This window comes from Sphingobacterium sp. B16(2022), from assembly GCF_012030425.1.
Taxonomy (GTDB): Bacteria; Bacteroidota; Bacteroidia; order Sphingobacteriales; family Sphingobacteriaceae; genus Sphingobacterium; species Sphingobacterium anhuiense.
On sequence record NZ_JAAUVN010000006.1, the window covers coordinates 230,686 to 288,356 of the forward strand.

General features: G+C 36.9%; 51 protein-coding genes (2 of these 51 only partly in view). 30 read left to right on the forward strand and 21 right to left on the reverse strand.

Going from position 1 to position 57,671, the window contains the following annotated elements; all coding sequences use genetic code 11:
- From HCX49_RS23295 to HCX49_RS23310, 4 genes are all read left to right on the forward strand, one after another.
- Window positions 1-1,243, forward strand: the final stretch of a protein-coding gene (locus HCX49_RS23295; RefSeq protein WP_168128280.1) for a SusC/RagA family TonB-linked outer membrane protein. It extends 2,090 nt beyond the left edge of the window; only the last 1,243 of its 3,333 coding nucleotides appear in the window; its start codon lies off the left edge, out of view; it ends in the stop codon at window positions 1,241-1,243.
- A gap of 11 nt (window positions 1,244-1,254) precedes the next feature.
- Window positions 1,255-2,838 carry a SusD/RagB family nutrient-binding outer membrane lipoprotein gene (locus tag HCX49_RS23300; RefSeq protein WP_168128281.1) on the forward strand — a complete coding sequence of 528 codons (1,584 nt, stop codon included), beginning with the start codon at window positions 1,255-1,257 and terminating at the stop codon, window positions 2,836-2,838.
- A gap of 105 nt (window positions 2,839-2,943) precedes the next feature.
- The gene (locus HCX49_RS23305; RefSeq protein ID WP_168128282.1) at window positions 2,944-3,561 is read left to right on the forward strand and encodes a hypothetical protein; all 618 of its coding nucleotides are present in this window, start codon (window positions 2,944-2,946) and stop codon (window positions 3,559-3,561) included.
- Window positions 3,562-3,630: 69 nt separating this feature from the next.
- Window positions 3,631-4,665: a sialidase family protein gene (locus HCX49_RS23310; protein WP_168128283.1), complete on the forward strand. Its 1,035-nt coding sequence runs from the start codon at window positions 3,631-3,633 to the stop codon at window positions 4,663-4,665.
- A 106-nt stretch (window positions 4,666-4,771) separates the two neighbouring features.
- Here the strand turns inward: HCX49_RS23310 and HCX49_RS23315 are convergent, their stop codons facing one another.
- The 8 genes from HCX49_RS23315 to HCX49_RS23350 all read right to left on the reverse strand — a co-directional run bounded on the left by HCX49_RS23315 (window position 4,772) and on the right by HCX49_RS23350 (window position 15,902).
- A complete protein-coding gene (locus HCX49_RS23315) occupies window positions 4,772-7,138 on the reverse strand; it encodes a glycoside hydrolase family 3 N-terminal domain-containing protein (protein ID WP_168128284.1) in 2,367 nt (788 codons plus the stop codon).
- Window positions 7,139-7,559: 421 nt separating this feature from the next.
- Window positions 7,560-8,042 carry a hypothetical protein gene (locus tag HCX49_RS23320; protein ID WP_168128285.1) on the reverse strand — a complete coding sequence of 161 codons (483 nt, stop codon included), beginning with the start codon at window positions 8,040-8,042 and terminating at the stop codon, window positions 7,560-7,562.
- 101 nt (window positions 8,043-8,143) lie between these two features.
- The gene (locus HCX49_RS23325; protein ID WP_132772448.1) at window positions 8,144-8,515 is read right to left on the reverse strand and encodes a hypothetical protein; all 372 of its coding nucleotides are present in this window, start codon (window positions 8,513-8,515) and stop codon (window positions 8,144-8,146) included.
- A 4-nt stretch (window positions 8,516-8,519) separates the two neighbouring features.
- Window positions 8,520-9,272, reverse strand: coding sequence for a hypothetical protein (locus HCX49_RS23330; protein ID WP_168128286.1), 753 nt, complete (start codon window positions 9,270-9,272; stop codon window positions 8,520-8,522).
- A 32-nt stretch (window positions 9,273-9,304) separates the two neighbouring features.
- Window positions 9,305-9,961 carry a hypothetical protein gene (locus tag HCX49_RS23335; RefSeq protein WP_021189872.1) on the reverse strand — a complete coding sequence of 219 codons (657 nt, stop codon included), beginning with the start codon at window positions 9,959-9,961 and terminating at the stop codon, window positions 9,305-9,307.
- Between the two features lie 12 nt (window positions 9,962-9,973).
- Complete coding sequence (locus HCX49_RS23340; protein ID WP_021189871.1) at window positions 9,974-10,639, reverse strand: hypothetical protein; 666 nt, start codon at window positions 10,637-10,639, stop codon at window positions 9,974-9,976.
- 18 nt (window positions 10,640-10,657) lie between these two features.
- Window positions 10,658-14,143 carry a DEAD/DEAH box helicase gene (locus HCX49_RS23345; protein WP_168128287.1) on the reverse strand — a complete coding sequence of 1,162 codons (3,486 nt, stop codon included), beginning with the start codon at window positions 14,141-14,143 and terminating at the stop codon, window positions 10,658-10,660.
- Between the two features lie 25 nt (window positions 14,144-14,168).
- On the reverse strand, window positions 14,169-15,902 hold the full coding sequence (locus tag HCX49_RS23350) for a hypothetical protein (RefSeq protein WP_168128288.1): 1,734 nt from the start codon (window positions 15,900-15,902) through the stop codon (window positions 14,169-14,171).
- A gap of 189 nt (window positions 15,903-16,091) precedes the next feature.
- On the opposite strand from HCX49_RS23350, the gene HCX49_RS23355 reads away from it, so the two are divergent.
- The 4 genes from HCX49_RS23355 to HCX49_RS23370 all read left to right on the forward strand — a co-directional run bounded on the left by HCX49_RS23355 (window position 16,092) and on the right by HCX49_RS23370 (window position 21,027).
- Window positions 16,092-16,241: a hypothetical protein gene (locus HCX49_RS23355; RefSeq protein ID WP_168128289.1), complete on the forward strand. Its 150-nt coding sequence runs from the start codon at window positions 16,092-16,094 to the stop codon at window positions 16,239-16,241.
- 572 nt (window positions 16,242-16,813) lie between these two features.
- Window positions 16,814-18,592 carry an alpha-L-fucosidase gene (locus tag HCX49_RS23360; RefSeq protein ID WP_168128290.1) on the forward strand — a complete coding sequence of 593 codons (1,779 nt, stop codon included), beginning with the start codon at window positions 16,814-16,816 and terminating at the stop codon, window positions 18,590-18,592.
- 134 nt (window positions 18,593-18,726) lie between these two features.
- Window positions 18,727-20,598: a PAS domain-containing sensor histidine kinase gene (locus tag HCX49_RS23365; RefSeq protein WP_168128291.1), complete on the forward strand. Its 1,872-nt coding sequence runs from the start codon at window positions 18,727-18,729 to the stop codon at window positions 20,596-20,598.
- A complete protein-coding gene (locus tag HCX49_RS23370) occupies window positions 20,599-21,027 on the forward strand; it encodes a response regulator (protein WP_168128292.1) in 429 nt (142 codons plus the stop codon). It begins immediately after the preceding gene.
- Between the two features lie 116 nt (window positions 21,028-21,143).
- On the opposite strand, the gene HCX49_RS23375 is transcribed toward HCX49_RS23370, so the two are convergent.
- Window positions 21,144-23,387, reverse strand: a complete 2,244-nt coding sequence (locus HCX49_RS23375) for a glycoside hydrolase family 20 protein (protein ID WP_168128293.1) — start codon at window positions 23,385-23,387, stop codon at window positions 21,144-21,146.
- Between the two features lie 134 nt (window positions 23,388-23,521).
- Window positions 23,522-25,297 (reverse strand): aminopeptidase P family protein, encoded by a 1,776-nt coding sequence (locus tag HCX49_RS23380; RefSeq protein WP_168128294.1) that lies wholly within the window; start codon window positions 25,295-25,297, stop codon window positions 23,522-23,524.
- 136 nt (window positions 25,298-25,433) lie between these two features.
- On the opposite strand from HCX49_RS23380, the gene dacB reads away from it, so the two are divergent.
- The 4 genes from dacB (at window position 25,434) to HCX49_RS23400 (ending at window position 30,379) form a co-directional block, all read left to right on the forward strand.
- The gene (gene dacB / locus HCX49_RS23385; protein ID WP_168128295.1) at window positions 25,434-26,855 is read left to right on the forward strand and encodes a D-alanyl-D-alanine carboxypeptidase/D-alanyl-D-alanine-endopeptidase; all 1,422 of its coding nucleotides are present in this window, start codon (window positions 25,434-25,436) and stop codon (window positions 26,853-26,855) included.
- Window positions 26,856-26,964: 109 nt separating this feature from the next.
- Window positions 26,965-29,244 carry an NADP-dependent malic enzyme gene (locus HCX49_RS23390; protein WP_168128296.1) on the forward strand — a complete coding sequence of 760 codons (2,280 nt, stop codon included), beginning with the start codon at window positions 26,965-26,967 and terminating at the stop codon, window positions 29,242-29,244.
- A gap of 12 nt (window positions 29,245-29,256) precedes the next feature.
- Window positions 29,257-29,838 carry a Holliday junction branch migration protein RuvA gene (gene ruvA / locus HCX49_RS23395; protein ID WP_021189326.1) on the forward strand — a complete coding sequence of 194 codons (582 nt, stop codon included), beginning with the start codon at window positions 29,257-29,259 and terminating at the stop codon, window positions 29,836-29,838.
- A gap of 70 nt (window positions 29,839-29,908) precedes the next feature.
- Entirely contained in the window at window positions 29,909-30,379 is a 471-nt protein-coding gene (locus tag HCX49_RS23400) for a GAF domain-containing protein (protein ID WP_168128297.1), read from the forward strand.
- 6 nt (window positions 30,380-30,385) lie between these two features.
- Here the strand turns inward: HCX49_RS23400 and HCX49_RS23405 are convergent, their stop codons facing one another.
- From HCX49_RS23405 to HCX49_RS23455, 11 genes are all read right to left on the reverse strand, one after another.
- Complete coding sequence (locus HCX49_RS23405) at window positions 30,386-31,306, reverse strand: WD40 repeat domain-containing protein (RefSeq protein WP_031287868.1); 921 nt, start codon at window positions 31,304-31,306, stop codon at window positions 30,386-30,388.
- 144 nt (window positions 31,307-31,450) lie between these two features.
- A complete protein-coding gene (gene hisIE / locus HCX49_RS23410; RefSeq protein WP_132772467.1) occupies window positions 31,451-32,035 on the reverse strand; it encodes a bifunctional phosphoribosyl-AMP cyclohydrolase/phosphoribosyl-ATP diphosphatase HisIE in 585 nt (194 codons plus the stop codon).
- Window positions 32,036-32,096: 61 nt separating this feature from the next.
- Window positions 32,097-32,849 (reverse strand): imidazole glycerol phosphate synthase subunit HisF, encoded by a 753-nt coding sequence (hisF, locus tag HCX49_RS23415; protein WP_132772469.1) that lies wholly within the window; start codon window positions 32,847-32,849, stop codon window positions 32,097-32,099.
- 2 nt (window positions 32,850-32,851) lie between these two features.
- Window positions 32,852-33,604 (reverse strand): HisA/HisF-related TIM barrel protein, encoded by a 753-nt coding sequence (locus tag HCX49_RS23420; RefSeq protein WP_132772470.1) that lies wholly within the window; start codon window positions 33,602-33,604, stop codon window positions 32,852-32,854.
- 20 nt (window positions 33,605-33,624) lie between these two features.
- A complete protein-coding gene (hisH, locus tag HCX49_RS23425) occupies window positions 33,625-34,218 on the reverse strand; it encodes an imidazole glycerol phosphate synthase subunit HisH (RefSeq protein ID WP_031287866.1) in 594 nt (197 codons plus the stop codon).
- A gap of 53 nt (window positions 34,219-34,271) precedes the next feature.
- The gene (gene hisB / locus HCX49_RS23430) at window positions 34,272-35,411 is read right to left on the reverse strand and encodes a bifunctional histidinol-phosphatase/imidazoleglycerol-phosphate dehydratase HisB (protein ID WP_132772472.1); all 1,140 of its coding nucleotides are present in this window, start codon (window positions 35,409-35,411) and stop codon (window positions 34,272-34,274) included.
- A gap of 4 nt (window positions 35,412-35,415) precedes the next feature.
- Window positions 35,416-36,474, reverse strand: coding sequence for a histidinol-phosphate transaminase (gene hisC, locus HCX49_RS23435; RefSeq protein ID WP_168128298.1), 1,059 nt, complete (start codon window positions 36,472-36,474; stop codon window positions 35,416-35,418).
- A 196-nt stretch (window positions 36,475-36,670) separates the two neighbouring features.
- Complete coding sequence (locus HCX49_RS23440; RefSeq protein WP_132772475.1) at window positions 36,671-37,582, reverse strand: ribonuclease Z; 912 nt, start codon at window positions 37,580-37,582, stop codon at window positions 36,671-36,673.
- 1 nt (window position 37,583) lies between these two features.
- On the reverse strand, window positions 37,584-37,964 hold the full coding sequence (locus tag HCX49_RS23445; RefSeq protein ID WP_132772477.1) for an STAS domain-containing protein: 381 nt from the start codon (window positions 37,962-37,964) through the stop codon (window positions 37,584-37,586).
- 17 nt (window positions 37,965-37,981) lie between these two features.
- Complete coding sequence (locus tag HCX49_RS23450; RefSeq protein WP_021189321.1) at window positions 37,982-38,932, reverse strand: phosphoribosylaminoimidazolesuccinocarboxamide synthase; 951 nt, start codon at window positions 38,930-38,932, stop codon at window positions 37,982-37,984.
- Window positions 38,933-38,981: 49 nt separating this feature from the next.
- Window positions 38,982-39,947 carry a PhoH family protein gene (locus HCX49_RS23455; protein WP_168128327.1) on the reverse strand — a complete coding sequence of 322 codons (966 nt, stop codon included), beginning with the start codon at window positions 39,945-39,947 and terminating at the stop codon, window positions 38,982-38,984.
- A gap of 355 nt (window positions 39,948-40,302) precedes the next feature.
- Here HCX49_RS23455 and HCX49_RS23460 point away from each other — a divergent pair, with 355 nt between their 5' ends.
- From HCX49_RS23460 to HCX49_RS23545, 18 genes are all read left to right on the forward strand, one after another.
- Complete coding sequence (locus HCX49_RS23460; RefSeq protein ID WP_168128299.1) at window positions 40,303-41,091, forward strand: S-adenosyl-l-methionine hydroxide adenosyltransferase family protein; 789 nt, start codon at window positions 40,303-40,305, stop codon at window positions 41,089-41,091.
- A gap of 74 nt (window positions 41,092-41,165) precedes the next feature.
- Entirely contained in the window at window positions 41,166-41,690 is a 525-nt protein-coding gene (locus HCX49_RS23465; protein WP_168128300.1) for a hypothetical protein, read from the forward strand.
- 59 nt (window positions 41,691-41,749) lie between these two features.
- Window positions 41,750-43,582, forward strand: a complete 1,833-nt coding sequence (locus tag HCX49_RS23470) for an ABC transporter ATP-binding protein (RefSeq protein WP_168128301.1) — start codon at window positions 41,750-41,752, stop codon at window positions 43,580-43,582.
- A gap of 96 nt (window positions 43,583-43,678) precedes the next feature.
- Window positions 43,679-44,086 carry a hypothetical protein gene (locus HCX49_RS23475; RefSeq protein ID WP_031287862.1) on the forward strand — a complete coding sequence of 136 codons (408 nt, stop codon included), beginning with the start codon at window positions 43,679-43,681 and terminating at the stop codon, window positions 44,084-44,086.
- A gap of 73 nt (window positions 44,087-44,159) precedes the next feature.
- Window positions 44,160-44,819 carry a heme exporter protein CcmB gene (locus HCX49_RS23480; protein ID WP_168128302.1) on the forward strand — a complete coding sequence of 220 codons (660 nt, stop codon included), beginning with the start codon at window positions 44,160-44,162 and terminating at the stop codon, window positions 44,817-44,819.
- Between the two features lie 33 nt (window positions 44,820-44,852).
- Entirely contained in the window at window positions 44,853-45,518 is a 666-nt protein-coding gene (gene ccsA / locus HCX49_RS23485) for a cytochrome c biogenesis protein (protein ID WP_132772486.1), read from the forward strand.
- Window positions 45,505-45,762, forward strand: a complete 258-nt coding sequence (locus HCX49_RS23490) for a CcmD family protein (RefSeq protein WP_237682878.1) — start codon at window positions 45,505-45,507, stop codon at window positions 45,760-45,762. Before ccsA ends, HCX49_RS23490 begins: the two co-directional genes overlap by 14 nt.
- Window positions 45,763-45,889: 127 nt before the next feature.
- Window positions 45,890-46,873 (forward strand): DUF6427 family protein, encoded by a 984-nt coding sequence (locus HCX49_RS23495; protein WP_021189315.1) that lies wholly within the window; start codon window positions 45,890-45,892, stop codon window positions 46,871-46,873.
- A gap of 224 nt (window positions 46,874-47,097) precedes the next feature.
- A complete protein-coding gene (locus tag HCX49_RS23500; RefSeq protein WP_132843868.1) occupies window positions 47,098-48,420 on the forward strand; it encodes a hypothetical protein in 1,323 nt (440 codons plus the stop codon).
- Window positions 48,421-48,433: 13 nt separating this feature from the next.
- Window positions 48,434-49,042, forward strand: a complete 609-nt coding sequence (lptC, locus tag HCX49_RS23505) for an LPS export ABC transporter periplasmic protein LptC (RefSeq protein WP_168128303.1) — start codon at window positions 48,434-48,436, stop codon at window positions 49,040-49,042.
- A gap of 169 nt (window positions 49,043-49,211) precedes the next feature.
- Window positions 49,212-51,308 carry a peptidylprolyl isomerase gene (locus HCX49_RS23510; RefSeq protein ID WP_237682879.1) on the forward strand — a complete coding sequence of 699 codons (2,097 nt, stop codon included), beginning with the start codon at window positions 49,212-49,214 and terminating at the stop codon, window positions 51,306-51,308.
- A gap of 61 nt (window positions 51,309-51,369) precedes the next feature.
- Window positions 51,370-51,882 carry a DUF2480 family protein gene (locus tag HCX49_RS23515; protein WP_021189311.1) on the forward strand — a complete coding sequence of 171 codons (513 nt, stop codon included), beginning with the start codon at window positions 51,370-51,372 and terminating at the stop codon, window positions 51,880-51,882.
- Between the two features lie 41 nt (window positions 51,883-51,923).
- Window positions 51,924-52,709, forward strand: coding sequence for a DUF3108 domain-containing protein (locus HCX49_RS23520; RefSeq protein WP_132772494.1), 786 nt, complete (start codon window positions 51,924-51,926; stop codon window positions 52,707-52,709).
- 8 nt (window positions 52,710-52,717) lie between these two features.
- A complete protein-coding gene (locus HCX49_RS23525; protein WP_021189309.1) occupies window positions 52,718-53,281 on the forward strand; it encodes a DUF3109 family protein in 564 nt (187 codons plus the stop codon).
- 58 nt (window positions 53,282-53,339) lie between these two features.
- Entirely contained in the window at window positions 53,340-54,311 is a 972-nt protein-coding gene (locus HCX49_RS23530) for a polyprenyl synthetase family protein (protein ID WP_168128305.1), read from the forward strand.
- Between the two features lie 3 nt (window positions 54,312-54,314).
- A complete protein-coding gene (locus HCX49_RS23535; protein ID WP_021189307.1) occupies window positions 54,315-55,373 on the forward strand; it encodes a TerC/Alx family metal homeostasis membrane protein in 1,059 nt (352 codons plus the stop codon).
- Between the two features lie 131 nt (window positions 55,374-55,504).
- A complete protein-coding gene (locus HCX49_RS23540; RefSeq protein ID WP_021189306.1) occupies window positions 55,505-56,692 on the forward strand; it encodes an aminopeptidase C in 1,188 nt (395 codons plus the stop codon).
- 129 nt (window positions 56,693-56,821) lie between these two features.
- Window positions 56,822-57,671: the 5' portion of a thioredoxin family protein gene (locus tag HCX49_RS23545; RefSeq protein WP_168128306.1), read on the forward strand. It continues 380 nt past the right edge of the window; only the first 850 of its 1,230 coding nucleotides appear in the window; it begins with the start codon at window positions 56,822-56,824; the stop codon falls past the right edge of the window.

The window sequence follows — 57,671 nt, forward strand, 5'->3', positions numbered from 1 at the left end:
TAATTACGCAAAAATATATCAGAGCCCAACAAGTCTTTCGCAATCTACACTAGGAATACAAATGACAGGCGGATCACCTGTAATCTATACAACAGTTCCAACTTCTGCATTTGGAAATGAACAACTGAAATCGGAGAGAAAGAAGGAGTACGAGTTTGGTTTAGAAACGAGATTATTGAATAATCGTTTAGGATTTGACATCACTTATTATAATGGAGTGATTGACAATCAAATCCTTGACTACACACTACCTATTTCAATGGGATCGACTTCAATTGTAGCCAATGTTGGAACACTTAGCAACAAAGGTTGGGAATTTGGGATCAATGGAACGCCAGTACAAAACGAAAACTTTAAGTGGAGTACTGTCCTCAATTTCTCCATGAATAAAAATTCTGTAGTTGAATTACCTGGAGGCGTTAAAGAACTTTTACATAGAGATTATGATGGTTCTGCTGCACAATTGATATCAAAAGTCGGTCAACCAATGGGAGATATTATGGTGCGCCCAGTCGCGACAGATGGTAACGGCAATAAAATTGTTAAGAGTGACGGTCTTTATCAGCTTGATGGAAACACATGGATCAAAGCTGGAAATGCAATGCCAAAAGCTGTGGGTGGATTTACAAATACATTCACCTATAAAAACTTTACTTTAGATGCCCTAATGGATTTCAGATGGGGTGGTCATGTCATGCCGACCGGAATCAACTGGATGATCAGTAGAGGTTTATTGGAAGAAAGTTTAACTGCTATGGATGCAGAACATGGTGGATTGAGTTACTATAAAGTAGGAACACAAGGTATCGCAACCAATGCAACACAAGGACCTAACGGAGAAATCGTGTATCACGATGGGATGTTAATGGATGGAGTAAAAGCAGATGGTTCAAAAAATGATAATATTATCTCTCAGGCTACATACTATAACAACACGTACAATTGGGGTGGTCCTCAATATTCAAACTCCCGATATGAGCTTTATGTCCAAAAGAACAATTATATTAAAATGCGTGAAATTTCTCTAGCATATCGTCTTCCAAAAGCTGTTGCGGAGAAATTAAGAGCTAAAAATGTTCAAATTTCAGCCTTTGGTCGTAATTTATTCTTCTTATATAGAAGTATTAAAGATTTAGATCCAGAACAAATGACTGGGGGATCAAACTGGATAAATCAAGTTTCCAATGCAGGAACAAGCCCAGCAACAAGAACATATGGTTTAATGCTACGTGCTAGCTTTTAATAATTAAAAACATGAAAAGACACTTATTATTTATAGGCTTATGTGCAGCCACATTAACTTATACGAGCTCTTGTAAAAAAGAGTCATTTGAAGACATGTACCGAGATCCGGGAAAAATTACCGAAACTACTGTAGAAAAACAATTTGCAGGGATGATCTACAGTTACAGACAATTAATTGTGCCTGAATATAGAAATTTATTTGTAACACTTCGCCCCACCATCTTTAGATACTTACATACAACCGGCTGGATCAATGAAACAAATCAGCTTTTACCAGGTGGCGCCGCAATTGAAGATAGATGGAGTCGTTATTATGAAGGTCTTGCGCAATATAGAGAACTAGAGACTGCTTATAATAATTCCGTAGCAATTGAAAAGGAGGAAAAAAGAATCTTTTTCTTAACTGCTAAAATTCTTTTTTATGATCAAACACAGCAAACAGTCGATTTACACGGCCCCATTCCTTGGTCAAAAGCAGGTATGCTAAGCACTAATAAAAGTGATTATCAAAATTCATATCCAGCATACGATCAACCGGAAGACATCTACGCAACAATGATAACAGACTTAAAAAGTATAAGTGCTGAACTGAATAAAATTGTTGTTGGTAAGTCTATGACAGATAAATTCAAAACTCAGGACATTATTAACAACGGCGACCTTGATCTTTGGAAAAAATATTGCAATTCACTCCGTTTAAGACTTTTAACAAGAGTAGCCGCAAGTTCAAAATTCGCCACACAAGCAAACCAAGAAATTGCCGAAATCATCAATAATCAAAATACAAATCCATTGATTTTGACAAATGCAGAAAATGCACAATTGGATATTTTTAATATTGATGATAACAGTATTCATACCAGAAATATCGAAGGGGCTTTTGAAGCGAGCGGATGGTATGCCAATTTGGCAAGTAAAAGAATGATTGATCATATGGTAAATAATAGTGATCCAAGATTGCCATTCATGTTTGAACCAGGAGCTAAAGCAGAGGGTAAGTTTATTGGACTTGATCAAACAAAACCAAGTGCAGATCAGATTTCCACAGTAAACGGAGGAACATTATCCATCTTCAACAGATCAACATATTCTAGAAACCATTATTTTCCAGGGATACTTTTCTCTGCTACTGAAACCAATTTACTATTAGCTGAATATTACAATAAATCTGGAAATGCAAGTGCTGCGAAAACAGCATTTGAAAAAAGTATAAAAGAATCTATCGATCTATATAAAAACATTAGAAGCAAATCAAACAATAACCTAGTTCCTGCAGCAGCAAATCCGACTGAACCTGCAATTACCGCTTATATAAACAATATAAACTGGGATGCGGCAGGTAATAAACTGGAGTTAATTGCAACACAAAAATGGATACATTTTAATGTTTTGCAAACAGTTCAAGCTTGGTCAGAACAACGTCGATTAGATTTTCCTAAATTTGATTTTGTTGTCCAGGGCACAGATATTCAAAAAACAGTGCCTGTTAAATTTACATTACCACCCTCAGAAAGTGTGTATAATGCGACGAACTATGAAGCAGTAAAAGCACAAGATAACGTCAACACCAAACTTTTCTGGGACGTTAATTAAAATTAAATAATCTTAACAAAGGAAGCCACGCAAGTGGCTTCCTTTATTTTGTAGCAATATTTCGTCAAACTTCGTTATCTTTTCAACCAATAAATATACTTATATATGAAAAAGATCATTTACACCTTATCTTTATTATTGAGTCTGTCTGTATTTTCCTGTAAAAATAGCGACCTTGAATACTCAAATCAATTTGAAGAGAGCTTTGAAAAGTTTAAAGAATTCAAAAAAGAAAGCTATAACTCCTATCAATACCAAACAAACACCTCATTAATGACACAAAGTGCCACAACAACAATATCAGTCATCAATGGAAAAGTAACAAAACGAGAGCATCTCATTCAGCGGTTTGGTAATCAATTTATCTCGCCGGCTACGGGCTGGACAGATGAGAAAATTGCAGCAATTGAAGCAAAAATAACGGATGCATTTAAAACATACCTAACGGATAAGAAGATTACATTAAAAGAATACCTCAGCTGGTCAGAATCTGAAAAAGAATTAGGAAAATATAATGGATTAGGAGCAACTGAAATTATGACACTCGATGACGTTTATACCAAGGCAAAAGGTGAATGGCTTGTAGCACAAGAAAAGAAAAAGATATTTTTTGAAACCAAGAATAACGGTATGATCTCATCGTGTGGTTATGTCATAGGAAATTGTCAGGACGATTGCTTTACCGGAATCAATATATCAGATATTAAAACATTAACGAACTAAAAAATAAAACCAAAAAGACTCCTGTACTTCGTTTAACATATGAAAAAGTGCAGGACCAAATAAACTTATATGAACAAACTATTCTTCTTTTCTATAATCATACTAACTATCCTTTCTTCTTGCAATAATTATAGACCTGCACTATTAACATCAACTCAGATTTTTAACGAAGGTCAGGTACCTTTCAAACAGTGCCACGCCTCTACCATCGAACAAATTGGAAAAGATAGCCTAATTGCCGCCTGGTTTGGAGGTACACATGAATCCAATCCCGATGTTGTGATCTGGACTTCACATTATATTAATGGCAAATGGCAGACCCCTGTGCAAGTTGCCGATGGAGTTCTTGGAGACAAACGCTATCCAACATGGAACCCTGTATTTTATCAACATCCAGCATCGGACAGCCTATATCTTTATTATAAAATAGGACCTAATCCTCGAGAATGGAAAGGTTATTACAAATATTCGCTAGATAAAGGCTATACATGGTCAACAGCCAAAGCATTACCCCAAAACATTTTAGGTCCCATCAAAAACAAACCCATCACCCTAAAAAATGGTACTATCCTTTCCCCTTCAAGCACCGAGTCAAAAGACGAAATTTGGAAAGCTCATTTAGAGATCAGCGCAGATAGAGGTAAAACGTGGTCAATTGTTAACATTAACCATGATAGCCCCATTCAGGTGATCCAACCGAGTGTTGTACAACATGCAGATGGAAAAATTCAAGTCCTGTGTCGCAGTAAAGAGAATAAAGTCATGAGCTCCTTTTCCAACGATAACGGAAAGACTTGGCAACCTTGGCAAGCTACAAATCTGCTTAATCCAAATGCGGCAACAGACGCAATACGTCTAAACAATGGAAAATTTATGATCGTTTATAATCCCGATCTTGCCGGAAAAGATTGGTGGGAAGGACGTACGAAACTACGCGTGGCATTATCTAAAGACGGTCTGAATTGGAAAGATGCATTGATCTTAGAAGATGGTAAAAAGGGGGATGAATACTCCTACCCGACAATAATACAAGATGATGATGGTTTGATACATATTACCTATACCTGGAATAGAAAGAATATTAAACACATTGTATTAAAATAAAATTGGGGCTGTCAATAATAGACAGCCCCAATTTTATTTTACATCCTAAACGAGTAGGATCATTAAAGATGCAAGTATAGTATACTTTCCGAGTGTATTATTTTTCCTACAAATAGTCCTTCTTCAATTCCAATGTACCTTCCAGTCGCACATCATCAGATCCTGCACCAATCAGTAATTTAAATTTTCCCTTCTCAGTTTTCCACCGGTTATCCACAGCCCAAAGCTTCAGATCCTCTTTAGTCAATTGAAAAGTGACCCTTTCACGCTTACCAGCCCCAATAGACTTACGTTCAAATCGTTTCAATTGTTTGATAGCTGTAACTACTGAACTAACCTCATCCACAACATAAAGCTGAGCCACCTCATCACCGTTTAACAGTCCTTTGTTTTCCACATCAAAAGCAACCGTACAAGCAAAATCGTCTGCACTTTCCTTCACATCAACAACAAGATTAGCATATTCAAATTTACTGTAGCTCAAACCATGGCCAAAAGCATATAAAGGCTTAGCCGACATCTCCACATAATCATGATGTTTAGGTTTATTATGATTATAATGTACTGGCAACTGTCCTACAGAACGAGGTACTGAAATCGGCATGCGTCCAGCAGGATTATAATCTCCAAACAGCACATCAGCTATCGCAAGTCCACCCTCCTGCCCAGGGTACCATGCATTCACAATAGCGGGGATATGTGCAGCTGCCCAATTCAAATTCAAAGGTCTTCCCATGATGGTCACAAGCACAATAGGTTTACCTGTTTTCTCCAAAGCCTGCAATAACTGCAACTGATGCCCCATCATATCCAAAGAGACACGATCAAAACCCTCACCACTTTCCATATCACTAACTGCATTGATATCGACATTTGCGGCACCTGTAGCTTGATAAGTTGTTTTAAAATCACGGGCACTAGAACCACCCAATACCACAACAACCACATCCGACAGCTTCGCCGCCGCAACCGCATCTTGTATATTACTATTAAGCGTATCACGGATAGCACAGCCCTTCACGTAATCAATCTGTGTCCCCTTACCTACCGCAGCACGGATACCAGCCAATACTGTTTTCACTTTACCATCAGCCTGCGGAGCAGTATAGTCTCCTAATTGATTATAGGCATTATCCGCATTAGGACCAACAACTGCAATACGTTTAACCGTTTTCTTCAGAGGCAATAAGTCTCCTTCATTTTTAAGCAATACGATAGACTCCTGAGCTACTTTACGTGCTATAGTCACATTTTCAACAGTAGCTACCTTTTTTGCAACCAGTTTTTCATCCACAAAAGGACGGTCAAATAAACCCAGATTAAATTTCATACGCAGTACACGTGCCACAGCAGTATCAAGAACTGAAGTTTCTACAAGACCGCTATTGACCGCCTCCAATAAATTAGCACCATATCCTGTACCGCTCAAATCTACATCAAGACCGGCATGTATACTTTGTGAGGCTCCCTCTGCTGCAGTAGAAGCTGTGGCGTGCCCTCCGTTTAATCCAGAAATACTTAATAAATCGGATACGACAAAACCGTTAAATCCCCAATCTTTACGCAATACATCTTTCAGTAGCCAGGGATTTGCAGAGCAAGGAATACCATCAATACTGTTATAAGCCGTCATCACAGAACCTGCTCCTGCGCGAACAGCTTGTTCAAAAGGATACAGATAATGGTGACGCATTGCTCTTTCACCGACAGAAACACCTTCACCATTATGACCACCTTCAGGAACAGCGTAGGCAACAAAGTGTTTAAGTGTACCAATTATTTTATCTTCTTTCCCAATTACATCACCCTGGAAGCCCTTCACCATCGCCCTTCCCATCTGCCCGATTAAGTACGCATCTTCACCATAAGTCTCTTCTGTTCGTGACCACCGTGGATCACGTGCTAGATCCAATACAGGACCATAACCATTTTTTCCACCTACAGCGTAAGTTTCCTTTGCAATCGTAGCCGCCATCTGTTCAATTAAAACTGGATTCCAAGTACTTGCTTGACCAATTGCTGTAGGAAAAACAGTAGCACCGATAGCCATATGACCATGCGGAGCTTCTTCAGATAACAACAAAGGAATACCTAAACGTGTACTATCCAACATATAACGTTGAATCGCATTTGTAGCTCGTGCCGCTTCCACAGGGCTCAAACCATTTAACAGCGTTTTTTGAGTCCACGGATCAGCACGCAAGGTTGCCCAGAGCAGACCAATATGCTGCTGCTGAACTGCTTTTTTCAGTTTTGCACTTACACCGATACCCTTAGCCCTCTTCTCATACATCTCCCAACCCAACAATTTCGACAATTGACCAACTTTCTCCTCCTTAGTCATTCTCCCCAATAGGTCCTGAACTCTTTTCTCTGTCGGAAGTTTACTGTTTTTATAAGCTGGCTGCTGCGCCTGTAAGTTTGGAATCGCTAGAAATAACATTCCACTAAAAAATATACTGCTAAGTTTCATTTAAGATTGTATAAAAGAGACCATCGGTCGGTTTGTAAACCCCTAAATTAACGTTTTAGCATTAGAAATCAGTAATACATCATAATAATATTACTAAAAGTAACAAACATAAAAAAGGACGATTTTGATCGTCCTTTTTTATGACTAATGTAAACGCGTTATAAACGATCCTCTTCCTACCGTAATCTGATAATAACTTGACCAAAAATATCCTTCTCTTTAGAATGGATTATAAAAAATATGAGCTTTTCTCAAGGTCTCTTAAATTTTATAAAGACGAGTAGTCATTTCAAATCTTTCCATATAACGAATAACTCAATCCTTCTCTTTATAACTCAATATTAGGCTCAGAGAAAATTTTGTTTTTTTCAACTCCAGCAGAACGCCTTCACTAATTGGATGCATTCACGCGAATATCAAATTATTGAGCCTTCACCCCTTTAAAATAATATTTCACGGGCCTAACAAAAGCCGCAGGATTATTATTCTGACTCGTTAACACCAGTTTATCCCCATTAACCACTACGGTATAGGAAGAATACTGATCTTGATTTGCAAATTTAATCGTACCCTTTTCTTTATTAAAAGTAAAGCCTGTATTATTCTTATCTTTGAAAATAAACTCCTCAAAAGCTCCTTTATTCGCCTCACAGACTTTCACCCCTTTATCCAGATTCAATTGATTTGACTTTTCCTGAAAGATAAAGCGGTAACTGTTATCCATTTCGCAGTCATCTAGATTATAATCGGTTTCCTTCGCGTTCCCTATAACAGGATGCCACACATATGCCCCCAATCGAACTTGAATATCTTTCGAAAAGTCAGGATCTGGAGTACCACTATCTTTTGCACAGCTACTAATTAAAGCCAGAACAGCAACACCATAAAAAATTTTTTTTGTCATAGTTTATATATCGTTAGTATAAAGATAACGCAAATAAGTGAAGGAGTGCTACAGCTTTACGTAAACATAACATGATAATTCAACTGTTAGGTCTCAAACTTTTATTTTTGTAACTTATCGTCATCCCCCATCATAATCTGATTAATACGGTCTTCCAATACAGATTTATGCCAATCCTCCAGCAGTTTTTTAGTTTTCTCAAGAGCATCCTTTTCCCCTGCTCTCATAATCATAGCCCACTTTTCCCCAAATTCAAAGTAAGCCTGCAATGCTCCTTCCGAATCCGTATATTTAATTAAATACTCCATCATAAACAAATTGGCCCATCGATCAGGATCCAATGGAAAGCACATGTACGCCGCTATATCAACTTTATCAACAAAAGCCTGAATAACATTTTCAGGTGTGAAATTAAAAATATCACAAAATTGTTTAAACTCATCAGTGAGCTTAATATTCTCTAAATTCTTCATATCATTAACTTAAACTGTTATTTTCTAAATAGTTATTTAACCATCCCTGATAATGCGCTTTTCTCTCGTCCACATCTCTACAAAAGAAATAACGCTTATTCAATTCTTGAATTTCCATCATCATTTCTCTGCATGGTACCGAATCTTGAAATTCCTTATCACGTATACTACCGTAACCATCAAATACCCTAATAAATACACCTAAAACTGGGTTATAGATGGATTTATTTAAATGTATTCTCGCTAGATAATCTGGGATCGCCACACATTGCATGATACCATTCAAAAACTGCGTTGCCGAAATACCCGAAACAAGTGATCTAAACATCAAATCTTTATTTAGTGTTATCTTGGTTTCTTCATCCAGATAAATGACATTCTTTATCTCACAATCTTTTGAAAAAAGATCATAAAGTTGATTCGTCAACAGCTTACCCTTCATTCTCCTTTGCGAATAACTGTAGTTTCTGTTCATGGCCAGTTTAATTTGCCTCTGAACTAATTTCACCCCCTTATCGCGCTCTATTGCAGTTAATTCAATATTCAATTTATGTTTATCCTCTTCTTGTTTTGGAATCACATAATCGAAAGATTTAGTTACCAAAGAATACACAGATTTGTCATCAAAATGCAGGTCTATGTAAGAAAAATGATTTACATAAAGCTGTAAAAAGTCAGCCACTTTAATACCAAAAAGCTGACAAGCGAGTTGAAAACTTTTTGGTATAGCAATAGCCTCTGAATCCACATTTTTCATAGATTATTAGTTTAAAAAATAATAACTTCCGTTTATTTATGCAGGCTATACCGATAACTATAGCTATTTGCTTTGCTTCTTTTTAGAGGAGCAGTTCCCTTCCTACCCCAGAGCAAATCCAACTCTCTCTTAAAATAAATAACAGGAATCTTATAATCCTCCAAATGGCCGTCAAGGCAATCCTTGATTTGTCTAGCTGTCCTAGGTCTTTTAAAATAATCGGTGGACAATATCGCTTCAAAAAATGTTTGGCATACCCCCCGTTCAAATGAACTTGGACTTTCAGCATCTTCAATTCTTTTGATATTTAGATTTTCCATTAATCTAAAAAAAGAAATGCTTTCAACTGCATTAATAAAATAATCCATTTGGTAGTATCTCACCCCATTCTCCACCCAGACCCCAAGTTCAAACTCATAACTGGTTTTGTCATCATAAGATTCAAAACTTAGCTCCTTTTTTTCAAAAACCCAAGTTAGGTGAGTCATCAATTCTAGATTACTCATAGATATCTTAAACCGCTCTAATTGATATACAAAGTCATCATCCTGTCCTAATAAGAATGAAAGCTCTTCAGGACTGTAATCGCAACTTATTCGATGCAACAGCAAAAAATAGATCGAACTTGCATACTTCATCGTTGAAGAAAAACGATGCTTCTCCTTGTCACTTTTAAATAATTCTATCATATTAAATCACTCTTATTTCACAGAACTAAAACAATAACGATCATCTACAATGCGCACCACTATTTTTCCCTGCTGAATCATTTGATATAAGCAGTTTTTCAAGTGTCTCGGGTAAATGATCAATTTCGACAAACCCGTATGCCGCACATTTTGAAATAATTCCCATGACGATTTCCCTTCTTCAAATTCCCCTCTCGAGAACAATCCTTCCAATCTAGAGCGCACATGAATCATGGCATCAGACTCCAGTAGAAGATTAATTTCCGGCTTCCATTCTTCTAGAGAAAGCAAAGGAGTAGCAGGTTTATCTTTACCCCGCTGAAACGTCCAGCCTAATTCGATTTTATAATACCATTTAATCTCATCTTCGACTACTTTAACACGAACAATACGCTCTGTAGAACCTTCGTACGGTTCCCTAAAAAATTCCATCGGCACAACTTCCGAACAAGCATAAATGCGATCCAGTAAAATAGATTGAGATAATAAAAATTTAGAAACCTCAAATAATTTTTCAAAATCCAGATAAGCATGATCAGGCTTACCTAATAAAAAAGAAAGATCCTGAGGACTCCACCCTAACTTTAGTCTCCGATTAAAGTATGTATACCACAATTGAAAATCGTGCGAATACATCATTCCTGAATAGGAACTCTTAATCATCATATCACTTTTCATAGTTTAAGTTTATAATAGTTATTCAAATAATTTCAGCAGGTCATCTTTACTCAACGATTTCATCAGATTCGCTTCATCCAAAATCAATCCGTCAGCCACACTCCTTTTACTCGCCTGCATCTCCAAGATCCTTTCTTCCACCGTATCCTTACACACGATTTTGTAAGCCATCACATGTTTATCCTGACCGATGCGGTAACAACGGTCTATCGCTTGCGCCTCTGCGGCAGGATTCCACCAAGGATCCAAAATATAGACATAGTCCGCCGCCGTCAGGTTCAACCCCGTACCACCAGCTTTTAAGCTGATCAAAAAGATCCGGCAATCATCCTCATTGTGAAACCTTTCCACCGCCTTCTGCCGATCCACCTGATTCAATTTACCATCCAAATACGCATAGTCTATACCCCTTTCAGCGATTCGTTTTCCCACCAATTGCAACAAAGACGTATAAAAAGAAAACAATAAAACCTTATGCTCTGGCACAACCTCATCCAAAATTTCATCGATATAATCCAATTTCACTGAAGAACTCGTTAACATCTCCCCTTTAATCAAGCTCGGAGAATTACAGATCTGCCGCAATTTACTGAGCGCCTCAATAGCCAAAAACTTAGACTTCGATGCATCTTTTCCTTTTAGATTCTCTTTCAATTCCCCCTTAAAAAGTTTCCGATATCGATCATAAACCTTCCTTTGGTCAGGAAGCATATCCATATAAAGAACAGTTTCTGTTTTTTCAGGAAGATCAAGAGCCACTTGTTTTTTAGTGCGGCGAAGTATAAAAGGTGCGATCACCTTTTGAAGGCTTCCCACAGTTTCCTGTACAAGGTTTTCATCCTTAACACCTTTATACGTTTTATTAAAATTTCGATAATTACCAAAAAAACCAGGATTGACCAGCATCATTTGTGAATAGATATCCTGAATCCCATTTTCAATAGGCGTACCCGTCATCGCGATCCGATAAGATGCTTTTATCTCAGACAAACATTCAAAACGCTTTGAATTCCGATTCTTCACAGCCTGCGACTCATCCATAACCAGATAGCTAAACGTCGTCATTTCAAACTCTTCCACATCCGTCATCAACGTACCGTATGTCGTCAACAAGACAGTCCCCGCTTCTAACTCCGCAACAGGCGCTCGTAACTTCCCATGATAAACTCGAACCAGACGGTTCGGCGCAAATTTTTGATATTCCTGCTCCCAGTTAAACAACAACGTATTGGGCAATACAATAAGAGAAGGAGCACCTTGAGGATTTGCATGATAATAATACTCTAGCAAAGTAATTACCTGCAGGGTCTTACCCAATCCCATATCATCCGCTAAAAGACCACCCCAACCAAACTCATTCAAAAAAGCCATCCAGCTGAATCCAACCTGTTGATAAGGGCGCAATGTCGCCAACACAGTATCAGGAACATTCAGCAAAGGAATCTCATCCATATTCATCAATTTCTCCCGACGTTCTCGGATGCTCCCTTGAATAATTTTAGCATCTATCTTTTCCAAATTAGGCTGTAGCGAAATAAGCTGTACCGTATTGAGCACTAAGCTGTCTTCATCCCGAACCGAACTTAAAAATAAAGGCTTATAGAGATGTCGAACCTCTTTCGTTATAATTCCATAAGAAGAATCGGGCAATCGAAATACTTGCTGTCCCTCCATAATCAGATCTTCAAAATCAGAGATTGTCATAGCCTGATTGCCAAATTTAGGAGCCAACAAAATTGCACATTGATTATTTTCAAAATGAATATTCCGTACCGTACAATTGAGCTGATGTTGATAATAGGAAGTACCAACTTGAAGTTCCTCAAGTACAATCAAGATACCCTCCGACTTACACTTATCAATAAAATCATGTAACCAACTACGATGCTGAAGTAAATCAATCGGGATAAACCAGTTACTATCAGCCGTAGATGATGCCAAAGAGGGATGCTGTTGCAAAATAAAACTTCGAAATTCCTCCTCTTGTATCTTGTCGCGCATAAAATAAGTAAAGTCTTCCTGTTTCGGTGCAATTACCAAATTAGCATCCCATTTCAGTGGAAAAGTTCCTATATTTTCATATACAACATGTGCCTCCAGATGAAGAAAGTTATCTAGCTCACGAATCGTCAGCATCCGCTTAAACGCAGGATCGTAGAGAACATGTCTCCTCTTTATTTCCTGATGAGAGTGAATCTCAAGAGAGCAAGATTTACTCAACGGAACAACCAAATCCGTCAAAAAATCAGCGTACTGCTCCGGCAGAGCCGTGACAGTAAAGTCAAAAGCCCGAAAGCGGCGCAACAGATATTCCATTTCAAGATTATCGATAAAAAGCACCTGAGCATCACTGATTTTTAAGAAGTAACAGTTTTTAAAATCAAGAAAAGTAGGTTCTTCGAGAAGAATACCATCTACATATACCTCCACGACGAGCTTTTGATAAACGACTTCATCATAAAGATGTGCTTTTATTGTTAATCGATCTGCTGCCAGCAAAACCTGAGAACTATGTAGGCCGTAAGTTCTACTTAAATTGATCTGATAAGCATATTGATATGATCGATTTGTACTGACGAAATTAAGGTTAATATTAAATATTGGATCCGATAATAGATCGCGCCAGACCTGCAGTATCTGTTGTTGGTTCTTACGATAATGACTATAAAAATCTAAACTACCTAGATTCTTTTCTTTAAAAGCCTTATCAGCCAGAATAAGAGAGACAATTCTTTTGCAGAAACGCTCTAGGTATCCATCTTTTGGGCTCAAGAAAAGTACGGTCTGTAATTCATCAAACAAATAACTCTTTGTAAAAGAATCGGAATTCGGACTCCTGGATTTAAATGGAAAAACAACAGGGATTCCAAAAGCCAAAAAATTGAGCGGAACAAAAAACTTAACGTTATCACTCTTCTCCGCTGGCATGTCCGCGATAATATGACTATCTGGAATCTGGATTCTTTGTTCATCATTCGACGACTGTCCCATTACTTTAAACATCCTACCATATGTAGTATGGTTGCATATCTTTAAATTGATACTACCGTAAAAATCTTCTATTTCAAAATGTAGCATCTTGAGTTGCCACGGTAAGAGTTCGTCCAGAACTTTGGGATAAAGCCCTTTAAAGTAAAGATCCCTACTATCTGGTATTTTGTCGTAAAGAAAACGGGCTTCATGTGTACAAAGTCCCTTTGCCTTTTTCCCACAACTACAATTAACTTCAAGATAATCACGACTTACTTTAATCTGAACAACCTCCTCCACACCAGGTTTACGAATCTCAAAATGTGGAGGTATACCATTTACATGAACTGTTATCCGCCCGGAATAATCGATCCCAAAAGACTTCCTTTTACAAAACTGTAAAAGATATTCTCTTCCCATTTTAAAAGGATCTCCATCCTCCCAAGGAATCTGAAAAGGTTCTGATGACTTCCGTTTAGGCAAAGCAGTGGCTAAGGAGAGCTCTTGGCTATCCTGTACTTTATTAATTCCCATAAATTTATTGTTTGTTGTTTATTCCCTAGCTAACTTGCTCAATACGCTGTTCTATAGATTGAACGACGGCTTTTAACAGTCGTTCATACAATTCAACCACAGCACCAGCGCGCGTTATGATTAAATTTTTATGCTGATCATCCATATCCATTGCTGCACTTTTCCACCAGATCTCCTGAGGTTTTAAAATGATGGAAAGAATCAACATATCGAGTTCATTATCATTCAGAATACCCTGTATTACATCGGTACTGGCAATAGCAGACCACTCCATGAGATCCAATAAATCAGTATTTTTAGGAATATATCCGACAGCACATCGCAGATAGGTCTGTATACCGATACTGTACAATTCGCGCAATAGCAACAAAGCGGTGTCTGCCATCAATAGAGGAGAGTTTGTCATCGTTAATAATAGGTTACGCATGACAACAACAGCGTTTTCCGATATGATTTTAATTTTCTGAAATTTTGCAGTCCAATCTATTACCCTAGGTACCAATTGAGAATTGAAAGTGGACTTTTGCCTCAAAATCCAAGACTTCTGCCAGACAATGCTCACAAACCGGCCTCCAAGAGTCAACTGCTTTTCCACATAAGGCAAATCAAGAAATACAACCGAAGCGCGAACATCACCCACTTTCCTAATCTGAAATGTATATGGTGAGTTCCGTTTAGTAAGTACCACCAGAAAAAGTTCAACTTTGATACCATTCTCCTCTTCATCAACACCCTCTTGAAAAGGATTACCATGTGATAAGCCTTCCGTTTGATAGTTGACCAATAAGATCTGTTCTGGATGACAGCCTGAATACAACTTATCAAGAAGTAAATTAGCATCATCCTTATATTTTTGTGGCCATGGAAAACCTGAAAAATTTTCCAATGTAGCAGGCCCTGAAACTATTGGATGAGATTTTTTAGCCATAATAGCAACAGTATCTTTAGCTACCGATACAGCAGCTGCACGATCACTCTTCTCCTTAATATATACCGCTACGCCATTCCAAATATAATCAACCATACTATCCAAAGCCTGACCAAATGCCTGACAATGCGCCAGTAAAAACTCAAATTCCTCTTCTAAAATATCGAGACGATCCTTTTTCTTCAAATAACTATGACAAGTATCCAATAACCGCAACAAAGGTGTACTATGGGCATCATAAGTAAAAATCTTAAAAAGTCCAGGTAAAGTGCCCCGCATCAGTTTAAGAATATGCTCCAGATTTTGTGCTTTACCAATCGTTACACCCGCCATGGTTTGAAATCCTTTTAACCGCAACACAATAAACTGATGCAACATGGCAGTTGCTTGAAAATAATCCGTTTTAGATTGAAAATTGTAACATGCGAACATAAATTCATCGGCTAAATTTTTGCCTTTAGCATAGTCTACATGAGACATTTCCATTAAACTGATCACGAGCTTACCCCCTAAAATGGGGCGCTTTTTGCTGTCTGCCTGATAAAGCAGGTGTGCAGGCAAAGAAGCATACGTAAAATAAAGGCTTCCTTTTTTCAACTGATTACTCCACTCCCCTGTCCAGATCACATGGAATGGAATATCGGGCATATCGGCCATACAGAGGCGGATAATAGGTTCAATACTTTGAACAGAGATACCCTTTATAGGATTAACAACTAATAAAAGATGTGGACTTTCGACGCTATCATTGAGAAAATTAAACAAAAAAATACGATCTAAATCAATCCGCTGAACCAATCGATCGACCAATAATTGGGTGTTAAGTTGCATAATTAGAGATTTAATAATAAATAATTAGTATAGATTTAATATACAAATATATATTAAATATTGTAATTTAAAATTATTTGTATAAAATATCTATACAAAAGATATGAATTACAATAACATCTATACTTTACAGCTACATAGTTCAGCTTTGGCTTTACAGAGATTCACCAGAATCTTTACGACTCACAGATGATCAACAGGCTAAATAAGCAAGTGTATCGGGCACTCCAATCCAATCCCGATCAATTGTCCGGAAATATGTCTATGGAACGCGCAATTCTCAAACGGTTAGTTGGATTTCAATTCAATGAAAAAAATCATTTGGAAGACTACTTATAACTTGATCCGGAGCCCTTCTTGGATAAAGATGAACAATTCACCATACGGTTCCACGAATTTGATGTGCTAAAAGCGATTTAGGATGACAAAAGATTGTCTGAATTACCTGATTAGTTTTATAGATAATCAAGTTAGAACGGGAACATCCTAATACCATATGATAACTAATACCAATTTTTAACCAATTTTTAGACAGTAATGAGTCATTATTGATACAGTCTACACTCAGTGATCACTCAGTGATCACTGAGCAAGCACTGAACAAACACTGAACAAGTAATGTTAAAAGACATAATCTGGTAATCATCTGATCTTCGTTTGCTCCCTAAAAATTAAAAGAGAGGAACCTACGTTTGTGTAACGGTGCGTTTTCAATTTAAATAAAATGTGCTCAGGTAAAAATCGGAAATAGTTATTATCCTATTAGACAAGAAGTAAGAAACAAAAAAAGCAAATCTATACTCCTAAATGCCCATACAACAGTAGGCAAAATCATCTATCACTAGCCCTACGTAAGATTTTTTTCACTATATTAGTAAGACATAAGAACTACAACCTTTATGCTACACAATGTGAAAAGAATTTCAATTACTTTTTCTTTATTATTAACGTTAACATTCACGGTTTTTGCCCAGGAAAATCCTAAAACCAAATGGTTTAGTCATGATCGCTTCGGGATGTTTATACACTGGGGGCTATACAGTGGTGCAGAAGGATTGTGGAAAGGCGAAAAACTACGCTATATCAACAATTACGCAGAATGGCTCCGCTATCGAAACCGGGTTTCTAAAGATGAATATGGTGAGTTAGCGAAACGCTTCGTATGGGATCAGATCAATCCTGAAGAATGGGTACTGCTTGCTAAAAAAGCAGGCATGAAATATATCATCATGACTACAAAACACCATGACGGTGTAGCCATCTGGGATACCAAAATTGGGAATTATAGTCTTAGCAAATTAAGTGGGAGCAATCGGGATATCATCAAAGAATTAGCTGCGGCATGTAAAAAACATAACATGAAGCTAGGTTTTTATTATTCACATTGGATTGACTGGGAACACCCATATGCCTGGGATCATAATCAGGAACTCACAGGACATGTCACCGACACCCAGTACAATCAGTATTGGCAGGAAAAAGTAATACCACAATTACGTGAACTTTTAACAAACTATGGCGATATCGCACTTATGTGGTTTGATATGTGGATTCCGTATCAAAAATCAATAATTAAAAAAGAACAGCTTGAACAGGTTGTGGAGCTTATTCATACCTTACAGCCCAACTGCCTGATTAATTCAAGACTAGGTTTACCTACGGATGAGAAAAATATTGATTTTGAAACCTTCGGCGATAATCAATTTGGAACCTCATACATTCAACATCCGTGGGAAACACCAGGTACTATTGCACATTCGTGGGGCTACAACGGTCAAGAAAATGAATGGAAATCAACCAGTCAGATCTTCAATTCGCTGATTTCAAATGTTAGCCTAAACGGTGGATTTACCTTAAATATTGGACCTCGTGCAGATGGTACTGTACCTTATGAAAGTGTATCAAGACTTGAAGATATCGGTAAATGGCTCAATAAACATGGAGAAAGTATCTATGGGGCAACTGGTCTAGATCTAAGAGCCAACCAGCATGATTGGGGGTATTTAACAACCAAAACTACAGGAAAACAAACAAATGTATATGCTCAGGTGTTTAATTGGCCACTGGATCGCGTGTTGCGGATATCAGGAATTAAAACTAAACCGGAACAGATATCCATTCAAGGTACGACAGATCATCAGAACTTAAAATTTGAACAAATTGGTGGCATCCTGCATGTAAATCTTCCCAATAAGCAAACAGACAACTATGTATCTACCATAGTAATCCATTACAATGAACCATTGCAACTGGATAAAGATATCGTTGCTGAGTCCACTTTTGGTGGTTTTGCTTTAAATAGTACTAATGCACAAAACAGAGAACAATTAAAAGTAATTCGTTATGACGGAAAAAAACCTAACCATATTCAAACAGCTGGAGAAAACATTGTCTGGGAGATAGATTTTCCTGAAGTAGGAACTTATAAAATAGATGTATCTGCACATAATCCTAATACAGATCCGGTAGAAATTAAGGTTCAAACAAGCAATCAAACAGCTTCAGGAAAACTAACACCAAATGGAAAAATGGTAGTAGAACCGAACGAGAATAATTACACCGATGAGTTTGTGAACACTTCCATAGGTACATTTCATATTCGTCAAACAGGTAAACAAAAGATCACGTTCCAGACAGGTGGAAATCAACAACTTTGGTTAAACAGTATTTGGTTAGAAAAAATTAAATAAATATGGGTTATGTATAGCATATAAGGCCATTAATATACATTTGAATATGCAGTTTTGCTATTAAATTTCAAGAAAATGTGCACATTTGCATGCATCAACATTAGAAAAACAGGTTTTCTCAACTAGAATTGCGAATGAAATTTCACAATCAAGCATTGGACAAACAAAATATACTTCTAGAAACTTTAGGTTTTGAAGGATTAGTTGCGCTTGATTGTGAAGGGCATATTTTGGCATTAAATAATCAGGCGAAATCCTTATTACCTTATGACAAAATAGCACATAAAAAAATACATGAGGCGTTGGTCTTCTACAGCAAAGAAAGTCAACATCCGATACATCCCAATGAATTATCATTTTTTAGGACATTGGAGACTGGTGCGGTTCAGCGTGATATGATCTACGGTATCACAACAGAAGACAATACGTTTATCTGGCTTTCTTTTAGCTCTAAATTAATACCTGATAGACCTGATATCCACATGCTCATCAGCATTCAGGATGTTTCCCCACTCGTCAATGAAAACAAAAAATTACTAGATAGAAAACAAGAACTTCAACTTTTAATAACATCGCTCGATGATATTGTCTTTGAAGTAACTAAAGAAGGAGTTTTCAAAAACTATTGGACCAGCGAACCTGATTTATTATTTTATGAACCAGAGCAATTTTTGAACAAAAATATTGCAGATCTATTTCCTTCGGAAATGACCGAAAAAACATTACCATTGATCAATAAGGCATTAACCTATAACAAGGTTTATCATATGGAATTTCCTTCTCCTTTTGATACGCATAAAGGTAGATGGTTCAAATTAAAAATTAAACCCATACATAAAGCAAAAGATCGTGTAGCAGTTGTTGTCTCCGATATTTCCCAAAAAATTAAATCGCTTGAGAAAATTAGATATAATCAACATAAATTCAATCAAGCTTTTCATTTCTCCGGATTAGGGGTATCATTGACAAGTATTCAAGGTTATTGCCTTGATGCAAATAAAATGCTCACTAAAATTTTAGGTTTTTCGCAAGATGAACTATCCTGCACCAACTTTTTTGATTACACACATCCTGACGATATCGATAATGATTATAAGCAACGTCAACGATTGTTAAAAGGAGAAATAGACAGCTTCATGTTAGAAAAGCGGTACCGCCATCAACTCGGCCACTATGTATGGTGTTCAGTAACCACCTCGGCAGTACATAATCAGTGTAATGAAGTATCTTTTTTTATTGTTCAGCTACAGGACATATCGGAATGTAAAAAGAATCTTGAAATTTTAGAAAGGCAAAAAAAGGAAATCGAAATTGTCAAGATAGATCTGGAAACTAAAGTGCGCCAGTTGGAAGAGTTTAATCATATTGTAGCCCATAATTTAAGAGAGCCCGTAAGCAATATCCATATGCTCATCGATGAACTGAAAGATGAAAACAGAAAAGAAGTTAACAAAGAATATTTTAGACTACTGAAAAGTAGTAACAACAGTCTAACAGATACGTTGCAAGAGCTATCAGAGATATTAGAAATTAGTCAAAATAGAAACATAGAAAAGGTGAACTGTCATTTGCCTACAATTTTTAAAAAGGTATATGATCAATTTTTAGCAGAGATATATAGTAAAAAAGTGATCCTGACAACAGATTTTGAGATTGAGTATTTGCAATACTCTAGAATATATCTCGAAAGTATTATTTATAATCTGCTTAGCAATGCACTAAAATACACCGTTCCCCGTGTTCAGCCACAAATTCATATCAGAACATATCAACAGAATAATTCAACCTTACTGAGCATCCAAGATAATGGAATAGGCATTGACCTACCCAAATTCAAATCGCAAATCTTTATGTTTAGAAAAGTTTTTCATCGTGGCTTTGATAGCAAAGGCCTAGGTTTATTCATCACACGCTATCAGATCGAATCTTTGGGAGGCAAGATCGATGTTATTAGCAAGCCAAATAACGGCACTACTTTTTTAGTAAATTTTTTAGAAAACAACTAAATGGGATCAACCAATACTATAAAAATAAGAACAGTCACCCTTGTCGATGATAATGCTATTTTACGCGTTATTTTCAGCAACATGATTAAGAGTTTTCCAGACTTTCCGATACAGATCAACTTATTTGAAAATGCGCTAGATGCATTAGAGTATTTTGAAAATAAAAAGGAAAATCTCGATCCTTCTTCAGAAATAATATTTGTCGATATTAACATGCCCTTTATGACAGGTTGGGAAATGATGGATAAATTAGAAGAGTTTGGTCATGACTTTTTAAATCTTTTGAACATTTATATCATAAGTTCATCAACAAGCAGGACCGATCGGGAACAAATTCAAGACTATCCATTCATTGATGGATACATTTTGAAACCCATAGATAAACTTAAATTGTATGAATTGATCCGCAAACTCAATAATGAAGCATAACATGATGCTATTTATTTAATCTTGCATCCGACAAATTAAAAGAGCTACTTTATGAATCTGTCTGTATTCAGATCCTAAAGTAGCTCTTTAGCATATTTCAATAGGTATGATAAATACTAATATACCGACAGCTCATCCACAAATAACCAAGCCGGCGAACCCGCACCACCAGATCCTGCAGGAATCTTATTCAGATGTTGCACTTCAACTTTAACAAATTTAGCAGTCTGCTTTTCAAACGACAATTTGATGGTCCCTTTAGATACGGCGATCACTTCTTTTCCCACCTCTTTTACTAAAGTAAAATTTTGATTATCCTGGGAAACATAAACTTTAACCGCTTGCGGATAGTATATCCAACTCGCATTTTGATCAACGACATTCAGTTCCACATTTGAAAATGAAACTGGCTCAGCCATATCAATCGTAGCCACTAAATCTTTACCATTAAATCCTAACCAGTTTTTCTTAAAATACTGCTTATTGCCATAAACACCATCAACCAATGTTGCTGCACCGTTCGCTTGATATGCTTCATTTGGCTCATGCAACAATTGAACAGATTTCCCCGTAGATTTACTGATTACAAAATCCTGCTTCAATACTGAACCGACCATACGCGCATCACTAAAATTTGCGGCATTGATGGTCATTGTTCTATCCACTACAACAGGCTCTTTATAAACGGCACTTTGAACAGTCGGTGCTGTTCCATCTGTAGTATAGCGAATCGTATTGTCATTTTTGATTGTTGATAATTCATAATACATCTTTCCGTCTCTGGAAACGATATTACCATTCAATTCAAAAATAGCTTTACTATAATTGATTTTTTTTCTGTCCAGATAAGTAAACTCATGAATCACCCTGTTTTCGAAAGATTTATACGCTTCCGGTTTTGATGTTCCCCATGCCACTTCAGACAAAGCCAACAATCGAGGAAACAACATATATTCAACATGTTTAAAATTTGTAATATACTCCGTCCACATATTGGCCTGTGGTCCCAAGATATGCTTTGCTTCTTGCGCATTCAACTCCTTGGGTATCGGGTTGAAGCTATACACTTTATCCAAGCGAAGTTCAGCATTAAAAGCCAACGGTTCAGATTGCGGATTCCCTTGATAATAATCCAGATACATATGACTGACGGGAGTCATGATGGCATCGTGTCCTGTCTTTGCGGCATGAATACCACCTTCAATACCTGTCCAACTCATAACTGTGGCATTTGGAGCCAGACCGCCTTCTAAAATTTCATCCCAGCCGATAATATCTTTACCCTTTGCATTGATGTATTTTTCCATCCGTTTGATGAAATAAGATTGCAACTCGAACTCATCTTTTAATCCTTCTTTTTTAATCATTTCCTGGCAATGTGCACAGGTTTTCCATCTTGTTTTAGGTGCCTCGTCGCCACCGATATGAATATAATGACTTGGAAAAAGTGTAACAACTTCATCGATCACATCTTCCAATAACGCAAAAGTTTCCTCCTTAGGACAATAGATATCATCCATAACACCCCAAGTTGTTCCTACCTGAAAAGGACCTCCTGTACAAGAAAGTTCAGGATATGCAGCCAATGCAGCCTGAGCATGACCTGGCATTTCAATTTCAGGGATTATTTCAATCTGTAGTTTATTTGCATAGGCAACAACATCTTTAATCTGCTCCTGTGTATAAAATCCGCCGTAACGGCCATCTTTAGTTAATTTAGAATCTTTCACATCATCTGTCACTGCACGGTATGCTCCGATAGCGGTAAGTTTCGGATGACTTTTGATTTCAATACGCCATCCTTGGTCATCTGTAAGATGCCAGTGAAACTTATTCATTTTATAACGCGATAAATAATCTAAAAATAATTTCACTTCATCGGCAGTAAAAAAATGTCTGCTGACGTCAAGATGTGCACCACGATAAGTGAACTTCGCATAATCTTTAATTTCCAAAGCAGGAATACTTCCACTAGCTTGGTTCTCCTCCACAAGCTGCAACAAAGTTTGAACAGCATAAAAAGCGGAACTTTCTGTAGAAGCGGCTATGAAGACACCACTAGGACCTATCTTTAATTCATAATAATCATGCTTTTCCGAGACAGTATTGTTGATTTTCTGAAATCGGATTGGTCCCGATTTTTTAAGAGTAACTTTCGTCTGTAATAAGCTTTCTAATTGATTAGCCAAATATTTTGCTTGGGTCTCAAATGCCCCTGCTCCAACGGTTAGATTTCCTTTTAAAGGAAAGGAACCTTGCTTTGATATCTCCAAATGCTGAGGCATCGGTATCAGGTTCTTCTGTGCGAATAAGACAGAAGAATAGAAAAAAATAAAACTTAAAAATAGGATTTTACGCATGATAGTGATTTGGTCTTTCAACAAAAGTAGCATTAATTTTAAAAAATTAAAACGTTATAGCATGCCCGTTACATTAAACTAAAAAAGGAGATCATATGATCTCCTTTTCCTATTATATTACATTTTAAATAATCTTAAATTGCTTGCGTTTTGGTTTTCAACCAAGCCTTTTCATCATCATTCAATCTGCCTTCCAGTTTATCATAAACCCATTGGTTATACTGATTCAACCAGTTTATATGTTGCTGATCCAGTAACGTTTTATCAACTAGATCTGTTGCAATATAGCAGATTGTCAATGTTTCAAAATCCATAAACTCTCCGAATATGGAAGAATCAGCATGTTTTGATAAGACAAGATTTTCAATACGGATACCATGTTTTCCCTCACGGTATAACCCCGGTTCAATCGAACTGATCATTCCCGCTTCAATTGCAACATCAATATTTGCGGCATTAAATGTCTGCGGACCTTCGTGCACATTCAAAAAGAAACCAACACCATGACCAGTACCATGGCCATAATTACGTAATGTAGCCCAAATCGGACGACGTGTAATCGCATCAATCTGATAGCCTTTAGATCCTTGCGGATAAATAGCCTGGCTACCTTCTATCGTACCTTTCAATACAATTGTATAATCTTCCTTCTCTTCCTGCGTAATATTTCCCAACGAAACCACACGCGTAATATCTGTTGTTCCTGTCTGATATTGACCTCCCGAATCGACCAATAACAGCCCTGACGTTTTTAAATCGTAATTGCTTTCTTTACTAGCGGAATAATGTGGCAATGCACCGTGGTCTAAATAGCCGGCAATGGTACCAAAACTAATATCATTAAAACCAGGTTGCTCCTCTCTAAACTCTTGTAATCTTGCGGCTATAGAAATCTCAGATTGACCACCGGCAGGCACTGCCGATTCCAGCCATTTAAAGAATTTAGTCATCGCAACACCATCATTGATCATCGTTTCGCGCGTATGTCCAATCTCTACTTCATTTTTAATGGCTTTCAGAGAAGCTGAAGGATTGATTTTCTCAATGATTTTTACGCCAGAAGGAATAGAATCATAAATAGCAAAACAAGTTCTTTTCGGATCAATCAAAATAGATGCTACAGCTAGATTGCTCACTTGTGCATACACTTCCTCATAAGGCTTAACAGTTACACCGGAAGCTTCTAAACTGATAACCGTTTCCGAGTCTAATTTAGCTGTTTCAATATATAAAATAGCTTCATCTGCTGTCACATAAACGAATCCTAAAACAACAGGATTACATGGTACGTCACGTCCGCGGATATTAAGCAACCAAGCTAGATCATCTAAAGAAGAAACCAGATGTGCCTGTGCTCTATTCTTGGCCAATACAGCGCGAACAGCCGCCACTTTAGATTTTGTAGATTGACCTGTTGTCGTATCGGCCAATAAATATGCTTTTGCTAAAGGCAAAGCCGGTCTACCCTCCCACAATGGAGACAATAGATCCACATGACCGTCAACTACAATATCAAGAGGTTTCAAGATTTGTTGAACAGATTGTGCAACTAACAAAGAAGCTAAATTACCGTCAAAAGCAACTTTGGCACCTTTTGTTAAATGCTCGCCTAACCAATCTGCGTACTCCGCATTCCCTTGAACTTTTAATTTCACAAGTTCGAAACCGCTTCCTGCCAACTGTTCATTTGCCTGAACAAAATAACGGGTGTCTGTCCACAGACCAGCAAAATCCTGTGTAATAACTAAAGTACCTGCTGAACCTGTAAACCCTGATGTCCAAGCGATACACTTATAACGATCTGGTAAATATTCACTTATATGCGGATCAGAAGAAGGAATGATATAACCATCAACACCTTGCTCTTTCATCAGACTTCTAATTGCCGTCAATTTTTCTGAATGCGTCATTGTTTCTTTAATTTGATCATGCAAGTTATAAAATTTCAAGAAGTAAACACCTTTTCAAGGGTAACTTTTGACTTTCATATTAAACACTTTTGATCAAACAATAGTATCTTTATGAAAACAGAAAGATTTAATATTAATGAAAACCAGTATATCCCTTACCCTTCTCAGTATCTGCTTATCCCCGTTATACAGTATTCCTACTTTTTCACAGTCAGCAACAAAAACCAAAATTGAAGAAGCTTACCGTCAATTTGAAAAAGACCCTTCATTAAAAAATGGTACAGCATCGCTATCCGTATTTGATGCAAGCACAGGAATACCCATTTTTCAGCATAATCAAGAGATAGGATTAGCAACGGCTTCTACGATGAAGATTATCACCGCCAGCACAGCATTTGATATCCTAGGCAAGGATTTTAAATTTAAAACCAATCTATCTTATACCGGAACGATACAGGCCGACGGCGTGCTCCATGGAGATATTATTATTGAAGGTAGTGGAGATCCTACCTTAGGAAGTAACCGTTACCCTGAAACCAGTGAAGAACAAATACTCAACAAATGGATTTACGCAATCCAGAATGCAGGTATTAAGGAAATAAAAGGCCGTATCATCGGTGATGATAGCCGCTATCAAGGATATAAAGTTCCAGGTGGCTGGATCTGGTCCGATATTGGAAACTATTACGGTGCAGGAGTGTCTTCACTAAACTGGAGAGAAAATACCGTAGGGGTAGTTTTCACACCTAACGATGCGCTTGGAAAACCAGCAACAATACAAAAGCTCACTGCGGATCTTTCCTATGTAAAAATCACGAACGAAGTGACTACCGGAAAAAACGGCTCGGGCGACAATGTATATGCTTATTCAGGTCCTTACGCTACAAATATTTACATCAGGGGCACGTATGGTTCAGATCTCAAAAAAACAATTGAAATCTCCGTACCGGATCCCGCTTATGATGTTGCCTTTCAATTAACAAAAGCACTTAAGAATGTCGGCATTAAAACTGCTGAATCACCAAGTAACAGCAAAGCGATTTCAACAACAGAAATCTCAAGACATCTTCTGGACACCCATAAATCACCCGATCTTGCTGCGATTATCTACTGGTTCAACCAAAAAAGCATCAACTTATACGGTGAAGCATTATTGAAAGCAATTGCATACCAAACGGCACAAAAGACTGAAACGAGTGAGGGAGCATCCTTTATTCAAAAATATTGGGAGAATAAATTGCAGATCAATAGCAGTGAACTCAACAATCAGGATGGGTCCGGTCTCTCTCCACAAAATAGGGTAACGACTGCTGCAATGAACAAAATTATGCAATATGCTCAATCACAATCCTGGTTCCCGGAATTCTATAAAAGTCTGCCCGAATACAATAATATGAAGATGAAAAGCGGTACAATTGGAGGTGCACTGGGCTATACAGGTATCCAAAATAATAGCACAGGACAAAAGTTTACCTTCACACTGTTAGTGAATAATTACTCAGGATCGACTAGCGCTATGCGCAAACGAATGTTCACACTTCTTGATGTATTAAAATAAATTGACACTTCAGAATAAATTTTTGACTAATTATCATTTCTTTCTCAAAAAAAGAATGATACATTTGTAACCTTAGTTTAACAAACTAGCACTATATAAAAGAATTAAAATGAGTAATGTAAATCGTAAACAAGCGGCATTAGACTACCACTCAATGGGTAGACCTGGTAAAATAGCTGTTGTGCCAACCAAGCCAACAAATTCTCAAAGAGACTTATCGCTAGCTTATTCGCCAGGGGTTGCTGAGCCTTGTTTAGCTATCGCTGCAAATAATGAAGATGCTTACAAATATACTGCTAAAGGTAATTTAGTTGCAGTTATTAGTAATGGTACGGCCGTTTTAGGTCTTGGAGATATCGGTGCTGTAGCCGGTAAACCAGTTATGGAAGGTAAAGGTTTATTATTTAAGATCTTCGCTGATATTGATGTTTTCGATATTGAACTTGACACTAAAAATGTGGATGAGTTTGTCAACATCGTAAAAGCAATGGAACCGACTTTTGGTGGTATCAACCTGGAAGATATTAAAGCTCCAGAATGTTTTGAAATCGAAAGACGCTTAAAAGCGGAAATGAATATTCCGGTTATGCACGATGATCAGCATGGTACAGCAATTATTTCTTGCGCGGCTTTGATCAATGCTTGTGAATTGATCGACAAAAAGATCGAGGACGTAAAAATCGTTGTAAACGGTGCCGGCGCTGCAGCTATTTCTTGTACAGGTATGTACGTTTCTGCTGGTGCTAGAAAAGAAAATATTGTCATGTTAGACAGTAAAGGTGTTATTCGTCGTGACCGTGAAACGTTAGATGCGATGAAAGCAACTTACGCTACCGATCGTGATATCCATACGCTTGCTGATGCGGTAAACGGATCTGATGTATTCATCGGACTTTCTGCTGCAGATGTGTTGACAGCAGAGATGTTATTGACTATGGCTAATCAGCCGATTGTATTAGCAATGGCAAACCCTAACCCGGAGATCGCTTACGATCTAGCAATTGCGACACGTAACGACGTAATTATGGGTACAGGACGCTCGGATTACCCGAACCAGGTAAATAATGTATTGGGCTTCCCTTACATCTTCCGTGGTGCTTTAGATGTACGTGCTACAGCGATTAACGAAGAGATGAAAGTAGCGGCGACAAAAGCGATTGCTGATCTAGCTAAACAACCTGTTCCAGAAGAAGTAAACTTAGCATATAACACCAATAATCTAAAATTCTCAGCAGATTATATCATCCCAAAACCTAATGATCCACGTTTGATCACTGAAGTTTCGGTAGCAGTAGCAAAAGCGGCGATTGAATCTGGTGTTGCCAAACATACCATTGAAGATTGGGATAAATACAGAGAAACTCTTCGTAAAAGATTAGGTCAAGATGATGCTATTATGCGCAACTTGACAATGGCAGCAAAACGTAATCCTAAACGTGTTGTCTTTGCTGAAGCAGATAACTACAAAACACTTCGTGCGGCACAGATCGTAAAAGAAGAAGGTATTGCAGTTCCTATTTTGTTAGGCAAAAAAGGAAAAATCAACGCATTAATTAATGAGTACGGTTTTGAATTAGCAGGCGTACAGATCATTGATCCATTTGAAGAAATGGAAACAGAACGTGTCAACCAATATGTTGAACATTTATTTGTGAAGAGACAACGTCGTGGTCTTTCGAAATTAGATGCTAAAAAACTTTTAATCGACCGCAACTACTTCGGAGCTAGCATGGTACAGTTTGGCGATGCCGATACGCTAATCTCTGGATTAACAAAAAACTATGCAAATACGATCAAACCAGCAATCCATGTTATTGGAGCAAAAGAAGGTAGCCGTATTGCAGGTATGTATATGATGTTAACAAAAAAAGGTCCTATCTTCTTAGGAGATACCACTGTTAACAAAGAGCCTTCAGCAAAAGAGTTAGCAGACATCACCGTATTGTTAGATAAAGCAGTTAGAAAAATGAATGTAAGCCCTCGTATTGCATTACTTTCTTATTCTAATTTCGGTTCTAACGAAGGTAACACACCTACAAAAGTACGTGAGGCAATTAAAATCGTACACAAGGAGCATCCTGAAATTGTTGCAGACGGTGATTTACAGGCAAACTTCGCATTAAACAGTGAGCTATTAGAAGCAAACTTTCCATTCAGTACATTGAAAGGACAACCAGCAAATACGTTGGTATTCCCGAATTTGGAATCTGGAAATATTGCATACAAATTATTACAGGAAGTAGGCAACGCCGAGGCAGTTGGTCCAATCTTATTGGGTATGAACAAACCAGTTCACGTATTACAATTGGATAGTTCAGTTCGCGAAATCGTGAATATGGTAACGATCGCTGTTGTCGATGTACAATCTCACGAAAAACAAGGTAATTAATTCCGTATCGCTATGTATGCATATTTTAACGGGAAATTAGCACATAAAGCACCTACCCATGTTGTTCTCGACGTGGGTGGGATTGGCTATTATATCCATATTTCCCTCAATACTTTTTCCTTGATTAAAGACCAGGAGCAGTGTAAGCTATTCATTTCTTTTCAGGTTAGGGAGGATGCGCATACCTTATACGGATTTGCAACAGAAGGTGAAAAAAAACTATTTGAAAATCTGATTTCAGTATCAGGTATTGGTCCAAATACAGGCCGTATGATCCTTTCATCCAATACACCGGAAGAAATACAATCTGCTATTGTAAATGGTCAGGTTACACTGATTCAGCAAATAAAAGGTATTGGTCCTAAAACAGCACAACGTTTGATTTTAGAATTGCAGGATAAGCTAAAAAAACAGGGCGTAGAATCCTTGTCAACGATTCCAATGGCACAATCTGTACCAGACGAAGCATTATCCGCTTTAGTCATGTTAGGATTCAATAAAGCTACCTCAGAAAAAGTTTTAAATACTGTCATCCAAACGGATCCAAATCTGACCGTCGAAGGAATGATCAAATTAGCTTTGAAAAAGTTGTAAAGAAAGATTATTTATTTTTAACAAGCGCTATTATTCTGTTAACTTTGAACAGCATAATAGCGCTTTTTTTATGGCAGAAGATTTAACAATTAAAAAAGGAACAAAGGAAGAACAATATATTGCTCTTCTTCCTCAAATAAAAGGCTTGATCAGCGGTGAAACGAATCAAATCGCTAACCTGGCAAATATTGCCGCAGCACTGAAGGAACAGTTCAATTTTTTCTGGGTAGGTTTTTACTTAATTGAGGGTGAGCAACTTGTACTAGCACCTTTCCAGGGACCAGTAGCATGTACGCGTATCCAGTATGGTCGTGGCGTTTGCGGAACTTCCTGGAAAGAAAATAAAACCATTATCGTACCCAATGTGGATGAATTCCCCGGGCATATCGCTTGCAGCTCACTTTCAAAATCAGAAATTGTTATCCCTGTTTATAAGGGCAACAACATCATCGGTATTCTAGATGTAGATAGTAGCGAACTCAACGATTTCGATGCTGTCGATGAGCAATATTTAACTGAAATAGTTGCTTTGCTTTCTTAAGAATACCTAAGACAATTTCATCTCCCAGACTTTGATTAATTTATCATCACCTGCAGTGAGAAAGTATTTTCCAGAAGTAGTCCAAAGTCCGGTGTTGATCGATAAAGTATGCGAGTCATAAAATTTATCACGACTGACTGTTTTGCGTAAAGCATAGGTTTCCTCATCCCAAATTTTGAAAGATTTGTCCCGGCTAACCGTCGCAAATACTGGATAACTGGGATGTGGGTAAATGCCATATACGGTAAACATATGCGGAACAAACCCATGCTGCTCTTTTAAAGTTGCTACGTCGGAGATTTTCAATGCGGCATCTCTAGCTCCACTCAAGAGCTCAAGTCCGCTACGAGAGAAGATCAGACTCGTAATCGGCATGGTATGTTTCTGGTTCGCTAATAGAAAATGATAATCTTCTGCAGAGAATAAAAATATATCCCCGTTCTTATCTCCAAATGCGATTTTCTTTTGATCATGAGAAAGAGCAATCGTACGGATTGTATTTGAGGAAATAGCAAATTCATATATCTTCTTGTAATCTGTCAAACACCATACACTAGCAATACCGTCCTCCCCTACGACAACCAGCTCATTCTTGGTCGGAATACTCTGAAGGGCAAAAATTGCTTTCTTAGAAACTTGAATGCTCGCTATTAATTTTTGATTTTCAACATCAACAATCATAACTTTACCCTCACGAAGTGCGATCGCCAAAAAAGAGGTATTAGGGATAAGATGCAAGGCGTAAATTGAAGAACTTACAGCACAAAGAATGCGCTTGAATGACTTCGTTTGCAAATCCCATTCCACTACACCTTTATCATTTCCTCCAGAAAAGAACGTATTGGTAAAATATCCTCTCTCCAAAGCGAAGATAGGATTTTGATGTCCAGTTAATGTTGCTGCTAATTCCATTTCTAATGTATCCATAATCATATTACCCTATACAAACTTAGCTAAATTTACATCAACTAGAAGCTATATCAGTAAATTTACAGCGTATTATAAATCTTAAAAGGCACCCGTAGGTGCCTTTTTTACAAATTTTATACATCTTAATAACGTAGAACAATACTATTGATGTCTACCTTCGAGATTCTTAGCAATTGTCTCTAATGAAATTCCTTTTTCGCGTAATAATACGAGAAGGTGAAACAATAGATCAGAAGTTTCATTAATAAAATCATGCTCTGTTTCTGTCAATGCAGCGATAACAGTTTCTACGGCTTCTTCACCTACTTTTTGAGCAATCTTATTGATTCCTTTTGAACGCAAACGATTAACATATGATTCATCGGAAGGAAATTCATAGCGATGCTTGATGATTCGCTCTAGCTCCAGCAAGAAGTTTTGATTAAAATCAGTATTAAAACAACTGCGGCTACCTGTATGGCAAGTAGGGCCTGCAGGTCTCGCTTTAATTAATACCGTATCTTTATCGCAGTCAATATGTAAGCCAACAACCTCTAAAAAGTTCCCACTTTCTTCACCCTTAGTCCATAAGCGGTTTTTACTTCTTGAAAAAAAAGTAACACGCTTCTCGGCTTGTGTTTTTTGCCATGCTTCTTCGTTCATATAACCGAGCATTAACACTTCCAATGTTTGGGCGTCTTGTACAATTACAGGGACAAGTCCGTCACTTTTTGAAAAATCTAACATTTCTTTTAATTAGTATCGAGTACATGGTATGAAGTCATTAGAGTTGCTTTAGTAAGCAAATTTAACGTACTACAATACCATTACTCCTTAAAGTATTCTTTAATTCTGGGATAAGGATTTCACCGTAGTGAAACACTGATGCTGCCAAAGCGGCATCTACATTTGCCTGTTGAAATACATCGACAAAATGTTGCTGATTACCCGCACCACCGGATGCAATTAACGGAATAGTAATAGCATCATTGATTTTTTTCAATAATCCATTATCAAATCCATTCTTCGTTCCATCATGGTCCATAGATGTCAGCAAAATCTCACCTGCCCCCCTTTCCTGAGCTTCGTGTACCCAATCCTCCGTTTTGATATCAGTCTTGATACGGCCTCCACTTAAGTGGACAAAGTTTTGACCTTCTAGAAAACGCGTATCAATCGCAACAACAACAAATTGTGCACCAAACGCTGCGGCAAGATCATTGATCAATTGTGGATTACGAACAGCAGCAGAGTTGATCGAAATCTTATCTGCTCCAGCATTCAACAAAATCTCAGCATCTTTCATTTCGTTAATTCCACCTCCGATTGTAAATGGAATATTGACCTGACGCGCAACAGCCTTAACCAGGTCAATAGTTGTTTTACGCCCTTCATGCGTGGCTGCAATATCTAAAAAGACCAATTCATCAGCTCCCTGTTCAGAATACTGCCATGCCAATTCAACTGGGTCACCAGCATCACGTAAATCAACAAAATTAACTCCCTTTACTGTGCGGCCATCTTTAACATCAAGACAAGGAATTATACGTTTTGCTAACATCCTTAGAAGTTAATTAACGATTTCAAATTCCAATCTTTAATCTCTTCAATTGAAATTCTATTCTCATAGATCGCTTTACCAACAACAACAGACTCCATTCTTCCCAATGATTTTAAGTTGCTGATGTCTTCCATTGAACTGATACCACCAGATCCGATTAATTTAATTATAGGAGAATGATCTAATAGTTTTTTATATAATTCAACACCAGCACCGCCTAATTTACCATCTTTGCTGATATCAGTACATAAGAAACGGTAAAACCCTAAAGCTAAACATTTGTCGATATATGCAATTAACTTGATTGGAGAAGATTCCAACCAACCTGAATATTTAATCACCTCGTCCAATACATCAATTGCAATAACGATATGATCGGCATATTTAACTTTACCCTCATTCAAGGTACTTAATTCTTCCAAAAATGATGGATTAGTGATTGCCTGTGTACCAACAATAACACGGTAAATACCAGCATCAACCAATTCTTTAACTTTTTCAATACTGCGAACACCGCCACCGTATTGAATTTTCATTTCTGTTTTTTGAATGATATCAAATAAATATTCTTGATTACTAAAATCACCTTTTGCACCATTTAAATCAATGATATGTACCAATTCTGTACCATTTGCATGATACTTCTCAATCTGCTCTTCTAAACTGATTTCATAAGTAGTAACATCGTCATAATTTCCTTCTCTTAGACGAACAACTTTCTTATCTAATACATCAATTGCGGGTATAATATACATTGTAAACTGTTTTTTATTTTCTAACTTAATTTTGAAAAATTCACTAATAATTGCTCGCCAGCCTTTCCTGATTTTTCAGGATGAAACTGCACACCATAAAAATTACCTTTTGCTATAGCGGCCGAAAATGGCAATCCATAAGCACACATTGCTGCCGTGTATTTCGCATCATACTCAATGAAATACGAATGTACAAAGTAAAAATAAGCATTATCTTCTATATTGCTGAATAATGGATTGTCATTTCTGATCGATACACTATTCCAACCCATATGCGGAACTTTCTCCTTGATTTTTTTATCAAAGTGTAAAGTCTTCAAAGGTATAATGGATAATAAAGAGGCATTTCCTTCTTCTGAGAAATCCGTTAGCAACTGCATGCCTACACAAATACCCAGAACAGGCTTATCAATGTTATGGATACATGAAGCTAAACCTGAGTCACGCAATTTTTGCATCGCTGCACCTGCATGCCCTACTCCAGGAATGATAATACGATCATATTGTTCCAGCTCTTCTTCCTTGTTGACCATGCCATAGGCTAGTCCAACACGATCTAAAGCTGCTGTCAATGAAAATATATTACCGGCTCCGTAATTTATAATTCCTATCATTTTTGTCTTTTTAGATGTCAGATAATAGCTATCAGACATGAGATTGGAGATACCTACAAAACTCCTTTCGTACTTGGTAGCTCCATATTATCAGCATCACGACGTACAGCTTTCTTTATTGATTTGGCAAAAGCCTTAAATATTGCTTCGATCTTATGGTGCTCATTGTCACCTTCAGCTTTGATATTTAAATTAGACTTAGATGCATCCGAAAATGATTTAAAAAAGTGGAAAAACATCTCTGTAGGCATATCACCAATTTTCTCACGCTTAAAATCAGCTTCCCAAACAATCCAATTACGGCCACCAAAATCCAAAGCAACCTGCGCTAAGCAATCATCCATAGGTAATGTATATGAATAACGTTCAATACCACGTTTATCACCCAAAACCTTTAAGAATACTTCTCCCAGCGCAATACCAGTATCTTCTATCGTATGATGTTCATCAATATGTAAATCACCCTTTGCTTTTACTGTCAAATCGATTGCACCATGACGGGCAATCTGATCCAGCATATGGTCAAAAAATGGCAAACCTGTTTCAATATCACCTTTTCCTGAACCATCTAAATTCAATTTGATATAGATATCCGTTTCATTCGTTTTACGATGATGTTCACCGGTGCGTGTTCCTAACTTCAGGTATTCATAAATAGACTTCCAGTCGGTTGTTTCAAGACCAATTGTTTCTGCATCAATCTGTACATTTTCCAAAGCCCCTAAGTCATCATTATTACGTAGCCAAATAGCTTTAGCACCTAGATTTTGTGCCAGCTTTACATCATTGACACGATCTCCGATAACAAAAGACTGTGCTAGATTATATTGTGAAGGATCGAAATAATCCAATAGCATACCGATACCTGGCTTGCGTGTAGCCGCATTTTCATGAGGAAACGTACGGTCGATATGTTCTTTAGAAAAAACTACACCTTCAGCCGCAAATGTATCCAGTATAAATTGATGGACAGGCCAAAAGTTTTCTTCTGGATGAACATCTGTACCCAGACCATCTTGGTTAGAAACTAATACTAAGTCGAAATCTAATTCTTTCGCGATGCGTGGAAGGTATTGCAATGCACCTGGGTAAAATTTAAGTTTAGCAAAAGAATCAATTTGTTGATCCTCAGGTTCCAAAATTAAAGTACCATCACGGTCGATAAACAATACACGTTTTAGCTGATTAGGCATTATTTTATATGTTGATTGTGGTTAATTTTTCCAATAATATACTATTCTCTTCTGGTGTACCGATTGTAATTCGAAGACAGCCTTCACAAAGTTCCACCTTCGAGCGGTCCCGTACAATGATGCCATGTGATACCAAATAGGCATATACAGCTCTTGGATCATTCATTTTTACCAAAATAAAGTTGGCGTCAGAAGGAGTAATGTGTTGGACCATATCCAGTTTGTACAATCCCTGCACTAACTTTTCACGTTCCACCACAGTTTGTTTGATCCAGCCATTAACCTGATCAACTTGATCTAATGCTTCCAGAACAATATCCTGTGTCGCTTGGTTAATGTTATACGGTGGTTTTATCTTATTGAACACCGAAATAATTTCGGTACTTGCAAAGGCCATCCCTAAACGTAAAGCTGCTAAGCCCCATGCTTTTGAAAGCGTCTGTAAAACAACTAGATTTTGGTATTCGGCCAATTCCTGAGTAAAGGATTTAGTTTGTGAAAAATTAATATAAGCTTCATCCACCACAACCAGACCATCAAAGTTGTTCAAAATGGTTTCGATATCATGACGATTTATCGTATTACCGGTTGGATTATTCGGTGAGCAAATGAAGATCAATTTAGTGTACTCATCGACAGCATTTTCAATGCCTTCTAAGTCCAACTGATACTCCTTTGTTAAATTTACCTTCCGAAAAGCGACATCGTTGATGTTGGCCGAAACCTCATACATGCCGTATGTAGGAGGGACTAAAATCACATTATCAACACCTGGACGACAAAATGCACGAAATAAGATATCGATAGCTTCGTCACTTCCATTACCTAAGAACATATTCTCTGCAGGCACTCCTTTAATATGTGCTAGCTTATGCTTGAGTTGATGTTGCAGAGGATCTGGATAACGGTTATAGTTATGCGCTAAAGGAGAACCAAAAGCGTTTTCATTGGCATCAATTAAGATAGATGCTTCCCCCTTGAATTCATCTCTAGCAGAAGAATAAGGTACGAGATTTTTAATGTTTTCCCGTAAAAGTTTCGTTAAGTTGAATGGAGTGTCCATTAAATTATTAAATTTTAAATCGTAAACTTAGATAAATTTGCTTACATCCACAATATAATTACAGATCAATAGAAATTTAGCCTTATTTATTTTTAGTTCATAGGTATTGACGCATGTCGCTCAAATATAACTTTATTGATCCCTTATGAGAATTTTTGGCGTAATTTAATATAACAGGGAGATTTTACAAATAACATTATACCGAAAACCATTTTCCCTCTTGCGATAGCATCGTTTTCGGGAAAACAGACTGCGCCTCAAGTAATAAAGGCTGTAAATCTTTATATCGTGCAGAATAATGACCTAATAATAATTTATCTGCATGCGTTTCCTTTGCTATCTCTGCGGCCTCCAAGGCTGTCGTATGAAAAGTTTCCTTTGCACGATCGACCATCTCATGGAGAAAAGTAGATTCATGGTAGATTAATGTCGCATGTTGAATATAGGGTAAGTAGTTTGCTGTACGAATGGTATCTGAACAATACACATAACTGCGGGATAATGGTGCAGGTAAAGTATAGTCTGATGCGCTGAATACCTGCCCATCTTCACGAACATAGTCCACCCCGTTTTTCAATAATTGATAATAAGCAACAGGAATACCGGCCTCCTCAATATCTTCTACAAGTAGGTGGCGTGAACGCTGTCCCTCGTCAAAGCGAAAGCCCGTACAGGGAATTCGGTGAGTCAAAGGGAATGTACTTACTTTAATGGTTCTATTTTCAAAAATAACCTGTGGTTCTTCGGCAGAAGTTTCATGGAAAATAAGATCGTAGCGAAGTAATGTCTCTGAATATTTAAACTGAACAGCCAATATTTCATCAAGTCCCTTTGGTCCATAAAGGTGTAAATCACTTTTACGCCCAATCAGGTGCATGGAGGACAATAACCCAACTAAACCGAGGTAATGATCTCCATGCAGATGACTGATAAAAATATGATTTATTTTATTGCTTTTAATGCCATAACGGCTAAGCTGCATTTGTGTACCTTCTCCACAATCAATTAAGAACAATTGCTCATTGAAGTTTACGACTTGACTAGTTGGATGCCTATCATACATAGGCGTTGCGGAACTATTCCCTAAAATCAAAACTTCAAATCGCATATTATTTTTCTTTCTCTCCTCTATAATCTAATTCAATTTCGTGTGCAAAAACACGGTCTTCAGCATCTTTAACAGAGTTTACGATCGTAAAGTTGGTCTGTAGGTGAGACATTTCCAATACCTCAAGGACTTCAGAGTCCAAGTTTGCTAGAATGAATAGCCCACCACTTGAATCACAAAGACGATTTGCCAATAGTGCCAAGCGAATACTGCTTTCGTCTATTTTACGCACATTAGATAAATCTAAAATAATATTACGTTGACCAACCGTATTTCTCAACAAAAACTCACCTTTTAATTTAATCGCTTTTTCCGCATCTAAGCTATCACAAAGCGGTTCTATTACAATATAGCGGTCATGCTTATCAATCGTATATTTCATAATTTAGATCCTTTCTCTTAATATTTTAGTTGTTTTAAAGCTTGAGTCACATTCCGTTCTACACGTTCCAAAACATCTTCTTGATTTGGATAAACAAACTTCTCGCCTACAATATGCTCATAAAGTTCGATATATCGCTCAGAAATTGATTTTATTATTTCATCTGTCATTTCCGGAACCTGCTGTCCATCTTTACCTTGAAATCCGTTTTCAATTAACCATTTGCGTACAAACTCTTTCGACAATTGCTTTTGTGCTTCACCACTTGCCTGACGTTCAGCATAACCTTCCGCATAAAAATAACGGGAAGAATCTGGTGTATGAATTTCATCGATCAAAATAATCTGACCATCTTTTTTGCCAAATTCATATTTGGTATCCACCAAGATCAATCCTCTTTCAGCTGCGATTTCAGTACCTCGTTGAAATAATGCTTTTGTATATTTCTCCAACTGGATATAATCTTCTTCACTCACGATTCCTCTTGCTAAAATAGCATCTCTAGAAATATCCTCATCGTGACCTACTGCTGCTTTTGTCGTGGGAGTAATAATAGGTTCAGGTAATTTATCATTTTCCTTCAACCCCTCTGGCAGCGCTTCGCCACATACCGAACGTTTTCCTGCACTATACTCTCTCCAAGCGTGACCAGATAAATACCCACGGATCACCATTTCTACTTTAAAAGGCTCACACATTTTACCAATCGTAACACTTGGGTCCGGAACAGAAACTACCCAGTTTGGCAGAATATCTTCCGTTGCTTTCAAAAATTTTGCAGCGATCTGATTCAATACCTGTCCTTTATAAGGGATAGGTTTTGGTAATACCACATCGAATGCCGAAATACGATCTGAAGCCACCATAGCTAAATATTCATGAGCAATGGTATATACATCACGTACTTTACCTCTGTAAAAAGAGGTTTGATTTTCGAAATTGAAATTTGTTTCTTGTATTGCGTTCATATATTGATGAATGGATAGTATCTCTCTATCTCAAATTTATTATTGACTATTAAATATCTCCGTAAGCCTCTAGAATGCGTTTCACTAGTTTGTGCCTCACAACATCTGAACCGTTTAAATGTATAATATCAATACCCTCAATATTATCCAGCAATCGTACAGCAGTTGCTAGTCCTGACTGATTCTTTCTTGGTAAATCAATCTGCGTCACGTCACCCGTAACAATGAATTTTGCAGTCGGTCCCATCCGGGTTAAAAACATTTTCAATTGCATATCGGTTGCATTCTGTGCTTCATCCAAAATCACGAAACAATTATCTAAAGTACGTCCACGCATAAAAGCTAAAGGAGCGACCTCAATGGTTCTATTCTCGAGATATCCTTTAAGTTTTTCTGCTGGAATCATATCATCAAGCGCATCGTATAAAGGGCGTAAGTAAGGATCAACTTTTTCTTTTAGATCTCCCGGAAGAAAGCCCAAATTTTCTCCAGCTTCAACAGCCGGCCGTGTTAAGATGATACGTTTGATTTCTTTGTTGCGTAATGCACGGACCGCTAAGGCAACGGCGGTGTAGGTTTTACCTGTACCTGCAGGACCTATAGCGAAAAGGATGTCATTGTTCGTGATGCTATCCACCATCTTTCTTTGATTCGTTGTACGTGCACGCACAATAATGCCATTAGGCCCAAAAACGATAGGCTCGGAACCGACACTTGCAGCTTTATCAGCAAGCATTTTTTCTTCCAGTACAGCAGATCCCGAAGTTGTCTGCATCAGGTTTTCCAAATCCATTAAAGAAAGTTTATTGTACTTTTCCAAATGGTTGATAACATCGTCAAAGGAATTTTTGAAAGATTCAAGTTGCTTTTCATCACCCAATACCTTCATCTCATTACCCCTAGCTACAATTCTCAATTTTGGATACTGTTTTTTTATGTAGTCAAAGTGCTCATTCTGAGCGCCCCAAAGTATCGCTAAATTGATAGCATCCAATGTAATTTGTAATTCGTTCAAATCATTCAATTTAAGGTGAATTATTTCCATATTGGCCTGTTACCTACAAACATCAACCAATATCCAAAAATACAGTATTAATATCAATTTTAGCATCAGAATATGCAACAAAAATAAAAAAAAGAGTTCATTTTTTATTTTTATATTGGTGGATATCAAGATTAAAAACATCCAACTCAAATCGATCGGATCGAATATGTACATTCTATTTATTTTTATCAGAAGACATTACGTACTTTTGCGTACCTTTTCTTTTTTTTGAGTTAATTTTACTTTAATTTTGAGGATTAAGTTCATATATTAAAACCTTAACAAAAAGAATTCTAGGGTATATCATAAAGGGTAATTAAGAAGAATGGGAGTTATTACATTAACAACAGATTTAGGACATAAAGATTTCTATCAAGCAGCGCTCAAAGGCAGTTTGATATCGGAACTTCCTGATGTCCGAATTGTTGATATTACACACGAAATACCGGCCTTCAATATTCCGAGAGCAGCCTTTGTATTAGCCAATGCGTATCATTATTTCCCAAAAAAAACAGTCCATATCATTGGGATCAACACTTTATTTCATGAAGGATCACGTTACGTGGCAATGATGTATAATGATCACTTCTTTGTTGGCGCAGACAACGGCATCTTTAGCTTACTCTTAAATGGTGACAAACCTCAAGAACTTGTTGAACTTAATTTGATTCAGGACCTTCGTTACTTACATTTCCCACTTGCTGATATTTTGACCAAATCAGCCTGTCACATTGCTAAAGGAGGTAAATTAACGGACATTGGTAATACCATTGATCAAACAGTTGAAAAAGTCACGTTACAACCTATATATGACAATGATACCATCCGCGGTAATGTCGTCTATGTTGATGCTTTTGGAAATGCGATTACCAATATCTCCAAGGAATTATTTAACCGTGTACAAAAAGGTCGAAGCTTCACACTCTATTTTAAAAGAAGTGAAACCATCACTAATTTATCATGGAACTACAATGAGGTAACGGAGGGAGAAAAACTATGTTTGTTCGGAATCAGTAATTATCTGGAGATCGCTATGAATAAAGCAAACGCAAGTCAGCTCTTAGGATTATTTGATGATGAATCTCATATCATCAGAATCGAATTCCACAATTAATAACAAAACGAGCGATTAAACTTTTATTCCTTTTTTTTGTCTTATCCAAGATTTTAAAAAAATATCATTTGAATATGCAGTTTATAAAAAGTCTTTCTTTTCTTCTATTCTTTCTGACAGGTTTTGCTGTTAGCGCACAAAATGCTGACTCAACTTCCTTTGAGGCACAACGTATGCGTGTCAATAAACTTATTGAAGATCGTAAAGTAAAATTTGGAGAATACGATCTAAGTCTGGAAAAGAAATCAGCCATATTTGGGCTTTTTAAATCGAAAGATGATATGCAGCGCACCATAGATATTTTAAAAAATATCGTCATCACTGACAACAATATTTTTTTGGAAACACGTAGACTCATCAGCATCAAAGATGATGAAAAACAGAAGTTCCAGAATCTAGCTTCGGAATATGACAAACAGATTTCTGCTTACATGGGCACCATCAATAAGCTGCAAAAAGAGAATGAGAAACTCAAAAAAGACGTAGAAAATCTAGAAGGAAGTGATAATAGTTCAAATATTTTACTTTATATCGCCCTCGCTATCATAGCTGTTCTGAGTTATTTAATATACCGAAATCAAAAAATTACTAAAGGATGATAAGTGATTAATGAAGAGTAGTTACTTTTGCAGGTCTCAATATTAAATTGATTGGTGCTATGGCAAGAGGATTTAACAGCGGAAATAAGCAAGAAGAAGAACTACCAAAACCGAAACTTAATAAGGAATTATTAAAAAGAGCGGCACAAATACTATCGTATCTAAAACCATTTAGAACCAAGTTTTTGTTAGGAATGCTTTTCTTGATACTTTCAAGTTTGGCGATGCTGACTTTCCCAGCACTTTTAGGTGCAATGATTGATGCTTCCGAAGGAAAACAAACGTACACATGGCTCCCAGCCGATGTTTTTGAAATAGGATCCATCGCTTTTGTTATCCTCACTTTTACTTCCATTGTCTCTTTTTTTAGAATTCGCCTATTTGTGGAGATTGCAGAAAAATCTCTCGCATCAATTCGCCGGGATTCATACCAGAAATTGATATCACTTCCCATGGAGTATTTTGCCAATCGTCGCGTTGGTGAACTCAACAGTAGGTTATCTGCAGATTTAGCTCAGATACAAGACACTATGACAACTACTTTAGCTGAGATCTTGAGACAGTGTATCAGCTTAGCATTTGGTGTTGCATTATTAGTTTTTGTATCACCAAAGCTAGCTTTAATGAACTTATGCATTTTGCCAGTACTCGTTGTAACAGCTATTGTATTTGGTAAATTCATCAGAAACCTATCACGTCAGGCTCAAGATAAATTGGCAGAATCGAACACCATCGTGCAAGAGACATTACAGGGAATCAGCAATGTTAAAGCTTTTGTCAATGAATATTATGAATCAAACAGATATTCCAATAAACTAGATGCCGTTGTTGGCTTAGCGGTAAAAGGTGCAACATATCGTGGTGCATTTGCTTCCTTTATCATCTTCTGTATCTTTGGTGCTGTCATTGCGGTGATCTGGTACGGTTCTACGCTAGTATTTTTAGGAGAAATGTCTGTTGGAGATTTGACCACTTACATTCTATATTCGATGTTCGTTGCTGGATCTATGGGGAGTTTTCCAGAACTCTATGCCAATATTCAGAAAGCTCTGGGAGCAAGCGAACGCGTACTGGAAATCCTACAGGAAGAACAGGAAAGTATCACAATCGATGAATCTTCTAAAGAGATCCGTAAACATTTTCATGGTGATCTGACTTTCAACCATGTATCTTTCTCTTATCCTAGCAGACCTGATATTAAAATATTAAAAGATATTACGTTTCATGCGAAAGCTGGACAAAAAATTGCGATCGTCGGCCCGAGTGGTATCGGTAAGTCAACTATTGCTTCATTGGTCTTGCAATTTTACAAACCTGACAGCGGAGAGATTCTGTATGATGGGATGAGCAGCGCTGACTATTTATTGTCTGATATCCGTAATCAAGTCGCCATTGTTCCACAAGACGTCTTACTTTTTGGCGGTACTATTCGTGAAAATATTGCTTATGGACGCCTAGACGCTGATGCTGACCATATCATTACAGCTTCAAAACGTGCAAATGCACATGATTTTATTATGAATTTCCCGGAGGGCTATGATACACTGGTAGGTGAAAGAGGGGTTAAATTATCCGGAGGTCAACGTCAACGTATCGCAATTGCGCGCGCTTTATTGAAAGATCCTGCGATCCTTATCCTGGATGAAGCAACATCATCATTGGATTCCGAATCAGAAAGACAAGTACAATTAGCACTTGAAGAATTAATGAAAGGAAGAACTTCCATTATCATCGCACATCGATTGTCTACTATTGTAGACTCGGATCAAATTATGGTCATCGAAAACGGCGTGGTGTCCGAATCAGGAAATCATATCGAATTAATGAGCAAAGGTAGTGGACTATACCATCACCTGTACTCATTGCAATCCAAACATAAGATTCAAGTGTAAAAAAATGTTAATTCATAAGCCCTTTTAAAACTTTTCTCTGTATCAACTGTTTAATTGGTATCATAGTTGAAAGAAGTATATTAAAATATGAGCGATATGAAAAATAAAAATGGATTAGTTGCATTTGCGTTAATAGGTTTAGCAGCAGGTGCTGCAGCATGGTATTTATTAGGTACTGATGATGGCAAGAAACAATTAAGTCGTGCTAATGACGGAATTAAAGATCTGACTCGTTCTCTAAAAGATGTATCAAAAAGAGAAGCAAAAAGAGCTCGGAAATTAGCAAACCAGGCTTCCGAAGAATTACATGCTTTAAAAAATAAAGCTGCTGAAGGATTTGGATCATTGAAAGATAAAGCTTCTGATGAAGTGGATGCTTTAAAAAATAAAGCAAAAGAAGTAGGCAGAGAAGCATTGAATAATACCAATAGCGCTGCTCATAAATTAGCAGATCACGTTGACGATGCTGTCGATACAGCAAAAAGCAAAGTTGATAAAGCCTAAAACCTTTTAAAATTTACTTCCTCGTTGCACTATTCATTCAGCTTATTACATTTCATTTGTATCTTTGCGCTGTATGAATTTACTACAACAAGTAAAAACTTTAGTCTATAAAGATGCTATTCTAGAGTGGCGATCCAAATATGCCATCAATAGCATTTTACTATATGTAATATCTACAGTATTTGTTTGCTATCAAGCATTCAAATCTGTAGATGCTACGATATGGAACGCTTTATTTTGGATTATCATGCTCTTCGCATCGGTGAATGCCATCAATAAGAGTTTCACACAAGAAAACCAACAACGCCAACTTTATTACTACTCTATTGTAAACCCGAAAGCAGTTATACTCGCTAAGATTTTTTATAATATGTGTTTAATGGCATTCTTGGCCGTTGTTGCATATTTAACCTACTCCGTAATTTTCAAAAATCCATTAGGCGATCCCGCTTTATACTTTTTTGCAGTCATCTTGGGCAGTGTCAGCTTTGCTTCTGTTTTCACTATGGTTTCGGGAATTACTTCAAAAGCTGGAAATAACAGCACCTTAATGGCTATCCTGAGTTTTCCTGTTATTATTCCGTTGCTTATCGTACTGATTAAGCTGTCTCAGAATGCAATGCAGGGCATGGATAGAGCAGAAAGTTTGAATGAAATCGTCGTTTTAATTGCAATTAATATCATCACAATCACTGTTTCTTTATTGTTATTTCCTTACCTTTGGCGTGATTAATTGCACAATTACAGTTTTTAAATATTCATAAAAATGAGAAAAAGTTGGTGGAAAATTTTGGCAGTAGTCTTAATTTCATTGGTCATCATTGCAGGGCTACTAGGTCCAGTACCTGCTTTATTCCTTCTTCATGAAACCATCCGAAATATTTATTTCCATGTCCCGATGTGGTTTGCAATGCTATTCCTTTATACAATATCTGTTATCTACAGTATCAAGTACTTGAATACGGGCAAGCAAGAGTATGATTTAATGGCAGTAGAAGCTGTAAATACAGGAATTACATTTTGTTTTATGGGATTAGCTACAGGTATGCTATGGGCAAATATTACCTGGGGAGAAGCATGGCCCAATGATCCTAAATTGAATGGATCTGCAATTGCGACATTGATGTACTTGGCCTACTTGGTCTTAAGAAATGCGCTTGAAGAGGAACAGAAAAGAGCTAAAATATCTGCGGTCTATAATATTTTTGCTTTTCCTATCATGATTGTTTTGCTTTATATCTTACCAAAACTGACTGATTCACTGCACCCAGGAAGCGGAGGAAATAGCGCTTTCAGTAACTTGGACATGAACAATCAGTTAAGACCGGTATTTTATACAGCCGTCATTGGCTGGATTTTGATCGGCACTTGGATGTTTACCTTACGCTACCGTTTACGTATCATCGAACAGAAGCAAAATGAAATTAATTAATTTTTTGAAAAATCTTATTACAATTGATATGAAAAAGTTATCACTATCAATCGCTTTAGTCTTCATGACAACATTAAACATCTTTGCACAAAGCGAAATTGATATGGCGACTGGACTAAGAAGTTCAGGTAAAATATACGTGGTTGTTTTGGTTATGCTCGTTTTGTTCTTAGGAATAGCTGGTTATTTGTTTATCCTGGATAGGAAAATAACAAGATTAGAAAAGAAACAAAATCAAAAATAATTTTACAATATCATCTTATAAAAGGCAATGCTATCATATCAAGAATGTGATGGCATTGTTGGTTTTAATCAACCTTATTCGGAATTAAATAGTAATATTGTAGAGAACAACTTGTAACAAGGCATACATGATTATCAGTCAATTTAGGAAATTCACGCCCATTAATATCGTTCTTCTTATACTTATAGGATTTTTCTTATGTTTTGGTGTATTCATTCATCTGCCCGAAAGCCTGACTCCTATCCTATTTGAGCCCGCACTGGGCAATTTACTCGGAAAGGACGGTATCAATACCTTATCACCGCAAATGAATGTGCTGGTGACATTAGGATTAACCATTATTCAAGCGACGATCCTAAATCGAATCATCGGTCATTTCAACTTGTTGGGTAAACCAAGTTTTCTTGTTGCATTGATGTATTTGACTTTAGCCAGTTTGTTTTTACCATTTCTGGTTATATCACCTACCCTGATCTGTAATTTCATATCGGTATGGATGCTGAGCAAATTATTAAGTTTATACCGGCAACAAGATATCAAAGCACTGATGTTTGACCTGGGCATGATCGTAGCTATCGGTAGCTTGATCTATTTCCCTTTCATCATCATGTTTCTTTTACTTTGGATCAGTCTCATCATCTTCAGACCATTCAACTGGAGAGAATGGATTTCACCGTTGTTGGGTTTTGCAACCATCTATTTTATCCTTGCGGTAATCTACCTCTGGTTAGGGAGATTTAAGGATTTCTATAGCATCTGGCTACCGCTGACGAAAACATTTCCAACAACAGTAACGATGGAAATTCATGATTACTTTGTACTTATACCCATCGTATTTAATTTGATACTTTTTCTCATCATTCTAAAAGATAATTTTTTTAAGAGCGTAGTACATATTCGAAAATCATTTCAGCTCTTATTTTTCATGTTGTTATTAGCAGTTGGTTCCTTTTATTGGAACAAGCAAATAACCGAAACACACTTTCTACTATGTGCACCTCCATTAGCAATTTATATGGCTTATTATTTCACACATGCAAAGAAAAAATGGCTTTTTGAGAGTGTATACGCAATCATTATTTTAACAATACTGTATTTTCAGTTTTTCTAAAATTTTAGCTATCAGGAGTTTAACCTTTTTTAACAAAATCAACTCTACAAGGTCGCAAAAATTAAATAGTTTTGTATGCTGATAGGATCATCGTAAAATATAAATTTGAACAGATTTTTAACCCGTTATACCGATCTTTTCGCATATTTTTGGAATCTTTGAAACACAAAACTTTAATATATTATTAATATAAAATAAAAGTTTCGCAACTTTAATCTATAATCATGCAGAAACGCTTTTTAAGCTCCATTACAAGTAAAGTACCTCAAGTGTTATTGACTTTAGGCTTATTATACAGCTCGTCAGCAGCATTTGCGCAGAAGTCGACGTCTGCATCACCTTATTCACAATTTGGCTTGGGCCAAATGCGTGAAGATCTACTACCTCAACATCGTGCGATGGGTGGCTTATCAACGGGTGTCCGTTACTTCGGTTCAGTTTATAATACTAATCCTAGTAATCCAGCTTCATACTCTGCCGCCCAATTCAGTACTTTTGATGCCGGTCTATATGGAAATTTCACCCAATTGAGTTCGAAAAATAAGTCTGATAATACTGCAGATTTTGCTTTCAGTCATATCACAATGACCTTTCCAATGAAAAAAGCGGGCGGTATCAGTATCGGTCTTTTACCATACTCAGATTTAGGTTACAACTCAAACAGTATACAAAAAATAGATACCGTTAATTACAGAAAAACATTTACTGGAGAAGGTGGGTTAACAAAAGCTTATTTCGGATACGGTGTCAATATCACAAAGAATTTCAGTGTCGGAGCTAATATTTCTTACTTATTTGGTACCTTAAATGATTTTAGCCGACTTGAATTACCCTTTAACTACGGTCTGAACGTACAACAACAAGATAAACGTGAAATCCAAGGTGTAAGCTTTGACTACGGGGCTCAGTATTACAAAACGATCAATAAAGAATATTCGATAACAGTTGGTTATTCGGGATCATTGAATAATGCAATCCATGACCGCACAACATCATTTGTGACGCGTACGCTACCCTCAAACAATAGTGACGACACAAATATCGCTTTGGATACAGTGAGTCAAACTGAGCGAACGAGAAGAGATTTAAACCTTCCATTAAAACATAATGTCGGTATTACTTTTGCCAGAACAAACCGTTGGTTAGTAGGTGCAGAATTCAAATATGCAGACTGGTCTAAATTTCAGGTAAGAAAAAACGAAGAAAACTTAAAAACAAATTATGGTTTTGCAATCGGTGGACAAATCACACCAGATCCAACTTCATTTAAATACACAAGTTTAATGGATTACCGTATCGGCTTCCGTTATAACAGAACTCAATACTTCATCAACAAACAGGATATCAATGATATGGCTATTACCTTTGGGGTTGGCCTTCCATTAGCAAGAAATCCTTATTCAGGTGCATTTTCTAAAATCAATATCTCTGCAGAACTGGGACAAATGGGAACCATGAACAATAGCCTGATCAGAGAGAGATACGTCAACTTGAATGTTGGTTTTACTTTAAATGACCGTTGGTTTAGAAGAAACTCCATTGATTAATCAAGAGACTGATATGGCAAGACATACAATTGCCTCAAAAAAGCATTATACATTGCCTCTACTGCTCCTCATTGCAGTAGGGGCAATCTTCTTTACAGCTTGTGAACCCGATTTAAAAGAAGTAGATCGGATCGCTAATCTTAAAAAAGAAGAAGCCGTTGATATCTCTCGTCACGTGGACGTCATCTATAGCGATTCAACGATCGTAAAAGCACGGATGTCAGCTCCTGAAATGCGCATTAAACATGATAGTACGCAAGTGTATGAATTTCCTAAAGGTATCCAGATCATATTCTATGATAAAGATGTTAAAGAAACACAACGTATTATCTCGGATTATGCCATTCAGCATGAAGCGGCAAAAACAACAACATTCAAAAAGAACGTTGTCGTAACGATGGCAGACGGGTCAATCATTAAAACAGATGAAATCATCTACGATGAAGGCAAAGAATCTTTCTATAATAATATGCCTATAACGGCCTATTTCAAAGATAATAGAGGTAACCTGCAGGGATCTTCCTTTACTTCTGATAAGGATTTTAAAAAAATAAATATCCAAAATTCAACGGGTGTCATGCTGGTAAAAGACAATAGTATGTTCCCTTCATTTGGCCAATAAAATTTGCTCAAAACAAATTTGGATGAAATAAGTTTCCCTTAATCAGAAATAATTACTCTTTTTTTTATAAAAATTGTATCTTGCACCGCATTTAGGCATACTATTTCCTAAATAATGGTATTTTAAGTATTTAAACAATAATAAACACAATAAACAGACTATGGGATTAATGAGCTTTTTGCGCAACCGAGCTGGTTTCATTTTAACTGGAGCTATGGCTGTGGCAATTCTAGCATTTTTATTAGGAGATGTTGTCAAATCTGGAACTCCGTTTTGGGCTAAAAACCAAAATCGCGTAGCAGAAATAAATGGAGAGAAAATCGATTTCCAAGAATTCAATCAACAAGTTGATCAAACAGCAGAAATGTTTAAGCAACAAATGGGTGGTAACTTGACTCCTCAAATGAAATCATATGCTGTACAACAGGTATGGAATCAATTGTTGCAAAAAGAAATCCTAAAAAGCGAAATTGAAAAAATCGGCTTAGAGGTTGGTAAAAATGAATTAAATGATTTAGTTACAGGTAATCGCCCTTCGAATCAAATTGTTCAAGCTTTTACTGATCCACAAACAGGTCAATTTAATCGTAACCAATTATTAACATTCATTTCACAATTAAACACCGCGGGTAATCCTCAGGCAGCACAACAGTGGGAAATGTTATTAGCAGCTGTAAAGGAAGAACGTTTGAACAATAAATACACAAGTTTATTAAACAATAGTGTTTATGTTACTTCATTAGAAGCTAATGATGAATATCAACAACGCAATAAATTAGCAAATTTCAAATATGTATTATTGGATTATGCTGGCGTTAAGGATAGTGAAATCAAAATCACGGATGCTGACTATCAAGCATATTACGATGAGCATAAAAACTCATTTAAAAATCAAGAAGAAACTCGCTCTATCGAGTATGTTGTTGTAGATGCACGTCCTACTGCAAAAGATATCGATTATGCAAAAGAGACTATCAATAGATTGAAAACTGAATTAGCAGCTTCAACAAACGATTCTTTATTTGCATCGATCAACTCAGACAATAAATACCCTTATACTTTTGTTAAAAAAGGTCAATTAAGTCCAGCATTGGATTCAGTACTTTTCAATGTTCCGGCTGGAACTATTGTTGGTCCTTACGAATCTAACGGTTTATTTGAAATTGCTAAAGTAGCACAAACGACTGTTGGACCTGACTCCGTAAAAGCTAGTCACATTTTATTGAACGCAACTGCTGAAGGTGGTGTTCAGAAAGCATTAGCAAAAGCAGACTCAATCAAAGGTTTATTAGCGAAAGGAGAAAGCTTCTCTTCACTAGCTGTCCAATTCAGTACTGACCAAGGTAGTAAAGTAAATGGTGGTGAACTTGGTACATTCCCTCGTGGACAAATGGTTCCTGTTTTTGATAACGCTGTATTCAACGGAAAAACAGGTGATATTAAAGTTGTGGAATCACAATTTGGTGTACATATCATCAAAATCGAGAATCAAATTGGCTCTGCAAAATATGTTAAAGCTGCGATCGTAGATAAAGCGATAATCAGTGGTAAAGAAACACTAAACACGGCACATAGCAAAGCAAATGCTTTCTTAACTGCAGCTACAGCACAAAACTTTGCTCAAGAAGCTCAAAAATTAGGATTGAAAGCAACTACTGCAACTCGTGTTTTAGCAATGGACAATACATTGGACGGCAATGAAGCTCCAAGAGAATTGATCAAATGGGCATTCGAAGCTAAAAAAGATGATATTTCTGATCGTGTATTTGAAACAGAACAATCGTATATATTAGTACGTCTTGTTGATGTACAACCTAAAGGTATCCTGCCTTTAGCAACTGTGAAAAAAGATATTGAGCCTGCTGTAAAAAACGCAGTTAAAGCAAAACTATTGACAGAGAAAATGAATGCTGCTTTAAGCGGTGCTGGTTCTCTTGATCAGGTAGGACAGAAATTAGGTAAAACTCCAGTAGCGGTTGAAAATATCGTATTGGCAAATCCAGTTATCCCTGGAGTTTCTTTGGAAAACAAAGTGGTAGGTACTGTATTTGGTTTACAACCGAACAAACCATCTAAAGCAATTGAAGGTGCACAAGGTGTATATGCTGTTCAAGTGAATGGCTTTGTTAACCCAGCTGCGATTCCTGATTTAAATGCTCAGAAAAAACAAATTTTAGCAGGAAAACTTCAACGTTCTTGGGCTTCAATTTTCAAAGCTTTACAAGATAAATCAGAAATCACTGACAATCGCGTGAAATTCTTTTAAGATAATTTTAATTAACTTTGTAGCCGGACGAGTATATCGTCCGGCTTTTTTATTATTTGATATGGATATTCAAACCGACATTGTAAATAAAGTTGCTCAGAGTGGTATTATCACTGTAGATCTTGCGAAGTTCAAGCCATCAGGTGAACTTGTTGAATATGATATTAAAGACAATCTATTTCATGGCCTGATCTTAAAAGAGAAAGACTTTAGAGATTTTATAAAAACACATGACTGGTCAGCTTATGCAGGCAAACATGTCGCAATTACATGTTCGACTGATGCTATTGTCCAGACATGGGCATATATGCTGTTAGCGACCAAATTAGAGCCGTTTGCAAAGACTGTTGTATTTGGAGATCTTGCTGAACTCGAACGTATTCTATACGCCCAAACTATAGCCGAAATTGATATGTCTGAATATACTGATCAACGCGTTGTTGTAAAAGGATGTGGAGATATCAAAATTCCGGAATCGGCTTTCGTTCAGTTCTCTACTGCCTTGGCAAAAGTTGCGAAAAGTATCATGTATGGAGAACCTTGTTCTACCGTTCCTGTATTTAAACGTAAATAGCGGTATTCGTAATTTCAAAATATTTTTGTATTCTTACGTATATGAAAAAGCTAGTCTCGTTAATACTCTTAGTGCTCAGTTTCTGCGGTCAGATATTTGCTCAAGAACTTCCTCATTTGAAAGAATCCGCTTTTAAAGGCGGAGAAAAATTAGAGTACAAATTAAAGTATGGTTTTCTATCTGCGGCAACTGGCCTATTGACGGTAACAGATACTAAATCAGGTAGCGGGGCACCTGCATTCCGGTTATATGCAACTGGGAAAACTGCCGGAGCATTTGCTTTATATACAGTTAAGAACGAATACAACTCCTATATAGATGGTAAGACTTACCTGCCTTATTATTATACTGAAAACATCCGAGAAGGAGGTTACAGACGGAATGATAAGGTTACTTTCGATCAAAAGACAAGATCAGTAAGCGGAAATAAAGGAGACTTCAAAAGTGTAGTATCTCAAACATTTGATTTACTATCAGCATACTATTTTGCGCGCAATTTAGACCTTTCGTCTGTCAAGCCAGGAGAGTCATTTAAATTGACTTATTTCTTAAACGACGAGATCGCCACATTAGGAATTAAATATATTGGTGTAGAAACCATAAAAACAGATTTAGGATCGTTAGAATGTCTTAAATTCAGTCCTGAAATAAAGCCAGGAAGAATTTTCAAGAAAAACAGTAAGTTATATCTTTGGGTAACCAATGATGGGAATCGTATCCCTGTAAAAGCTAACGTAGACATTTTAATTGGTTCTGTCACATTAGAACTCTTAAAAGCCGAAGGCTTGAAACATAAACTCGGACAACGTGCGAGTTATTCAAAATAAAAAATATCATGATAGAAGTAGGAAATGTATTAGTGCACGAAGATTTGATTAACAATGATTTCGTATGCAATCTTTCCAAATGCAAAGGCATTTGCTGTATAGAAGGAGATTCCGGCGCTCCATTAAAACAAAATGAGCTGGCCATACTTGCGGAGATATATCCAAAAGTAAAACCTTACATGACAGCTAAAGGTATAGAAGCCATAGAAGATCAAGGCACACATGTGATTGATATGGACGGAGATTTAACAACCCCATGTGTCGATGGTAATAAAGAATGTGCATATGTTACTTGGGAAAATGGTATCACAAAATGTGCCATTGAGAAAGCATATGAGCTTGGAGATATCAACTGGAAAAAGCCAATTTCCTGTCACCTATACCCTATTCGTACGACAACTTATCCTGAATTTGATGTGCTTCATTACGACAGATGGCACATCTGCAAAGATGCATGTACTTTTGGAAAAGAACTACAGGTTCCTGTATACAAGTTCCTAAAAGACCCGTTAATTCGGGAATATGGTGACGAATGGTACCAAAAATTAGAGAATGCGGTAGATTCATTATAATCTATTGCTTATATTTATAGACATTTAAGGAGATTATAGTGGTTTTTAACCATCTTGCATGCTGAAATTAAAAGAAATACAACGTCCCATCCTCAAGGAATTGGCAACTTTTGAAACTGAATTTAAAGCTTCAATGAAAAGTTCAATCCCTCTATTAGATCGTATTACAGGATATATTGTGAAAACCAAAGGAAAACAGATGCGTCCAATGTTTGTTTTCTTTTCGGCAGGTCTGTGCAACGGTATAAAAGAATCCACCTATCGTGGCGCTTCCTTAGTTGAGTTGCTTCATACAGCGTCATTGGTTCATGATGATGTTGTAGACAATGCAAATGAACGAAGAGGTTTCTTTTCTGTGAACGCACTCTGGAAAAATAAAGTATCCGTTCTAGTCGGTGATTTTTTACTTTCCAAAGGATTGCTTCTTTCAGTAAAGCATCATGAATACGACTTACTGAAAATTGTTTCAGAGGCCGTTGAACAAATGAGTGAAGGTGAATTATTACAGATTGAAAAAGCACGAAAACTAGATATCGAAGAATCAATCTATTTTGAAGTCATCCGTCAGAAGACAGCTTCATTGATTGCTTCCTGTTGTGCTTGTGGAGCATCATCATCTGGTGCCGATGCGACGACCGTTCAGAAACTACATGCATTTGGCGAAAAAATAGGTATCGCCTTTCAAATAAAAGATGATTTATTTGATTTTGGAATCGACGATGTGGGCAAGCCACTCGGAAATGATATCAAAGAAAAAAAAATGACCCTACCACTGATATATGCATTGAGTCAAGCGGACAAATCAGAAAAAAGAAGAATCATCAATCTGGTAAAAAACCATAATGATGACAATAAAAAAGTAGCAGAAGTCATCGCGTTTGTAAGACAAAGTGGTGGATTGGAATATGCAACAGAAAAAATGTTGGATTACCAAAAAGATGCTTTTAAAATATTAGATGAATTTCCTGATAATGAATATAAAACAGGGTTACTACAACTTGTCAAATTTACAACTGAAAGAAAAAAATAGAAAATGAGTCACGAGATCATGTTTTTTGGAGGATTTTTAATCTTCATTATTTTAATGTTAGCGATCGATTTAGGAGTGTTTTCAAAAGGAGACAAAACTGTATCCCTAAAAAGTGCCGCCATCATGAGTATAATCTGGGTATTATTAGCATTAGGCTTCTACTGGGTTTTACGTCACTATGGCCATGAATTACACAACATTCAAGATCTAGATCATCTGCAACAAGTCATCAAAGCTCATCTGCATGACGTTAAAATCATACCTGGAGATCTGGAAGGAAGTATTGCGTTATACAATAACAACCTAGCCCTAGAATTTATAACAGGCTATGTAGTAGAATATGCCCTATCTGTCGATAATATCTTCGTTATGGTGCTCTTATTTTCATCTTTTGGTATTCCAGAACGTTACTACCATAAAGTATTGGTATGGGGCGTAATTGGAGCTGTATTAATGCGTTTCATATTCATCTTCTTAGGAGCAGCATTGATTACAAAATTCGGGTGGATCTTATACATCTTCGGTGGATTCTTATTGATTACCGGTATTAAGATGTTCTTAAATAGAAATCAAGAGGAAGAAGTAGATCCACAAAACCATCCTGTGGTAAAATTTGCATCTAAATATTTTAAGGTGACGCCTAAATTAGATGGTGGTCACTTTTTCCATATTGAAAATGGTGTCAAATATATGACACCTTTATTCTTGGTTCTGTTGGTAATTGAATTTACCGATTTAATTTTTGCTGTAGATTCTATTCCAGCGATCTTCTCGGTAACAAAAGATGCATACGTCGTATTTTTCTCAAATATCTTCGCGGTATTAGGATTGCGCTCTATGTTCTTCTTATTGGTTAATATCATTCACAAATTCCATTACCTGAAGGTAGGATTAGCATTTTTACTAATTTTCATCGGATTAAAAATGTTACTGCATCACTGGTTGGTACAAATTGGTTTTTCAACATCACATTCATTGATTATTATCGTCAGTATTTTGGTGATCAGTGTCGTCGCGTCATTGGTATTTCCTAAAAAACCAGATCTCAAAATAGAAAATTAATAAAAAACGGGGCTTTAAAAGCCCCGTTTTTTTGTTAAGCACAATTTTATTACAATCAAATTGTAAGAATGTCATGATGGTAAATGAATTTATTTTTAATTTAGCATCATAAAATCATTAACTTTTAAAAAATGAATTGGAATAAATCACTCGTATTGGCAGCATCACTATTTGCAGCTTCATTACAAGTAGTACAGGCTCAGGATAATTTAATCAATGCCTTAAAAACAAATCAAAATGATAACAGTAAGGCTGGCTTTACTTTTACCGAAATCATTAATCTAAAAAATACTTCGATCAAAAACCAAGGTTCTTCCGGTACTTGCTGGTCATATTCTGGGAATTCATTCCTAGAGTCTGAAATGATTCGTATGGGAAAAGAACCTGTAGAAATTTCACAGATTTTCTCTGCTCGTAATACTTATTTAGGAAAAGCAAAAAACTACGTGCGTTTACACGGTGGATTATCTTTAGGCGAAGGTGGACAATTTCATGATGTTTTAAATGCGTTCCGCCACTATGGTGCTTTGCCACAAACAGAGTACACAGGCCTACACTATGGATCTGATAAAAACAACTTTGGTGAAATGACCAATATGTTGGATGCCATGTTAGCTACTTTTGTAAAAAGCAAGACGTTAACTCCAAACTGGGAAAAAGCATACACTGCAGCAATGGATTCGTACCTAGGTGAGGTCCCTAAAAGCTTCCAATACAAAGGTAAAAGCTATACACCTCGTACATTTGCTGATCAAGTAATTGGTATCAACCCTGATGAATATGTCGGTATTGCCTCTGTTACAGATCAACCTTACTACAATAAATTTGTATTATTGATTCCTGATAACTGGTCATTTGATAATTTTTATAATGTTCAAATCAATGACCTGACTGATATCATTGACAATGCATTGAATAATGGTTATACAGTAGCTTGGGCAACAGATGTTTCTGAAAAAAGCTTTAGCTGGAAAAATGGTGTTGCTTATGTCCCTGCAAAACCATTCGAGCAAATGACCCCACAGGAACAACAAGAAATGTTTGTTGGACCAAAACCTGAGGCTAAAATTACAGCTGAACAAAGACAGACTGCTTTCGACAACTACCAAACAACTGATGATCATGGTATGCACATCGTTGGATTAGCCAAAGATCAAACAGGCAAAGAGTATTATATCGTTAAAAACTCTTGGGGTGTGACAAACGATTATAAAGGTTACTTGTATGTAACAAAAGAGTTTGTTCGTTACAAAACAACATCACTTTTAGTTCATAAAGATGGAATTCAAAAAGGTTTAAAGTCCAAAATGAAGATCTAGGCTTATAAAAAGCACCATTCTACAAATAGGTTACAGAAATAAATTTCTGTAACCTATTTTTTTTACAATTTTATTACATAACTTTAATTTCAAGAAATGATTAAGTGAGCAACTTCTTAGAGACTGGTTATGAAAAAGATATTATTATTCCTCCTTATTTTACCCTTTGCCGTTATAGGTCAAGAAAAAGGAATAACATTTGAGCACGGATTGAACTGGAGCCAAATTAAAGAAAAAGCAAAAAAAGAAAACAAATTTATCTTTGTGGATTTGTTTACTACCTGGTGTGGTCCTTGTAAATACATGAGTGCTAGTGTATTTTCACAAACAAAAGTGGGAGATTTCTTCAATTCTAAATTTGTTAATACCAAAATCCAAATGGATAAAACGGACAAGGACAGTGAAGAAGTGAAAGCATGGTATGAAGAAGCCGAGCGGTTCGGTAAAGACTACAAAATTGCCGCATATCCTACCTTCTTAATTTTCAATCCTCAAGGTGAACTTGTGCACCGTATGGTCGGAGGTGGCGATGCTGATGAATTTATTGAGCGGAGTAAAGATGCTTTAAAACCTGAAACACAGTATTATGCCTTGTTAAAAGCGTTTAACGAGAATCCAACAGATTTATCATTAGCGCACCGTATGGTTAGAGCTGCGAACACAGCTTATGATGAAGCTACTGTGACACAAGCTGAAGATATCATTATCTCCCATACCAAACCTGAAAATTTAACGAAAGAATGTGCAGCCTATCTCGTGGCAAACACACGCACATCCCGATCTAGAGCTTTCGAGCTACTACGGGATAATCCTGAAAAAATTGATGCTTTATTAGAAAAAAATGGCGCGGCAAATCGTGTACTTGCCACTGTGGCCATCAATGAAGTATTAGGAACTAAAATCGATTTCAATACAGAACCTAATTGGGAAGCTTTAAAAACAGAAATTTCCGACAAATACACAAATATCAATTTTGACC

Coding starts and splice junctions, on each gene's coding strand:
- HCX49_RS23355 (WP_168128289.1), top strand. CDS start 16,092: ATGATCAACAGGCTAAATAAGCAAGTGTATCGGGCACTCCAATCCAAT.
- HCX49_RS23305 (WP_168128282.1), top strand. CDS start 2,944: ATGAAAAAGATCATTTACACCTTATCTTTATTATTGAGTCTGTCTGTA.
- HCX49_RS23335 (WP_021189872.1), bottom strand. CDS start 9,961: ATGATAGAATTATTTAAAAGTGACAAGGAGAAGCATCGTTTTTCTTCA.
- HCX49_RS23325 (WP_132772448.1), bottom strand. CDS start 8,515: ATGAAGAATTTAGAGAATATTAAGCTCACTGATGAGTTTAAACAATTT.
- HCX49_RS23420 (WP_132772470.1), bottom strand. CDS start 33,604: ATGTATATTATACCCGCAATTGATGTATTAGATAAGAAAGTTGTTCGT.
- HCX49_RS23390 (WP_168128296.1), top strand. CDS start 26,965: ATGAGTAATGTAAATCGTAAACAAGCGGCATTAGACTACCACTCAATG.
- HCX49_RS23495 (WP_021189315.1), top strand. CDS start 45,890: ATGATTATCAGTCAATTTAGGAAATTCACGCCCATTAATATCGTTCTT.
- HCX49_RS23340 (WP_021189871.1), bottom strand. CDS start 10,639: ATGAAAAGTGATATGATGATTAAGAGTTCCTATTCAGGAATGATGTAT.
- ruvA (WP_021189326.1), top strand. CDS start 29,257: ATGTATGCATATTTTAACGGGAAATTAGCACATAAAGCACCTACCCAT.
- HCX49_RS23515 (WP_021189311.1), top strand. CDS start 51,370: ATGGATATTCAAACCGACATTGTAAATAAAGTTGCTCAGAGTGGTATT.
- hisC (WP_168128298.1), bottom strand. CDS start 36,474: ATGGACACTCCATTCAACTTAACGAAACTTTTACGGGAAAACATTAAA.
- HCX49_RS23450 (WP_021189321.1), bottom strand. CDS start 38,932: ATGAACGCAATACAAGAAACAAATTTCAATTTCGAAAATCAAACCTCT.
- HCX49_RS23520 (WP_132772494.1), top strand. CDS start 51,924: ATGAAAAAGCTAGTCTCGTTAATACTCTTAGTGCTCAGTTTCTGCGGT.
- hisIE (WP_132772467.1), bottom strand. CDS start 32,035: ATGTTAGATTTTTCAAAAAGTGACGGACTTGTCCCTGTAATTGTACAA.
- ccsA (WP_132772486.1), top strand. CDS start 44,853: ATGAGAAAAAGTTGGTGGAAAATTTTGGCAGTAGTCTTAATTTCATTG.
- HCX49_RS23460 (WP_168128299.1), top strand. CDS start 40,303: ATGGGAGTTATTACATTAACAACAGATTTAGGACATAAAGATTTCTAT.
- HCX49_RS23405 (WP_031287868.1), bottom strand. CDS start 31,306: ATGGATACATTAGAAATGGAATTAGCAGCAACATTAACTGGACATCAA.
- HCX49_RS23375 (WP_168128293.1), bottom strand. CDS start 23,387: ATGCGTAAAATCCTATTTTTAAGTTTTATTTTTTTCTATTCTTCTGTC.
- hisF (WP_132772469.1), bottom strand. CDS start 32,849: ATGTTAGCAAAACGTATAATTCCTTGTCTTGATGTTAAAGATGGCCGC.
- HCX49_RS23480 (WP_168128302.1), top strand. CDS start 44,160: ATGAATTTACTACAACAAGTAAAAACTTTAGTCTATAAAGATGCTATT.
- HCX49_RS23535 (WP_021189307.1), top strand. CDS start 54,315: ATGAGTCACGAGATCATGTTTTTTGGAGGATTTTTAATCTTCATTATT.
- HCX49_RS23365 (WP_168128291.1), top strand. CDS start 18,727: ATGAAATTTCACAATCAAGCATTGGACAAACAAAATATACTTCTAGAA.
- HCX49_RS23525 (WP_021189309.1), top strand. CDS start 52,718: ATGATAGAAGTAGGAAATGTATTAGTGCACGAAGATTTGATTAACAAT.
- HCX49_RS23345 (WP_168128287.1), bottom strand. CDS start 14,143: ATGGGAATTAATAAAGTACAGGATAGCCAAGAGCTCTCCTTAGCCACT.
- HCX49_RS23330 (WP_168128286.1), bottom strand. CDS start 9,272: ATGAAAAATGTGGATTCAGAGGCTATTGCTATACCAAAAAGTTTTCAA.
- HCX49_RS23400 (WP_168128297.1), top strand. CDS start 29,909: ATGGCAGAAGATTTAACAATTAAAAAAGGAACAAAGGAAGAACAATAT.
- HCX49_RS23470 (WP_168128301.1), top strand. CDS start 41,750: ATGGCAAGAGGATTTAACAGCGGAAATAAGCAAGAAGAAGAACTACCA.
- HCX49_RS23490 (WP_237682878.1), top strand. CDS start 45,505: ATGAAATTAATTAATTTTTTGAAAAATCTTATTACAATTGATATGAAA.
- HCX49_RS23320 (WP_168128285.1), bottom strand. CDS start 8,042: ATGACAAAAAAAATTTTTTATGGTGTTGCTGTTCTGGCTTTAATTAGT.
- HCX49_RS23440 (WP_132772475.1), bottom strand. CDS start 37,582: ATGCGATTTGAAGTTTTGATTTTAGGGAATAGTTCCGCAACGCCTATG.
- HCX49_RS23500 (WP_132843868.1), top strand. CDS start 47,098: ATGCAGAAACGCTTTTTAAGCTCCATTACAAGTAAAGTACCTCAAGTG.
- hisB (WP_132772472.1), bottom strand. CDS start 35,411: ATGCCTAATCAGCTAAAACGTGTATTGTTTATCGACCGTGATGGTACT.
- HCX49_RS23310 (WP_168128283.1), top strand. CDS start 3,631: ATGAACAAACTATTCTTCTTTTCTATAATCATACTAACTATCCTTTCT.
- HCX49_RS23445 (WP_132772477.1), bottom strand. CDS start 37,964: ATGAAATATACGATTGATAAGCATGACCGCTATATTGTAATAGAACCG.
- HCX49_RS23510 (WP_237682879.1), top strand. CDS start 49,212: ATGAGCTTTTTGCGCAACCGAGCTGGTTTCATTTTAACTGGAGCTATG.
- lptC (WP_168128303.1), top strand. CDS start 48,434: ATGGCAAGACATACAATTGCCTCAAAAAAGCATTATACATTGCCTCTA.
- HCX49_RS23350 (WP_168128288.1), bottom strand. CDS start 15,902: ATGCAACTTAACACCCAATTATTGGTCGATCGATTGGTTCAGCGGATT.
- HCX49_RS23530 (WP_168128305.1), top strand. CDS start 53,340: ATGCTGAAATTAAAAGAAATACAACGTCCCATCCTCAAGGAATTGGCA.
- HCX49_RS23300 (WP_168128281.1), top strand. CDS start 1,255: ATGAAAAGACACTTATTATTTATAGGCTTATGTGCAGCCACATTAACT.
- dacB (WP_168128295.1), top strand. CDS start 25,434: ATGAAAACCAGTATATCCCTTACCCTTCTCAGTATCTGCTTATCCCCG.
- HCX49_RS23540 (WP_021189306.1), top strand. CDS start 55,505: ATGAATTGGAATAAATCACTCGTATTGGCAGCATCACTATTTGCAGCT.
- HCX49_RS23475 (WP_031287862.1), top strand. CDS start 43,679: ATGAAAAATAAAAATGGATTAGTTGCATTTGCGTTAATAGGTTTAGCA.
- HCX49_RS23370 (WP_168128292.1), top strand. CDS start 20,599: ATGGGATCAACCAATACTATAAAAATAAGAACAGTCACCCTTGTCGAT.
- hisH (WP_031287866.1), bottom strand. CDS start 34,218: ATGATAGGAATTATAAATTACGGAGCCGGTAATATATTTTCATTGACA.
- HCX49_RS23465 (WP_168128300.1), top strand. CDS start 41,166: ATGCAGTTTATAAAAAGTCTTTCTTTTCTTCTATTCTTTCTGACAGGT.
- HCX49_RS23380 (WP_168128294.1), bottom strand. CDS start 25,297: ATGACGCATTCAGAAAAATTGACGGCAATTAGAAGTCTGATGAAAGAG.
- HCX49_RS23315 (WP_168128284.1), bottom strand. CDS start 7,138: ATGAAACTTAGCAGTATATTTTTTAGTGGAATGTTATTTCTAGCGATT.